Genomic DNA, 56,411 nt, shown 5'->3' with positions numbered 1-56,411 from the left:
CCGCAGCACGTCTTCGTCGTGGATCGCTGGTGCGACCTCGCCGAGCGCCACCGCCACCCCGAGCGCGGAGGCGCCGCGCGAATAAGCCATCGAGCTGTAAGAGCTTGTCGTCACCGTCTTGTTGCCGCGCGCCGCTGCGGCCTCGACGCGATCGCTGGTGAGCAGCGGGCACTTGATCTGCACGAAATGGACGTCGGCGGGATCGGCGATGCCGGCATCCTCCATGGCCGCGTTGACCGCGTTGGCCGTCTCTGCGATCTGCGCGAAGCGTCCGAGCTCTTCGGGCAAGAAATCCCTTGTATGCGCCATGCCGATGCTCAGGCGCTTGCCCGGGATGTCTGCCGGCCGTGCCTCGGCTTCTTCGCGCGTGAACACCGTGATATGCGGGCTGAGCACGCCCTCGGTGCCGCCGGACATCACAAAGGCGATGCGCTGCTCGACCTCGTCCGCCGACAGGCCAAGCCCTGGCGCCAGTGCTGTGCACAGCGCCGCGACCGCGTACTCACGGGTAAAATCATTGACACCGCCATTGCCCTCGGTCTTGCCGAGGATGGCCAGGATGGACGCCGGGTCAATCGCGCCGGAGCCGATCATGGCCATCAGCCCGGAGACGTCGCCGGGACCCTTGGTAGCGATCCTGATGACGCCAACCGATGTGGTACGCATAGTGGTCCTCGTGTGGATTCAGGAGTCCGGCGAACAAAACAGCCGCTGAACTGGAGCGGCTGTCAAGCCAGAAGCCTCACTCGTCACCGTCACCCTGAGGCGCGAGCAGGTCGGTGCGCAGCACCGAGCAGCGAGCCTCGAAGGGCGACGGCCCGGCTGCACCCGGCCGTTCATCCTTCGAGGCTCACCATGGTGCGCGTTGCACCCCATGGTTCGCACCTCCGGATGACGGGGCTGCCATCTTGGTCGAGGCAAGTGGAAGCGCCCACACCCCCACGATTGTGGCGAGATCGCATCGCTTCGGCAAAAAAAACCTCTGTCGACGGTTGCGCGCCGCACCTTGATGAATCAACCTCGGTTGGTCCATAAGCGGCGTCCCGCGGCCGGTTTCGGTTCGCGTTGCGTGCTTGGACAGAGGGATTCTCGCGTGGCGAATATCAACCAGAAAATTGCGCAGGAGCTCGGGGTTCGAGCGGAGCAGGTCGAGGCGACGGTGACGCTGCTCGACGGCGGCGCCACGGTTCCCTTCATCGCCCGCTATCGTAAGGAAGCGACCGGTGCGCTCGACGACGCGCAATTGCGCACGCTGGAGGAGCGTCTGGTCTACCTGCGCGAGCTCGAAGATCGCCGCAGGGCCATCCTCGAGTCGGTCCGCGAGCAGGACAAGCTCGATGCCGCGCTCGAGACCAGCATCCTCGCCGCCGACAGCAAGGCGCGCCTCGAAGACATCTATCTGCCGTTCAAGCCGAAGCGCCGCACCAAAGCCGAGATCGCCAAGGAAGCCGGCCTCGAGCCGCTCGCCAACCAGCTGATGGCTGAACCCACCAACGATCCGAAGGTGGTGGCGGAGACCTTCGTCCACGCCGAGAAGGGCGTCGCGGACGCCGCGGCTGCGCTCGACGGCGCTCGCGCCATCCTGGTCGAGCGTTTCGACGAGGACGCCGACCTGATCGGCGCATTGCGCGAAGAGGTGTGGACCAATGCGCGCATGGTCTCCAAGGTGCGCGAGGGCAAGAAGACCGAGGGCGAAAAGTTCGCCGACTATTTTGAATTCTCGGAGCCGCTGACGAAACTGCCGTCGCACCGCATCCTCGCGATGTTCCGCGGCGAAAAGGAAGAGATCCTCGACCTCCAGATCCAGGCCGAGGCCGAAGCGCCGCCGGCCGGCGTGCCGGGCGCCTATGAGCTGAAGATCATGAAGCGGTTCGGCATTGCCGACCTCAAGCGGCCAGGCGATCGCTGGCTGATCGACACCGTGCGCTGGGCCTGGCGCACCAAGATCCAGGTGCATCTCAACATCGACCTGCGCATGCGGCTGTGGAACGCGGCGGAGACCGAGGCCGTGCGCGTGTTCGCCTCCAATTTGCGCGACCTCCTGCTGGCCGCGCCCGCCGGCACCCGCGTCACCATGGGCCTCGACCCCGGCTTCCGCACCGGCGTGAAGGTCGCCGTGATCGATGCCACCGGCAAGGTTGTCGACACCGCCGTGATCTATCCGCACGAGCCGCAGCGGCAGTGGAACGAGTCGCTTGCGATTCTCGGCAAGCTCGCGCTGAAGCATCGCGTCGAGCTGATTGCGATCGGCAACGGCACCGCCTCGCGCGAGACCGACAAGCTGGCAGCCGATCTCGTCAAGGGCCTGGCTGAGCTGAAGATGACCAAGATCGTGGTGTCGGAAGCCGGCGCGTCGGTCTATTCGGCCTCCGCCTTCGCGTCGCAGGAATTGCCCGATCTGGACGTCACCCTCCGCGGTGCGGTTTCGATCGCGCGTCGGCTCCAGGATCCGCTCGCCGAACTCGTCAAGATCGAGCCCAAGGCGATTGGCGTCGGCCAGTATCAGCACGACCTCGGTCAGGCCAAGCTCGCCAAGTCGCTCGATGCCGTGGTCGAGGATTGCGTCAACGCGGTCGGTGTCGACGTCAATACGGCGTCTGCGCCGCTGCTCGCCCGGGTGTCGGGCGTCGGCTCCGGCCTCGCGCAAAGCATCGTGCAGCATCGCGACGCCAACGGCCCGTTCAAGTCGCGCAAGGCGCTCAAGGAGGTGCCGCGACTGGGGCCGAAGGCGTTCGAGCAGTGCGCGGGCTTCCTGCGCATCCTCGGCGGCGAAGACCCGCTCGACGCCTCCGGCGTGCATCCGGAATCCTATCCGGTGGTGCGCCGTATCCTTAGCGCGACCAAGAGCGACATCAAGGCTCTGATCGGCAGCACCGAAATCGTGCGTACGCTGAAGCCCAAGGATTTCGTCGACGAGACGTTTGGTCTGCCGACCGTCACCGATATCCTGCGCGAACTCGAAAAGCCGGGCCGCGATCCGCGTCCGGCGTTCAAGGCCGCGGTGTTCATGGAGGGCGTCGAGGAGATCAAGCATCTCAAGAAGGGCATGATCCTCGAGGGCACCGTGACCAACGTCGCGGCGTTCGGCGCCTTCGTCGATATCGGCGTGCACCAGGATGGGCTCGTGCACATTTCGGCGATGTCCAGGACCTACATCAAGGATCCGCGCGAGGTGGTGAAGCCGGGCGATATCGTCAAGGTCAAGGTGCTCGACTTCGAGGTCGCGCGCAAGCGCATCTCGTTGACGCTGCGGCTTGACGATGAGGTCGGGGACAAAAAGGATGCACCCGGCATGCAGCGCGACAATTCGCGCAACACCACCCGCATGACCTCGTCGGCGCCGCGCAAGCCGGAATCCTCCGGCGGCGGTGGTGCACTCGCCGAGGCGTTGCGCAAGGCTGCCGAGAAGAACAACGGCAAGCGCGCGTGAACTCTTAACCTCTCCCCGCTCCTTGCGGGGAGAGGTCGGAATTCGCGCGCAGCGCGGATTCCGGGTCAGGGGCCGGGCAAGCTTTTGGCCGGGTCAATCGTCCATCCGACTCCCGCGTGTCGTAGTTCCAACCCAAATCGTGTTCGTGGAAACAGCCCCTCACCCCACCCTCTCCCCGTAAGAACGGGGCGAGGGTGTGAGAGAGCTCGGATACCCTAACTTCCGCGTCAGAATCTGGCGCATTTGTAAGTTGAAGGTGAGCGCGCATTTTCCTCATCTGATCCTCTGGAGCGGCGAGACCTCGCTGCGACAAGGAGGACTTCAGATGAACAACAGGCTTCTCACAGGCATCGTCGCGGCGGCCATGGCTGCCGCGCTGGCGGTCGCGTCGCCCGTGCTCGCCCGAGGTGGAGGTGGAGGTGGAGGCGGCGGCGGCGGTCACGGCGGCTTCGGTGGTGGTGGCCATTTCAGTGGCGGCGGCATGCACGGCGGCGGCTTCGGCGGCGGCATGCGCGCTGGCGGCTTCGGCGGCGGCATGCATGTCGGCGGCATGGGCGGCGGCGCGCACTTCGCTCATTTCGGCGGACCGGCTTTCGGTGGGGCCCGCTTCGCACATGCGGCGATCGGGCCGCGCTTCGCCGGCTCCGGCTGGCACGGCAGGCCTTTCATCGGCCGCCACGCGTTCTTCTTCCGTCATCACCGTTTCCACCGCTTTGCCGTCTTCGGCGCCCCCTTTGTCTACGCCGGCTACAACGACGGCTGCTGGCGCAGGAGCTGGACGCCCTATGGCTGGCAATGGGTCAATGTGTGCGGGGATAGTTGGTACTAGCATCGCCGGACCGCACCATTGTCGCGCTCGCCACCGGGCAGTTCCGCTCAGCCCCGGAACGGGATAGTCTGGTGGCGATCGTCGCGCGGAGTTTGCCATGACCGGAGATCACCGTCGTATCCTGGTCGTTGAGGATGATCCGGAAACCGCAGGCCAGCTCGTCGAGGAGCTGACGATTTCGGGCTATGATGTCGATCTCGCCGCGACCGGCCGCGAGGCCCTGAGCCACGGCGCCGCGCGCGATTATGCCGTGATCACCATTGACCGGATGCTGCCCGATATCGACGGCATCACCGTAATGCGGCAATTGCGCGACGACGGTATCGCTGCTCCCTTCCTGATCATCTCCGCGCTGGGCGAGGTCGACGATCGCGTGCGCGGCCTGCGCGCCGGCGGCGATGACTACCTCGTCAAGCCGTTCTCCTTCGTCGAACTTCTTGCGCGTCTCGAGGCCCTCGGCCGCCGCAGTGAGACCATCGCCAAGGACACGCTTTTGCGGGTCGGCGATCTCGCCATCGACCTGATCGCACGCAATGCCAGCCGCCGCGGCCGTAAAATTCCGCTGCTGCCGCGCGAGTTTCAGTTGCTCGAATATCTCGTCCGCAACGAGGGCCGCGTCGTCTCCCGCGCGATGCTGCTCCAGCATGTCTGGGATCTGCATTTCGATCCCTCCACCAACATCATCGACGTTTATGTCGGGCGCGTCCGTCGCAAGGTCGACGATGCCCAGGCCTATCCGCTGATCCACACCATCCGCGGTATCGGATATTGCATCCGTGCTCCTGGCTAAGACGCTTCTTTCGTCGACCTTCCGGCTGGCGCTGATCGCGATCGCCGCGTTCGGGCTGATCGTCGCGGCGATCATGGCCTATGTCTATCTCGGCACGCTCGCTTATGTGAGGAGCCGTGTCGGCGATGCCGGCGATCACGACGGTTTCACCGCCATGATCGAGCTTGCGATGATCGCGGTTGCCGTGCTGCTTGTGGTGCTGGCCGGCCTCGCGGCCGTGCTGGTGACGCGGCGCACCGTGGGACGGATCGAAGAGATCAATGCCGCCAGCCGCGCGATCATGCTTGCCGGCCTCGACCAGCGCATCCCCTTGCGCGGCAGCCACGACGAATGGGATCGCGTCGCCGAAAACCTCAACGAGATGCTCGATCGCATCGAGACGCTGATGGGTGAGGTCAAGCAGGTCAGCGATAGCGTCGCCCACGATTTGCGTACGCCGCTGACCCGCATGCGCGGCCGGCTGGAAAAAGCCTATCACGCTCCGCGCGATGGCGAGGCCGATGCGGCGCTGATCGGCGACGCCATCGCCGATCTCGACGCCGTGCTCGGCATGTTCGCCTCGATCACGCGGATCTCGGAGATCGAGACTCGCGCGCGCAAGAGCGCCTTTCGCGCGCTCGACCTTGCAGAGATCGCAGGTGAGGTCGTCGAGCTCTACGACGCCGCCGCCGAGCAGGTTGCCGCCCGTCTCAGCCTCGGCGGCGACCACGCGGTGGCGATCACCGGCGATCGCGACCTGCTGTTCGATGCCATTGCCAACCTGGTCGACAACGCGATCAAGCACGGCCGTGCGGGCGGACAGGTGACCGTCACCTGCCGCAGCGCCGGCGACGGCGCGATGATCGCAATCGCCGACGATGGTCCGGGCATTGCCACTGAGGAGCGGGATCACGTGTTCAAGCGCTTCTACCGGCTCGAACAGAGCCGCTACACCCCGGGCAACGGCCTGGGCCTCAGTCTGGTCGCGGCGGTTGCTCGCCTCCATGGCGCCGAGATCGCGCTGCATGACAATGCGCCGGGCCTGACGGTCCGGCTGAGCTTCCCGCCCTGCCTGGCCTAGAGCTCGATCACGCCGCGGCGCGCGGCATGCGCCACCGCATCGGTGCGGCCGGTGGCATCCAACTTGTCGAGCAGTGACCCGACATGGAATTTCACGGTATGCACCGAGATGTTGAGCTGACGCGCGATCATCTTGTTGGATGAACCTTCCGCCATCAGGGCCAGTACGTCGAGCTCGCGCTGCGTCAGTGCGATGTCTTCGGGCATGCTGCGGGGGTCGCGGGCGACCACCGTCGCGGCGGCTTGTTCGCCGGGCGCGGCGAGGCGAAGCCCGGCGACATTGCCGAGCAGCGTGGCCAGCCGATCGGCGAGGGCGGGATCGTCGATCTGCAGCGACAGCACGATCTCGGGCGTGTTGCCCTCGCTCACGCCTCCGGCCTCTCACCGACCGTGACCTTGAAGCTGGCCGGCTCGCCGCCGCGGCGCACCGCGACGTCGACCACCGAACCGACGCTCGCGGGTCCCAGCGTGCGCGACAGCGCGCGCACGCCGGAGAGCTTCTGGTCGTTGACCGCCACGATGACATCGCCCTGGCGGATGCCGGCCGCAGCGGATGGGCCGGTCTTGTCGACATTCATCACCATCGCGCCGACGCCGTCGTCGAGCCGCACCGGCTGGAGCCCGAGGCCGAGATATCCGCGAGCAATGTGGCCGCGCGTCTCGAGCTGGGGCGCGACGCGCTCGATTGTGGCTGTCGGAATGACGAGCACGCGCCTTGGGCCGAGCACGGCCATGCCGAAGGCCTCGCCCAAGGCATCGAGTGCAAGGCCGCCCTCCTGGCCGGGACGCAGGCGAACGTCGAGCTCGATCCGCGCATCGATGTCGCCGCCGCGCAGGCTGCGCCAGCTCTTGCCGGACAGCGATACCATCCCGAGCGCCGCGCTCGGCGCGTCGCGATGGGTGGCGACGACGACCGACAACGTGCCGAGGGCAGGTACGGTTTCGGAGAGCTTGACCGGGGCGATGCTGGTATCGGCGCGCAGCAGCGCGATGTCGGTGGTGTGGTCGCGGCCGACGATCGTGGCCGCAGCCATGCTGCCGTCGGCAAGGACGATCTGGACTTCGCCCTCGTCGGCCAGCGCCTCGTCGGCGGTGACGATCAGGCCGGGCTTCCAGACGAAGCCGGTTGAGCGGGAGCGATGCGAGTGCACGGAGACAACGGACGGCGCTACGCGCGCCACGACGTCCGCGAGCGCGGACGATAGCGAAGACAGAGGGGTGGGGGCGGTCATGGCAAGCTCCTGTAAATTGCCCTCAATCTGGGATGTCGCGGTCGATTGCGAAACTGGCCGGGTGGCCAGGACACCGCCCCGTAAGACCACGGCCGACGAACATGTGATTGGGAGCTGCTCACGGGAACGTGTAGCAATCGCCAGATTGCGCCGCACGGCCTCCACCAATTTTCAGCGAGTCCTGACCGATGACCATCGACCTCACCCGCCGTACCCTGCTTCAACTCGCCGGCGCCACCTCGTTGGCGATGGCCGCCGCGGCCGCGGCCCGGGCCGAGGGCATCGCGCAGGGCGGCGGCCCGACCTATGCCAGCCGCACGCCGATGCGAGTCGGCATGGTGACGCTCCGGGTCAAGAATCTCGACAGGGTGGCGGACTACTACCGCGACGTGATCGGGCTCGGCGTGATGGAGCGTTCAGCGACCGCCGCCACACTCGGCACCGACGGGATCGCGCTGCTGGTGCTGGAAGCGCGTGCCGACGCTGCGATCGAGCCGCGCAATGCCGCCGGGCTCTACCACACCGCGTTCCTGATGCCGACGCGCAAGGATCTCGCGCGCTGGCTGGTGCATGCGGCCTCGCATCGCGTGTCGCTGTCGGGTTTTGCCGATCACCTCGTCAGCGAATCCGTCTATCTCGATGATCCCGAAGGCAACGGCATCGAGGTCTATGCCGACCGCGATCCGTCGCAATGGCAGTGGAGCGAGGGCAGCGTGAAGATGGCGGCCGATGAGCTCAACATTCCCGACCTGCTGTCGCTGACCAATACGCGCGTCCCCGACTACGCCAAGGCGCCGGACGGCCTGCGCGTCGGCCACATGCATCTGCGTGTCGGCGATCTCGCCCAGGCCGAAGGCTTTTACCATGGCACGGTCGGCCTCGATCCGACGCGTAAACGCAACGGCGCCGCCTTCCTGTCGTCCGGCCGCTATCACCATCACCTCGGCATGAATGTCTGGCAGAGCGAAGGTGCCGGCCAGCGCGACGATTCCATGACCGGGCTCGCCTGGTTCTCGCTGGTGACGGAGAAGCAGGATCTGCTCGCTGCCCAGCAAGAGCGTCTGCGCAAGGGCGGGGCAAAGGTCACGGCGCTCTCGAACGGCGTCGAGGCCGTCGATCCCTGGGGCACGCGCGTGCGTCTGCTCAAGGTGTAAGCGAGCAGCTCAGAGCTCGCGATAGTCCCGCTCGCCGGACTCGGGCCGCATGAACACGGCGACGCGTTTGTTGGTCTCGGGGTCGATGAAGCGTTCGCCGGTGTCGACCCAGCCGGGCCCGATCGGCTGCTTCGAGGCCGGCTTATAGCGGGTGTCGTAGATCAGGCTCGCGATCAGGCCGATCCCGACGAATGTCAGCGGCACTCCGAACGGCAGGAAATGGCCGACAATGAGCAGCACGATTGCGATCAGGAGCGCCGCGATGCCGATCGTCAGGGACATGCTCCCATCCCTAGTGTGCCGCCGGCTCGATCACGACGGCCGTTCCGTAAGCAACGATCTCGCTCATGTTCTGGCCGATCTCGGCGGAATCGAACCGCATCATCACGATCGCATTGGCGCCCATCGCGGTAGCGTTCTCGACCAGGCGATCGATGGCGTGGCGGCGCGCGTCCTCCAGGAGCCGTGTATATTCCGGAATCTCGCCCCCGACGATCGAACGCAGGCCGGCGACGATATTGCCGCCAAGCCCGCGGCTGCGAACGACGATGCCAAAACACTGGCCCAGCGTCCGGACCACGCGGTGGTTCGCGACGTTCTCGGTGGTGACGATCAACATGTGGCTTCCCGATGTTTGCCTCGACCCACGTTAGTCCGCCGACGCGACACGTCGGTTCATCCCGAGGCTTGCTTGCCGGCCAATGGGGGCCATGTTAGCACCGGACAGGTGGCGTGGGCCGAGCTGCCCCCCAAAAATTCCGGATTATTCCCCGACATGCCCCAATTTCACGGCGTCTTCCCCTATCTCGTTTCGCCCGTCGATGCCGACGGCGCGGTGCGGACCGGCGTACTCGCAAAGCTCTGCGACGATCTGATCAGTGCCGGCGTTCACGGGCTGACGCCGCTCGGCTCGACCGGCGAGTTCGCCTATCTCAATGCCGCGCAGCGCACCTCCGTGGTGCAGACTACGATCGAGGCTGCAAACGGTCGCGTGCCGGTCGTGGCCGGGGTCGTCTCGACCTCGACGGCGGACGCGGTGGCGCAGGCGCAGGCCTATCAGAAGCTCGGCGCAGACGGCATTCTGGCGATCCTCGAGGCCTACTTCCCGCTCGCCGATGCCCAGGTTGAATCCTACTTCCGCAGCATCGCGGATGCCGTCGACATCCCCGTCGTCATCTACACCAATCCGCAATTCCAGCGCTCCGACCTGACCCTCGACGTGATCGCGCGGCTCGCCGAGCATCCGCGCATCGGCTACCTCAAGGATGCCTCGACCAATACCGGCCGGCTGCTCTCGATCATGAACCGCTGCGGCGATCGCCTGCGTGTGTTCTCGGCCTCCGCCCATATCCCGGCCGCGGTAATGCTGATCGGCGGTGTCGGCTGGATGGCGGGCCCGGCCTGCATCATTCCGCGCCAGAGCGTCGCGCTCTACGACCTCTGCAAGGCCGGCCGCTGGGACGAGGCCATGGCGCTCCAGCGCAGGCTGTGGCGCATCAACGAGACCTTCGCCCGCTTCAATCTCGCGGCCTGCATCAAGGCGGGGCTTGCGCTCCAGGGCTACGACGTCGGCGATCCCGTGCCGCCGCAGGCGGCGCTTAGCGCCGAGCAGCGCAAGATCGTGGAAGCGGCTTTAGCCGAGCTCTCTCCGTAGTCGTCATGGCCGGGCATAGCCGTCCGAAGGACGGCGTCGCTTTCACTTGCCTACGCCCGGCATCCACGCGCCTTCACACGAAAAGAACGTGGATGCACGGGACGAGCCCGGGCATGACGAAATCGTGGACATCCCGCCCAAAACCGCGGCTGGTCTCGCCTGCCTCGATCCGCTAAAAGGCAGCCCGATTTGAAAAGACCCTGAGGACCCCACGGAATGAACATTCTTCCCGGCAATTTGCGTTTCGGAGCGGGACAGCCCGTCAAGCGTTTGGAAGATCAGCGGCTGCTCACCGGGAAGGGGCAGTTCATCGACGACAAGCCGGAGGACGGCGCGCTGTGGTTGCACGTGCTGCGCTCGCCGCATGCGCACGCGAACATCGTCTCGATCGACATCAGTGCAGCGGCCGGCATGTCCGGCGTCACCGCCGTCTACACCGGCGCCGATCTGATCAAGGACGACGTCGGCACCCTCCCGACGCTGAGCATCTTCAAGCGCCCGGACGGCAAGCCGATGACGGTGCCGCCGCGGCGGCTGCTCGCCCATGAGGTGGTGCGCTACACCGGCGAGGCGGTGGCGGCGGTAGTGGCTGCGTCACGTGCAGAGGCCCAGAGTGCGGCCGAAGCGATCGTCGTCGAATACGACGTGCAGCCCGCGGTCGTCGACCCCGTCGAGGCTGTGAAGCCCGGTGCGCCCGTGGTGTGGCCCGAGGCGCCCGACAACATCGTCGGCGCCATGAGCTATGGCGATGCCGCCAAGGTGGATGCTGCGTTTGCCAACGCCGCGCACACCGTCGAGCTCGATCTGGTCAGCCAGCGCCTGGTGCCCTCGGCCATGGAGCCGCGCTCGACCATTGCCGAGATCGACAAAACGTCCGGCCGCCTGCTCCTGCATTTGCAGTCGCAGACGCCGGCCTCGACCCGCGACTTGCTGGCGGAATCCGTGCTGAAGCGCCCGAAGGACAGTGTCCGCGTGCTGGTCGGCGACATCGGCGGCGGCTTTGGCCAGAAGACCAGTCTCTATCCCGAAGACGGCATCGTCGCCTACGCCGCGACCAAGCTGAACCGGAAGGTCCGCTGGCGCGGCGACCGCACCGATGAATTCGTCGGTGGCACCCACGGCCGCGATCTCACTTCGACCGCCTCCTTCGCGCTCGACGACAAGGGCAAGGTGCTCGCCTATCGCGTCAAGTCGATCGGCTGCACCGGCGCTTATTCATCAGGTACAGGCAATATCATCCCGCTGGTGCTCGGGCCGTTCGTGCAAACCGGCGTCTACGACCTGCCGCTAGTGCATTTCGAGGTGAGGTCGGTGATGACCCACACCGCGCCGGTCGGCGCCTATCGCGGCGCGGGCCGCCCGGAGGCGGTGTTCATCGTCGAGCGCCTGTTCGACGCCGCCGCGCGAAAGATCGGCATGGATCCGCGCGCGATCCGCAAGGCGAACTACATCAAACCGGCGCAGCTGCCCTATACCAACGCAGCGGGCCAGGTTTACGACTCCGGTGCGTTCGCGCACATGCTCGATCGCGCCGTGAAGCTTGCAGACTGGGACGGCTTCGTCGCGCGCAAGAAAGCGGCGAAGAAGAAGGGCCTGCTCTACGGCCGCGGGCTGACCTCCTATATCGAATGGACCGGTGGTCGCGCCCACACCGAAAAAGTCAGCCTGCACGCGACCTCGGAAGGGCGCGTTATCCTGCATTCCGGCACCATGGCGATGGGGCAGGGGCTGCAGACCACCTATACCCAGATGATCTCCGACACGCTCGGCATCCCCATGGACAAGATCGATGTCGTGCAAGGCGACACGGATCTCGCCATGGGCTTCGGCAGCGTCGGCTCGCGCTCGCTGTTCGTCGGCGGCACCGCGGTTGCGGTCTCCTCCAACGATTTGATCCAGAAGGCGCGCGAGAAGGCGGCGAACGTGCTCGAGACCTCGATCGAGGACATCGAATACCAGGGCGGCATGCTCACCGTGGTCGGCACCGACCGGCGCATCAGCCTGTTCGATCTCGCCGAGAGGGAGAGCGGCGCGAGGCTCAGCGTCGATTCCGAAGGCGAGGTCGACGGGCCGAGCTGGCCGAACGGCACGCATATCTGCGAGGTCCAAATCGATCCCGAGACCGGCGTCTCCAAGGTCGTGCGCTATACCACGGTCGACGACGTTGGCGTCGCCGTGAACCCGATGCTGGTGACGGGCCAGATCCACGGCGGCGTCGCGCAGGGCATCGGCCAGGCGCTGTATGAAGGCGTCTCGTACGATGCCGACGGTCAGCTCCTCACCGCGAGCTACCAGGACTATTGCATTCCGCGTGCCGACGACGTGCCCCCGCTCGTGGTGACGCTGGACGAGTCCGCACCCTGCCGCACCAATCCGCTCGGCGCCAAGGGCTGCGGCGAATCCGGCGCGATCGGCGGTCCGCCCTGCGTCACCAACGGCGTGATGGATGCACTCGCCGAGCTCGGCATCACCCAGCTCAACACGCCCCTGACGCCGCAGAAGATCTGGAAAGCGATCCGGGAGGCGAAGGCGGCGGGTTAGTTATAGCCCGCGCTGTTGCGGCAGTCTCCCACGTCGTTCCGGCGAAGGCCGGGACCCATAACCACCGAATCCATTTTGGCGAAGTTTCGTGGTTACCAGCTCACGCCACACTGCTCCCTGGGAGTATGGGTCCCGGCCTTCGCCGGGACGACAGTGAGTGTGTAGCGCCAGCGCCCCTCAAATCCCCAACATCATCTTCGCGATGATATCGCGCTGGATCTCCGACGTTCCGCCGAAGATCGTGTAGGCGCGTCCGTTGAGATATTCCGGCATCACCGTCAGCATCTCCTCCGGGATCGCCGGCTCGTGGTTGAGCTTGTAGAGCGGGCGCATCGGCTCGACGGCGAGGGCGTCGTGGCCGATCACATCGGCGCCCAGCCGAGTCACGGCCTGCCGGATCTCGCTGTTGCGCAGCTTCAGGATCGACGAGACCGCGCCGGGATTTTGCCCGGTCTGTAGCGCCGAGAGCACGCGCAGCTCGGTCATCTCCAGCGCGTCGATGTCGACCTCGACCTCGGAGATGCGCGTGGCGATGTCGGGGCTGTCGATGGCGCGCCCGGTCAGGTCGGACTCGGCCAACTCCGCGATCGCCTTCAGCCCTTCGCGCAGCTTCGCCGATGCGATGCCGGAGCCGCGCTCGAATTCGAGCAGATATTTGCCGTAGGTCCAGCCCTTGCCTTCCTCGCCGACGCGGTTTGCGACCGGCACCCGCACGTCATCGAAAAACACCTGGTTGACCTCGTGGTCGCCGCCGATCGTGAGGATCGGGCGCGTGGTGATGCCCGGCGTCTTCATGTCGATCAGGACAAAGCTGATGCCGTCCTGCTGCCGCGGCCCGTCGCTGGTGCGCACCAGCGCGAACATGCGGTTGGCGTGATGCGCATGCGTGGTCCAGATCTTGGTGCCGTTGACGATGTAGTCGTCACCGTCGCGTATCGCGCGCGTCTTCAGCGAGGACAGGTCGGAGCCGGAGCCCGGCTCGGAATAGCCCTGGCACCAATAGTCCTCGCCGGAGAGAATCCGCGGCAGGTAGAAATTCTTCTGCTCGGGGCTGCCGAAGCCGATGATGACGGGCCCCACCATCTTCACGCCCATCACGTTGACATTGGGCACTCCGGCCCGCGCACTTTCGGTTTCGAAAATCCAGCGCTGCGCCGGCGTCCAGTCGGGGCCGCCGTGTTGGACCGGCCAGCCTGGCGCGCCCCAGCCTTGCTTGTGCAGCACGCGCTGCCAGGCCATGCCGATATCGGGGTCGGAGAACACCGACGGCGTCAGCGCGGTGGCGCGCTTCATCTCCCCGGTGAGATTCTTGGTGATGAAGCCGCGCACCTCGTCCTGGAAGGCGCGCTCTTCCGCATTGAAGGCCAGGTCCATGATGTGCTCCCTTCAGGCTGAAACGGCGGCGCGGCCAAGCTCGGCGTGACGGCGATAGTGATGCGCGCTACCGCCGAACAGCGTGTCGAAGGCGACGAGCCGCTTGAAATAGGCGCCGACCTCGAGCTCCTCGGTCACGCCCATGCCGCCGTGGAGCTGGATCGACTGCTCGCCGACGAAGCGCGCGCATTTGCCGATCTTCGCCTTTGCGCCCGACGCGGCGCGGGCACGTTCGATCGGTTCGGCGTCGACCTTCAGCGCCGCCCGCAGCGCCATCGAACGGGCCTCGTCTACCTGCATCGCCATGTCGGCGAGGCGATGACGGATAACCTGATTGGCCGAAAGTGGCCGGCCGAACTGCTTGCGGATCTTGGTGTACTCCAGCGTCGTGTCGACGAGCGTCTGCATGATGCCGACCGCCTCCGCGCCGAGCGCGGCCATGGCGCGGTCGACGGCCCATTCGATCGCGGGCAGGGCGTCGCTGCCGTCGCCCAGCAGGGCGTCTTCCGGAAGCTGCACGCCGGATAAATCGACGTTGCAGGCGCGCCCGCCTCCCAACCGCGGATATTCGGAGATCGCGAGCCCCTGCGCTGTCGCCGGCACCAGAAAGAGACCGATCCGCCCCGATGGTCCCTGATGATCATGCAGATGCGCGGAGACGATGATCTCGTCGGCGGCATGGCCGTCGAGCACGGCGATCTTGCTGCCGGCAAGACGCCAGCCTTGCGCTGTCTTGGTTGCGACCGTTGCGACCTTGGCCAGATCGAACCGGGCCGCGCGCTCGGAATGCGCCAACGCAAGCTTCAATGATCCATCCGCGATCTTGGGCAGGCTTGCCTGTTTCTGCGCGGCGCTGCCGCATTTGTCGATCAGCGCAGCGCCCAACACGACTGTCGCGATATACGGCTCCGACACCAGCCCGCGGCCAAACGCTTCCATCAAGATGCCGACCTCGACCGCGCCGCCACCCAGCCCGCCAAATTCCTCCGCGATCGGCAGCGCCAGCCAGCCGAGCTCGGCGAACTGCTTCCAGACCGCCGGGCTGAAGCCAAGCGGATCGTTCGCCATCTTGCGGCGGTGATCGGCGTCGTAGCTTTCGGCCACGAAGCGTTCGACGCTCTCGCGAAGCAAGCGCTGCTCGTCGCTGAGATTGAGATCCATCGTATTTACTCCGCGGCTGCCGGCGGCTTGCGCACGGAGGGATGCAGGCCGGATGGATCGACCACCATGCCGAATTCCTGGAGGTTATGTGCGTGACAGAGCTGATGCAGCGCAAAGGCCTGGTCGATCGCGGCGGGCTGGCCCATCACGTCGACCGAGCGGTTCACCGCTTCCTTGGTCAGCTTCAGTGCGAAGGAAGGTTTTGATGCGATCCGGCGCGCCAGCTCAAGCACGCGCGATGACAGCTCCGCGCGCGGCACGATCTGGTTGACCATGCCGAGCTGGTGCGCTTCCTGCGCGCTCCAGCTATCGGCGGTGAACAGAAACTCCTTGGCCTTGCGCGGGCCGAGCTCCCACGGATGCACGAACCATTCGACGCCGCAGACGCCCATCGTCACCACCGGGTCGCAGAACTGCGCGTCGTCGCTGGCGACGATGAGATCGCAGGCCCAGGCCAGCATCAGGCCGCCGGCGATGCATTTGCCGTGCACTTCGGCGATCGTCGGCTTGGCCAGGTTGCGCCAGCGCCGCGTGATCTGGAGATAGATTTCCTGCTCGCGCGCGAAGCGCCCATGCGCGTTGGCTTCCGCGAAACCGCCCCAATTTCCGATCGGCGGAAAATCGACGCCCGCGGCATTCTTGCCGCCCGGCCGCAGGTCGTGGCCGGAGGAGAAATGCGGACCGTTGCCGGCGAGGATGATGACCTTGACCGCATCGTCCTGCACCGCCGCGTCGAACGCAGCGTTGAGATCGTAGGTCATTTGCAGGTTCTGCGCATTGCGCGCATCGGGCCGGTTCATCACGACCCGGGCAATCGCCGGCTCCGGCCTCTCCACGAGGACGGTCTCGAACGAGGTCATGGCGCTTCCCTCTCGCATTTCCGTTTAGCCCAAGTTGACTATGTCGGCCGGTGATAGGCAAGAGGCTTGCGTCGATCGGCTGCTTTTCGCGGCATCGGCACAAGATGTCTGGCACGGCGCGCGCCCAATCTGGTAGTTTGCGCCCGATTCCACCGGGAGAAATTTAATGCGCAAATTCCTGACTGTGCTGGCGGCACTCGCCTCGCTCAGCCTGACCAATTGCGGCTACAACGCGATCCAGAGCGAGGACGAGCAGATCAAGGCCAACTGGTCCGAGGTGGTGAACCAGTATCAGCGCCGCGCCGATCTCGTGCCCAACCTGGTCAACTCGGTGAAGGGCTTTGCGCAGCAGGAGAAGGACGTGCTGCTTGGGGTCACCAATGCGCGCGCCAAGGTCGGCAGCATCCAGGCGACGCCCGAAGTGCTCAACGATCCCGCCGCATTCCAGAAATTCCAGGCCGCCCAGGGCGAGCTCTCCAGTGCGCTGTCGCGCCTTCTCGTGGTCACGGAAAACTATCCGCAGCTCAAATCCGATGCCCTGTTCAAGGATCTGATGTCGCAGCTCGAAGGCACCGAGAACCGCATCACCGTCGCCCGCAACCGCTACATCAAGGCGGTGCAGGACTACAACGTCACCATCCGCTCGTTTCCGAGCAATCTCACAGCGATGGTGTTCGGCTACAAGGAGAAGCCGAACTTCTCGGTCGACAACGAGAAGGAAATCTCGAGCGCGCCGAAGGTCGATTTCAACCCGGCGCCAGCTCCGTCGAAGTAAGTGCGCGGCATTTTGCGAATGCGCCAGGCTCCGCCCACCGCTGTCATTCCCCGCGAAATCGGGGAATCCAGTACGCTGCGGCTTCTCCGGATCCCTTTGGCGTCTCTGGAATACTGGATCGCCCGGTCCGGGCTCCGCCAAGGCTCCGCCGGGCCACGGGTGTGCTCGGCCGCCGAAGCTTTAGCGAAGGCGGCAAGCCGGGCGATGACAGCTACGTTGTGGCGGGCAATAGTCGTGTTCGCGCTCGTCCTTGGCTGGTCGTTCCCCGTCTTGGCCGACGTCGCGGTGCCGCCGCTCACCGGCCGCGTCGTCGACCAGACCGGTACGCTGTCGAGCGACGACATCACCGCGCTGTCGCAAAAGCTCGGTGATTTCGAGACGCGCAAGGGCAGCCAGGTCGCCGTGCTGATCGTGCCGACGACCGCCCCGGAGACGATCGAGCAGTTCTCGATCCGCGTTGCCGAGGCCTGGAAGATCGGCCGCAAGAAAATCGACGATGGCGCGATCCTGGTCGTCGCCAAGAACGACCATCACCTGCGCATCGAGGTCGGCTACGGCCTCGAAGGCGCGCTCACCGATATCAATTCGCGGCGGATCATCGACGAGGTCATCACGCCGAAATTCAGGGAGGGCGATTTCGCCGGCGGCATCTCGGCCGGGGTCGACCGGATGCTGCGCGTCATCGACGGCGAGCCGCTGCCGGCGCCGTCGCGAAGCGTGAAGTTCGGCAGCTGGAACGACGTCGAGCCGCTGTTCTATTTCGTGCTGTTCGGCCCGCTGGTCGTAGGCGGGATACTGCGGTCCATCTTCGGACGGCTGCTCGGATCGGTCATTGCCGGCACGATCGTCGGGCTGCTGGCTTGGTTCGTGCTCGAATCCGCCGTCATCGGCGTGGGCGTCGGGGTGCTTGGTGCCGTCCTGACCTTCATTGCCGATCTGTTTGGGGCGGGGGCGGGCACCGGATCTTCACGCCGCGGCACGTGGTCGAGCGGCTCTTCATCGAACGGCTGGAGCAGCGGATCGTCGTCGAGCGGCGGCTTCAGCGGCGGTGGCGGCAGCTTTGGTGGCGGCGGCGCCTCGGGGAGCTGGTAGGTCATGAGCATTGCGCGCATTGCCAGACATCTGGTGCAGCATCATTGGCGGGCGAATCAGCTTTTTCCGCCAAAGGTGCTCGACCGCATCGAGCAGGCGATCAAGCAGGGCGAAACCACGCATTCCGGCCAGGTCCGCTTCGTCGTCGAAGGTGCGCTCGATGGCCGCCCGTTGTTCCGCAACCAGCAAGCGCGCGAGCGTGCGCTCGACCTGTTCTCGCAGTTGCGGATCTGGGATACCGCGCACAACAACGGGGTGCTGATCTATCTCCTGCTCGCCGACCGTGACGTCGAGATCATTGCCGACCGCGGCATCGACGCGAAGGTTGGCGCCGCCGGCTGGGAAAAGATCTGCCGCGCGATGGAGGCCGCGTTCAGGTCGCGCCAGTTCGAGCGCGGCGTTATCGACGGCATCGCGGCGGTGTCGCGTGAGTTGGCCAAGCACTTCCCGCCGGGCGGGGCGCATCGCAACGAGCTGCCGGACAAGCCGGTGGTGATGTAAGCCGAGCTGCGATGTGGAGAGAGCGGGTCCCACCCGCTCCGTCATTGCGAGGAGCTCGCGACAAAATTGCGAAGCAATTTTGCGCTGATGCGACGAAGCAATCCAGGCTGCCACTGCGGAGAGATTCTGGATTGCTTCGCTGCGCTCGCAATGACGGGGTTGGCGGAAGCGCTTGCCCGCTAATCATCCAGCTTGTTCAGATCTCGCACCGACTGCATGATCGGCTCGAAATTCGACCGCGCGTCGAGCGCGTCGAACAGTTGCGCGGTGTCCGCCAGCAGACCGTGCGACCGCGCGATCGCGATGCGCACGTCCTCCTGCGGCGTATCCGACAGCCGCCCGTGTCCCGACAACAAGATCTTCGTGTCCAGTCCCTTGATGCGCTCCAGCGACTGGATGTAGTCGGAGATGCTGCCGGACCCGAACACGCCGCCCATCACGCCGCCGGGCATCAGCGTGTCGGCGGCAAACAACAGGCCCTTGTCCTGCTCGAACAACGTGATGCAGGCCGAGGTGTGGCCCGGGGTATACATCACGTTGAGGCGGAAATTACCGAGGTCGATCAGATTGCCTTCCTCGAGCCAGATGTCGATGTTAACAGGCACGTTCGGCTCGTTGAACATCTTGCGCAGCATCGAGAAATCGTCGCGCAGCATGATCTTGTTGGCGGCGAGCCGATGGGCGGCGACAAAGGTGCGGCGCTCGTTGAAATGCCAGGCGGCGCCAATATGGTCGAGATGCTCGTGGCTCAGCACCACCATGTCGATCTTCTCCGGCGGACAGCCGACGAAGCTCAGGCACTCGACCATCGCCGGATAGTTCGACGACAACCCGACATCGATCAGGATGGTGCGCGCCGAGCCGCGCACCAGATAGGCGTTGGCGGCGCGGTTGGAGAAGCGGATCTGGAACACGTCGTCCGCCGCCTGGATCAGCGAGCAGGTGTCGTTCTTCATCAGGATCGGGAATGAACTGGGCTTGCGATCACTCATGATTGCGCTTCCCGGTAGGTCACCGCGTTGGAAGCACGCAGCCGCTTCGAGAGCGCGTCCATCACCATCAGCGCGAAGGCCGGCTGCTGGCTGACCAGATAGACGAAGCGGGCGTGATTGATCCTCATCACCTTGGTGTTCGGCACTGCCGCGATCGCGGTCGCCGAGCGCGCGGAGCCGTCGATCACCGCCATCTCGCCGAAGAATTCGCCCTTGCCGAGCTTGATGATGCTGGTCTTGCTCGCGCCGCTGAGCTTGACGATCTCGACCTCGCCGTCGAGCACGACGAACAACTCGCGGCCCGTCGAGCCCTCCTCGAAAATGACGTCATCGACACCGAACTCGTTGATGCACTTCTCGATCGTCATTGCGCCTCCCCCAATAGCCTTCTGGCCGGCGGGACCGCTATGTTAGCCGGGTAACACTGGGCGGCAAACAGCCCTTCGGCCAAGTCCGCGGCCTACCGCAGGGCAGCATGGGCTGACGAATTGTTGCGCGCCGCCACGCCGGTTCCACTTTCCCGACCCAATTCGGCCCCGGACGAGTTCCTAAAATTTCGGTAAGCGGGTCCGAAGGTAAGGAATTCGCAAGCAATGAAAGTTACCAAAAGGTCAATCCAGACTGGAGTATTTGAGCCGTGAGCGAACCAATGCCCGAACAGGCCGCCCAGGCGGCTGGCGCTATCGAAGCCGCCGCTGCGCCGCATGCCGTCGAGGCGCCCTCGATCGCCCCCGACCACGAGACGCCGCCCAAACCTGACGCCGCCGACGTCGAGGCGCCCCGAATCGAGGTGCCGAAATTGAACGCCAAGCCCGAGCCGAAGCCCGGCAAGCTGATCGTGATGGCGCCCGCGGAGCGGTCCTGGGAGCACGAGGAATTTACCCCGCATGTGACGGGGGACGAGACGCGGGAGACCGGCAAGCGCCGCTTGTCGGCGATGGCCGCGGTCGTTGCGATCGCCGCCTGCGTCGGCGCTATTAGCGGCGCGCTCGCGACCGCCGGAATGATGCACTTCGCCGGCCCGGCGCCAACTCAGGTCGCCGACACCAGCGCGCTGGGCGCCTCGGTGTCCCGGATCGATGCCGACGTAGTCGCGCTCAAGGCGAGCGTCGAGCATAGCTCGAAGACGGGGCTGAGCCAGTTCAACCGGACCAACGACCGCCTCGACAAGCTCGAGAAGGCCCAGGCCGAGCCGATGGCCAAGATCGCCAAGCTGTCCGAAACCGTCGACAAGCTCCGCGCCACGCCGGCCGCAGCCCCCGCGCAGGCCGCGGCCGCAACGCCTGCGAAGGAAACCACGGGCACGATCGCACCGGCCCAGGTCGCCACGGCAGCTGCCGCGCCGGCGCCCGAGCCGGCCGCGCCCAGGACTGAGGTCAAGACTGAGGTCAGGGCCGAGGTTGGGCGCCTGCCGACAATCGACGGTTGGAGGCTCCGCGACGTCGCCAATGGCGGCGCGCTGATCGAGGGCCGGGGCGGCCTCTACGAGGTTTATGCCGGCGATCCCATCCCCGGGGTCGGCCGCGTCGATGCGATTCGCCGCCAGGACGGCCGCTGGGTTGTCGTCACCAGCAAGGGCCTGATCGTCGCGCGCTAAGCGCCTCGTCATCCGAGTTTCGAAGAGGCGCCTCACCGTGATGTGAAGCGCCTTTTTGCTTGAATAGGCGGACCGGCGCGGTGTTAGTGCAGGCATGAGCCGCGCGTTGCGAATTCTCCTTGCTGTGGTCGTCTTGTTCGGCGGCGCCGCGTCGTCAACGGCTGCGGAGAACGTGCCGCTCGCCCGCGGCACTGCGATCACCGATCCGGATCTTCTGCGCAAGCTCGATCAGAACGATGCGCTGACGATCTCGCGGCTGTTGTGGCCGGAGCGGAACGCGAAGTTTCCGCTGACGACGGATCAGATGTTCTCGTCGCTGTCGCAGCTCAAGCCAATTCTCCCGGCAATCGATGCGGAGTTCGATCGCTATGTCGCGCAGTCCAAGATGGCCTCGCCCGGCGAGACCATCGGCGTCGGCGAGGGCTTCGACGTCCAGCTGTTCGATCGAGCCGTTCTGAACTCCCCCGACACGCGTTTCGTGCTGGCCGGCATCGTCAACCGCATGGACCGCGCCTATGTGTCGGACGAATCCTGCGGCGAGATCCGGTTGATCTATCGCCTGGCTCGCTTCGATACCAAACCGGACGGCAGCAAGGCCGCGACGCGTCTGCCCATGACGCTGAATCTGGTGATGAAGGCACGGGATAGCAGCCATTCACTCGGCAAGGCCGTCAGTTGCGCAGACATCGCGCGTCGCTGGCTCGACAATGGCGACTGGGAGGGGCTGATAGGCAGCCACTTCCAACCCTACGATGCCATGCTCGATCGCATCGAGACCAACATTCAAATCTCCGTCGCGCCGAAATCTGCGCAGCACGATTTCCGCTCCGACTATCTGCTCAAGGTGTTCAAATACGACGCATCGACGAAGCAGTTCGCGGAATCGATGCTGGAGAACCAGATTGATCGGGACCGCATTCTTGCCGACGACGCGCTCCGGCGGGATTTCAAGATGTGGCTGCTCGCGCCGGAGAACTTGCGCGACTTCGATCGCGGCACGGTGCTGATCCCGGAGAAGTATCTCGCCAGGGCTGCAATCGCACCGACGCCCGCGGGCTTCGATGCATCGGACTTGCAGCCGGAGTTCGGCATGATGCAAGGGGAGGGCAAAGGGGAAGGCAAAGGCGAGCCCGTCTTCACCGACGACGACGTGGTCGGCGCCCTGAAGCAGGCGGCCGGGCGCGGCATCGACATGCAGAACATCCGTTCGGTCGCCGGCTTTCAGCGCCGCCTCAACGACGTCACCTGCTCGGGCTGCCACCAGACCCGCGGCATCGGCGGCTTCCATTTCCCGGGCGTGGATTGGCTCGCCGACAAGCCCTCCAATTCCAGCATCGTCCCGGCCTCGCCGCATTTCTTCGGCGACCAGCTTCGCCGCCGCGACATCCTGACCGCGTTTGCCGCGGGCAAACGCCCTGATTTCTCACGCGGATTTGCCAGTCGGCCGCAAACCCGCGGCAGCCCGGAGCTGGCGGGTACCGAGTACCAGGACGGCTGGGGCGCACATTGTTATTTGCCAGATCAGGGATCGGGAACACCCGACAGGAGTTTTACGTCATGGACCTGTGCTAAAGGTCTCACCTGTCAGGCTGCTTCGGCCTCGAGCCGCATCGGCATGTGCTTCATCAAGACGCGTTAGCGCGGCGATAGCCGATTTCGGATGACCCATGACGGACACGAGCGAAGCCAACAAGGAGCGCAATCGCGAGATCGCGCGGAATGAAGAGGCCAAACAGGTCACCGGCAGCATCCGCGTCAGCATCTGGGCGGTCGCAGTGGTCGTGATCATCGGCGGGATATTGTTCACGCTCGGTTGGCTGGCGCTGCGATAGCACAGGCCTCACTTCGCGTAATGCGTCAACCGTTTTCCCGGCAACAGATCATACGCTGACTTCCAGCCTGGCAGCGCGGCGATGCGGCCGAGCCAGGCGTGAATGGCGGGATGGCTCCGCGCGAACTCATAGCCGTGCTCGTCGCTCGGATAATGCAGATAGGCCATCATCGAGAAATCGGCGACTGACGGCTTCGCCCCGATCGCGAAATCGTTGCGGGCGAGATGCCCTTCCAGGATGCCGAGGAAATCGTCGATCCGGTAGCGGAAATGCTTCAGCACTTGCGGATCACTGTTCGGGATGAACGTCCGCATGAAGCGGTAGGTCGCCATGTAGCCGGTGAGCTTGTGGTTGTCCCAGAACAGCCAGCGCAGCAGCTCGAACTTCTCCTCCGCCGTGTCGCCGCCAAAGCGGCCGTACTGGTCCGCGAGCTTGAGCAGGATCGGCGCGGTCTGCGTCATCTTCACGCCGTCGACCTCGAGCACCGGGATCTCGCCCATCTCGTTCACCGTTCTGCGCCACTCCGGCGTACGGGTGATGCCGCCGCCGAAGTCGGTCCAGACCGGCTCGAAGCTCTCGCCGCAGAGCGTCAGCATCAACGCGAGCTTGTAGCTGTTGCCGGATTCGGGGAAGTAATGCAGGCGATAGCTGGGCATGGCACCTCACGGATGACAGTTGTCGTAGCAAGCTATTCCCTCACCGTCGTCCCGGCGAAGGCCGGGACCCATAGCCACCGAATGTGGTTTGGCGAGGACTCGGAATCGTCGGCTGTGCGCGACAACTCTCACTCTGGGATATGGGTCCCGGCCTTGGCCGGGACGACATCGTAGAAGCAGCGAGCCGTCAGGCCTAACCCACCGCCCCTGTTGACCGCAGCTGCTCGATCGCAGCCTCGTCGTATCCCGCGCCACGCAAAATCTCGTCACTGTGCTCGCCGACGCCGGGAGGTTTGCGGGGCTGCACTTTCTTGGTGCCGTCGATCCAGATCGGGCTGGAGATGGTCATCATGGTGTCGTTCTCGAACGGCACCAGCACTTCGTTGTCGAGCATCTGCTTGTCGTTCGGAATGTCGTCCAGGATGCCGACCACGCCGAACACCAGGCCGTTGCCGTCGAGGATTTTCCGCCATTCGGCGAGATCCCTGGTCGCGAATGTTTCATCAAAGATCTTGATCAGCTCGATTGATCGGGCATGCCGGTCCGGCTTGGTGGCGAAGCGCGGGTCGTTGATCAGCTCGGCGCGGTCCATGCACCGCGCGAGTGTCGGCCACTGCCGCTCCTCGTTGAGCAGCGACAGGATGATCCAGCGGCCGTCCTTGCACTGATAGTGATTGGTCACCGCGTTGAGTGCGCGTTCGCGCGGTCGCCGCTCGCTAAACTTGGCGCCGCAGAGCTTTGCCTGCGCCAGCACGCTCGCCGCCCACACGCCGTTGGCCATCAGGTTCGAGGCGACATGCGAGCCCTTGCCGGTCCTCTCGCGCTGATACAGCGCGGTGACGATCGCGCTGTAGAGCGCCATGGCGCAAGGGTGGTCGCCCATGCCGGCAACCGAGCGGGCCGGCGTCGTGTCGGTATCGGCGCGGACGAGGTCCATCAGGCCGGAGCGCGCCCAGTAGGCGTTGCTGTCGAAGCCGGGCTTGTTGGCCTCCTCGCCCTTCTCGCCATAGCCGGTGAAGGAGGCGTAGATCAGCCGCTCGTTGAGATGGGCGAGGTGGTCATAGGTGATGCCGAGCTTGCTGCGCACCGGCGGCGGCATGTTGGTGATGAAGACATCGGCCTGTTCCACCAGCTTGTAGAGCACGGCCTGCGCCTCCGGCTTGGAGAGGTCGAGCGCGAGGCTCTTCTTGTTACGGGCCTCCAGCAGCCAGGCGAAATTGTGCTCGCCGGTCGGGTAGCCCGGCAGGTTCGGCAGATTGCGATAGGGGTCGCCGGCGCCGGGCGGCTCGATCTTGATGACGTCGGCGCCGAAATCCGACAGCACGGTGGCAGCCGCAGGCGCTGCGATGAAGCTCGCGCAATCGAGAACCTTGAGCCCTGCAAAAATGCCTTGTTCCATCGCGGCGCCGCTCCCTCACTCTTGTTGTTTCCCGCTGTCCGGAATTCATAATCCATGACAGCTCAACCATTTGACCGATGTTGTGGCGGGATGCAACGCCGCTCGGCCGTCGCTTTCCAGGGCCCGCGGCGCGTTGATAGAGGCTTTCGCTAATCTTCGCCTGCGAGCAGGGCGGCGTTGCCGCCCGCAGCCGCGGTGTTGATGGTCACAGTCTGCTCGGTGGCAAAGCGCGCGAGGTAGTGCGGGCCGCCGGCTTTCGGGCCGGTTCCGGACAGGCCGTTGCCGCCGAATGGCTGCACGCCGACCACCGCGCCAATCATGTTGCGGTTGACGTAGATGTTGCCGACCTGGACCCGGTTGATGATTGCCTCGACCGTGTCGTCGATGCGGGAATGGATTCCGAGCGTCAGCCCATAGCCGCTCCGCTTGATCGCTTGCAGCACACGTTCGAGGTCCTCAGCCCGGTAGCGCACGATGTGCAGGATGGGGCCAAACACTTCCTCGGTGAGCTGGCCGGCGTCCTTGAGCTCGAAGATATGCGGCGCGACGAAGCAGCCCTCCGGCGCGGAGCCGGCAAAGTGCAGCCGCGCCTCCGTCTTCATCCGCGCGATATGCGCATCGAGGCGCTGCTTGGCCTCGAGATCGATCACCGGTCCGACATGAGTTGCGACGTCGCAGGGATCGCCGATCGTCAATTCCCGCGCCGCGCCTGCGATCATCTCGATCATGCGATCGGCGACATCGTCCTGCACGAACAGCAGCCGCAGCGCCGAGCAGCGCTGGCCGGCGGAACGGAACGCCGATGTCACGACGTCGTCGGCGACCTGCTCGGGCAGGGCAGTGGCATCCGCGATCATGGCATTGATGCCGCCGGTCTCGGCGATCAGCGGCACGATCGGCCCATCCTTGGCGGCGAGCGTCCGGTTGATCGCGCGCGCCACTTCGGTCGAGCCGGTAAAGACCACGCCGGCGATATCAGGATGTGCGGTGAGTACAGCACCGAGGCGGCCGTCGCCGGTGAGCAAATGCAGCGCGCTTGCGGCAATGCCGGCTTCGTGCAGCAGGGCTACGGCCTCGCGCGCGATGCGCGGGGTCTGCTCGGCGGGTTTTGCCACCACGCTGTTGCCGGCCATCAGAGCCGCCGTGACCTGTCCGAGGAAGATCGCCAGCGGAAAATTCCAGGGCGAGATCGCCACGAAGACGCCGCGGCCGCGCAGGGTGAGCACGTTGCTCTCGCCGGTTGGGCCTGGCATCGCGGCCTCGCTGCCGAACAGCTTTCGGCCCTGCGCGGCATAGTAGCGGCAGAAATCGGCGGCCTCGCGCAGTTCGGAGATCGCATCGTCGAGCGTCTTGCCGCCCTCGCGCTGCAACAGCGCGATGAAATGGGCCCTGCGGCTCTCCAACAGATGCGCAGCCTGCTCCAGTGCGGCGGCCCGGGTCGCCGCCGGTGTCCGACTCCAGGCGGCAAAGCCCGCGCGCGCTGTGCGTACTGCCGCATTGGCCTGGTCCGGTGTTGGGTCGGCAAGCGGCCTCAAATCGGGCGTCTCGCTCTTGATATCGGCCAGCAGCCGGTCGAGCGCGGCACGCTCGCCGAATTCGACGCCACGCGAGTTCCGCCGCTCCGGCGCGTAGAGGTCGCCCGGCAGCGGAATTCGTGCGTGATGGGCCTGATCCGGCCGGACGACGAGATCGGCCGGACGCTTCAGCAGCGCCTGCACCGGCACGCGATAATCGGCAGCCTGCGCCACGAAGGACGAGTTCGCGCCGTTCTCCAGCAGGCGCCGCACCAGATAGGCGAGCAGGTCGCGATGGCTGCCGACCGGTGCATAGGTGCGGTAGGCAATATCGGGGTGATCCTTGGCAAGCTGCTCATAGAGCGCTTCGCCCATGCCATGCAGGCGCTGGAATTCGAAGCCTGCGTTCGCGCCAGCGAGCTCCAGCACGGTCGCGACCGTCAGCGCGTTGTGGGTGGCGAATTGCGGGAAGATGCGCGGCCGTAGCCCGAGCAGTTTCGACGCGCAGGCGACGTAATTCAGATCCGTCATCGCCTTGCGTGTGAACACGGGATAGCCGTCGAGCCCGCGTTCTTGCGCGCGCTTGATCTCTGTGTCCCAATAGGCGCCCTTGACCAGCCGCACCATCAGCTTGCGGTCGTGTGCGCGGGCCAGCGCATCGACATGGTCGATCACCGCACTGGCGCGCTTCTGATAGGCCTGGATCGCGAGCCCAAATCCGTCCCAGCCCTTGAGCGAGGCATCGGCGAGCGTTGCGGCGATAACGTCGAGCGACAGCTCCAGCCGGTCCGCCTCCTCGGCATCGACGGTGAAGTTCAGGTCATGGGCCTTGGCGCGCTGCGCCAGGTCGAGCAGCTGCGGCACCAGCTCGGCCATGACACGGGCGCGGCTGATCGCCTCGAAGCGCGGATGCAGCGCCGAAAGCTTGACGGAGATGCCGGGCCGGTCGGGCAGGGCATGGGAGCCGGCCGCCTTGCCGATCGTCTCAATCGCACTGGCATAGGCGTCGAAATAACGCCGGGCGTCGGCAGCCGTGCGCGCGCCTTCGCCGAGCATGTCGAACGAATAACGCGTCTTTTGGCCGGAGCGCGGCTTACCCCGCTCCAGCGCCTGTTCGATCGTCTCGCCAAGCACGAAATGATTGCCCATCAGCCGCATCGCCTGCCGCGTGGCGGTGCGCACCGCCGGCGCGCCAAGACGCTTCACCAGCCGGCCGATCGTGCCGTCGGGCGTCTCGCCGGGCTGGATCACCCGCGCCGACAGGCCCAGTGCCCACGCCGAGGCGTTGACCAGGAAGGCGGTGGACTTGGTCTCGTGGTGGATGAAGTCGCCTTCGCCGAGCTTGTCCTCGATGAACTGGTCGGCAGTGCGCGCATCCGGCACGCGGAGCAGCGCTTCGGCCAGCACCATCAATGCCAGCCCTTCCTTGGTGGAGAGCGCGAACTCGCGCAGCATGTCCTCGACGCCGCCGAGCCGGTCGTCGCGCTTGCGGATCGCCTCGATCAGTCGGGTCGCGGTGCGGTCGATCCGCACTTGCTGCGGCGGACTGAGATGCGACGCCGGCAAGAGCCGCGCGGCGATCTCGGCATCGTCAGGCGCATAGGGAGCGGTGAAGAGAGGCGGGATGTCCGGCATGGCGTGTCCTGTGGCTGAATCCAGGGTAGTGCCCGCGTCGCCGCAGTTCGATAGACAAATTAGCAGATTTACCTTAGAAAATGAAGGTGACTTGCAGGTAGGCCGTGGAAGTTATGGAACTGGACCGGATCGACCGCACAATTCTCTCGGTTCTGCAACAGGATGGGCGAATCGCCAATGTCGAGCTCGCCGAGCGCATCGGGCTTTCGCCGACCTCGATTGGCGAGCGGCTGAAGCGATTGCAGCGCGAGGGCTTTATCGAGGGCTATGGCGCCAGGCTCAATCCGCACCGGCTCGGCCTTGGGCTTCTGGTCTTCGTCGAGGTGTTGCTCGACAAGACGACGCCGGACAATTTCGAGCGCTTTGCACGCGCGGTCAAACTCGCGCCCGAAGTGCTGGAGTGCCACATGGTTGCCGGCGGCTTCGATTATCTGGTGAAGGCACGGCTGGCCGACATGGCCGCATATCGGCGCTTCCTCGGCGAGACATTGCTATCGATGCCGGGCGTGCGCGAGACGCGCACCTATGCGGTGATGGAGGAGGTCAAGCGCGACGCACCGTTGCCGGTGGGCTGACGATTTGCGGTCGCGATTGTCATTGCTCTAGGCTTGATCGGCGATCTCTACGGACAAATAGCTTGCCGCGCGCATCGCAACGCTTGTCGTCGAATGCACTGATCGTCTTCTGAAATTTTCTTGGCCCCGCTCCCGGATCTATCCGGGAGGCGGCAAAGGCTCGCGGGCTTATACCTTGAGGTTCTCTGCGGAGGTCTTGCCCCGGTTTGCGATCTCTTCGTATTCCACCGTCTGCCCCTCGTTGAGCGAGGACAGGCCGGCTTTCTGCACTGCCGAGATATGCACGAACACATCCTTGCCGCCCGACGCAGGCTGGATAAATCCACAACCCTTGGTCGGGTTGAACCACTTGACCGTACCTTTAGCCATCACGCCTTCTCCGCGGGTCTTCCTCCGAGATCTCGAACCGCCAGTCCCCGCCAACCGGCCGGTTCGGTCCTAACAGGATACGCGGAATGTGGCGGGCTTGGTAGATCAAACACCATCCGCATTCCGCGGAAAATCGCTCAACTTCGCGGCGTTTTTACCGGTTTTGCCCGTTTCCCGGTCAATCGGTCCGCGCGCGATCAATAGGTCGCGGCCAGATAGTCGACGATCTTGCCGACGTCGCTCTCTTGGATCGGCGCGCCATACACCTTGATCATCTTGGTCACTTCGGCCTGCCAGAAGCCTTTCTTGTCTTTCATCGGCGGCTGCGTGCTGACGTAGTCCGCCGAGTGGCAGGCGCTGCAATTGCCCTGCACGACTTCGAGATTGGGGCCCGGCTTGAACGCGGCGACCTCGTCCGGGACCTGGTAGTTGACGGGTGCCGCGATCGTGGCGGGGCTGGTCGCAACCCAGGCAAGGCCGGCGGCCAATGCGATGGCGAGGAGAACGGTGCGCTGCATGATCATTCTCCTCAGGCCACGTTGACGCGGACGGTCTCGACGACGTTGCGCAAATAACCCGCCGGGTTCCAGCGCGGTTGATCCGGCTGCGTCTCGCCGGAATTGCTGGTCGCACGCACCTTGAGCTCGTGGCTGCCTGCCGCGAGCTTCACCGGCAGCTTCCATTCCCGGAACGAGTAGTTGCCAAGATCCTTGCCGAGCCTGGCGTTGGTCCAGCTCTTGCCGCCATCGGTGGAGACCGAAACCTCCTTGATGCCTTTGCCGCCGTCGAATGCAATGCCGCGCAAGGTCGTGCCGCCCGCCTTCAGCTTCGCACCATCAGGGACGCTGGTGATGAAGGAGCGGATGGTGAAGCGGTTGATCGGGATCGTTGCCTTCGGAGCGGTGCCGGGCTCGATCGAATTGTTCGGCGTGTCCGGAATGCGGTAGGCCGATTTCATCCAGAATCCGTCATAGACATTGTCGATGACGGTGATCTCGTTGAGGTGCTTGACCCAGTAGGTGCCGTAATAGCCGGGCACGATCAGGCGCAGCGGGAAGCCGTTGAGGAACGGCAGATCCTCTCCGTTCATGCCGTAGGCCAGCATCACCTCGCCGTCGGTGGCGTGATCGAGGTCAAGCGCCTTGACGAAATCCGGCGTCTTGTCGCTGACCGGGCCGTCCATGCCGCCGAAGGTGACCTGCCTGGCGCCGGCTTGCACGCCCGCCATCGCCAGCACGGTCTTCAGCGGCACGCCGCGCCAGCGCGCATTGCCCATCGCGCCGTTGGCGAGCTGGCCGCCGGCGACGCGCGGCTCTGAAAAGCCTCGGCTGTTGCCGGAGCACTGGTTGACGGCGACGATCTCGGTCGCCTTCATCTTGCGGATGTCCTTCAGCGACAGCTTCAGCGGCTTGTCGACCTTGCCCTTGATCTCGAGCGTGAACTTGTCGGGATCGAGATTGTAGGGCAGGTCTGAGAGGTGATAGCGGACGAAGAACGCGTTGTTCGGCGTGATCGGGCCGTCATTGAACACCGCAAAGGGCGTTTCGAGCTGCGGTGGCCGGCCGGTCAGGCCGATCATCGGCCGCTTCTGCGGATATTTCACCAGCGGCCGCTCGCCATTGGCGAAAGGCAGCGTGACGGTGTCGAGTGCCAGCGCCTTGGTTGAGCTCAGTGTCGCCGCAAGAGTGGCAAGCCCCGCTCCTTTGAGCAGGTCGCGTCGATCGAACATAGTCTCCTCCCGGAGCTTTTCGTTGAGTCGCGGTCATCACTGCGATCCCGCGCCATCTGCCGCATCGAAGCGAGTGAAGTCAATTCGTGCTTTCGCAGCAGGCCCATGCCGCTGCGTTGCAGCAACGCGGTGTTACGCTGCGTCGACTTTCTTTGTCTGGATCACTCGCGCCGCGGACTCGCTGCACCTCTCCCGCTTGCGGGAGAGGTCGCGCCGAAAGCGCGGGTGAGGGTTCTCTCCTCTGGGGGATTGTCCCGCTGTGGAGACACCCTCTCCCCAACCCTCTCCCGCAAGCGGGCGAGGGGGCGCACCTTTCGCGTCGCTCACGCTGCGACGCGCTCACCGCCATCTACGAGATGCGCCAGTTGCCGCGTGTCCGCCACCACATGCACGACCATCGGCTCATCGCGGCCGCGGATCGCGACCTCCTGCTGCGGCAGCGCATCGTCGCGAAGGCCGGCGGTGCGGCAGACCTCCTCCGAGACGATCGCCTCGCAGGCGAGCGTCTTGGTCATGTCCTGGAGGCGCGCGGCGACATTGACGGCATCGCCAAGTGCGGTGAAGACGATGTGGTCGCGATAGCCGATGTCGCCGATGATGACCTCGCCGCCATGCACGCCGATGCCGAAGCGGATCGGCTGACGCAAATCATGGCTGAGGAGTTCGTTCAGCTCGTCGACATGCGTCGCAATGCTCGCGACCGCCTTCAGGGCCTGCCGGCAGGCGGTCTGCGGATCGCTCGTGAGGCCAAACAGCGCGAGCATGCCGTCGCCGACGAACTGGTTCGGCTGGCCGCCATGCTCGATCACAGCTTGCGAGACTGCGCCAAGGAAACGGTTGACGATGAAGACGGTGTCGAACGGCAGCCGCTTCTCGGCGAGCTGGGTCGAGCCGCGCATGTCCACGAACAGGCTGACGAGATAGCGTTCCTGGCCGATTCGCGCCGGCGCCGACGCATGCGCATTCGCCGACAGCATCTGTGGCATGAAGAGCTGGAAGAACGACAGGTCCGAGCTCGGCCGCAACTGGCAGGCCAGCCTGATCGAGGGATCGGCGGTGCCGACGCGGGCGAGCACGAAGGCCTCGCGCTGGGATGGCTCGGGCAAGCTGCCATGGTCGCCGATGATGCGGATGCGGCAGGTCGAGCAGCGGGCCCGGCCGCCACAGACGCTGGCATGCGGCACGTTGTGGCGCAGGCTTGCCTCCAGCACGGTGAGACCCTTGGGCACGCGCACGGTCTTGCCGTTGCCGTAGGACAGCGCGATCATACCGCCGCGCCGCTCGCGCCAGCCGCGCACGCCGCGCCCGAGCAGCACCAGCCCGAGCAGGCCGATGTAACTCATGGTGAGACCACCGGTGATGCGATCGAGCGTGTCGCCTTCCGCGACCGTGCCGACCTCGCGCTGCGTGAAATTATGCGTGCGCCACTCGCCGTCGTCGCTGTCGGCCGCGACACTGCGGCCGCCCTGGTAGATGCCGAGCAGCGCCAAGGTCGGGACCAGCACGGCGGCAGCCAGCAGGAACGGCGCCGCGCGCGTGAAAAACGCTTTCAGGCGGAGCCAGAAATAGATGCCGATACAGCCGTGCACCCAGGCGATGATGAGCAGGATCGTCATCGTCCAGATCCGGCCGGGCGCGGCGACAAAGAACAGATAGAGCTCCTGCGGATAGAGCTTCTCGTGGCCATACAGCGTCTGGCCAAGCCGCACGCCGATTACATGGGCCATCACCAGTGCCGGGATGCTCAGACCCAGCACCAGCTGCAGCGGCTCGATCGTCCGCCAGCGGAACTGCCGGCGCTGATACAGCGCATAGACGCCGAGCCCCATATGGGTGAGCGCGGCGCCGTAGAACACGATCACCACCGCCGGGAACTGCCAGAACGCCATGTGGTAATAGACCCCAACCTGCATGGCATCGACCGAGATGTTGCCGAGCGCATGGTTGAGGAAATGGCTGATCACATAGGCAAACAGGATGACGCCGCACACCAGCCGCACCTGCCGCGCGCTGGTGCCGCGGGCGAGTTCGGACAATCGTGAAAGGGCGAGGGCGGCCATGATTCGGTTGTACCAGTTCACCAAGGAGAACAGCCAGCGCAGAGTTAAATTCCGCGGGTGAATGGGTTGCGGGATCACATGCCTGAGAAGGCGCCTCACACTCCGCCGCCCTCCCGGACAAGCGCCGCATAGCGGCGCGCAGATCCGGGCACCACCCCCACATTGACTCCCCCTCCCAAGTCGGGGAAAAGCGCGGCCGTGACGATCGCTCCCGACATCACCATGAAGCCTGGCGGCGCCGCGCGCCGGCCGCTCGTTATGGCTGCGCTGGTCGTCGCCGCAATGATGGCGCTGCGCATCGTCTACGCCTCCGCGATCGAGCTGCGCACCGACGAAGCCTACTACTGGACCTGGTCGAAGGAGGCGGCGCTGAGCTTCCTCGATCACCCCCCGATGATCGCCTGGTTCATCCGCTTTGGCACCGCGATCTTCGGCGACACCACGCTCGGCGTGCGCTTTGGCGGCATCGTCGCGATGCTGGTGACGCAAATTCTGCTCGCCGACATCGTCCGCCGTCTCACCCGCGACGCGCGCGCGGTCGCGCTTGCGGTGCTGATGCCGGAGGCCGCGCTTTATTACGGGCTGCTGATGGCCAAGGTCGCGCCCGACGTGGCCATGATCCCGTTTGCGATGGCGATGATGTGGTCGCTGGTGCGGCTGGCGCAGAGCGGCGACGGCCGCTGGTGGCTGGCGGCGGGGCTGTTCGCCGGACTGTCGCTGCTGTCGAAATTCACCGCGATCATGTTCGCGCCGGCGGTTGCGGTTTTTCTCCTGGTGCCGGATTGGCGCTGGCGCTGGCTGCGCAGCCCCTATCCCTACCTCGCCTTGCTGGTCGCGATCGCAATATTCTCGCCGGTCCTGATCTGGAATGCGCAGCACGATTGGGCTTCGTTCCGTTTCCAGGGCGTGCGGGCCACGACCAATTACGGCATGTCGCTTCGGACCATCGGCGATTATATCGGCCTGCAGTTCGGCCTCGTCGGCTTCGTCATGCTGCCGGTGGTGCTGTCCGGGCTCGCAATGCTGGCGTGGCGCGGCTATCGCACGCGCGAGCCGGTCGCGATGCTTTTGTCGACCGCGGTGCTGGTGCCGTTTCTCTATTTCCTCTCGAAATCGCTGACGCTGAGGGTCGGCGACACCTGGCCGATGTTCATGTGGCCGATCGGCTTTGCCGCTGCTGCGATTAATCTTGCCATGCTGTCGCGCGAAAACTGGCCGGTCCGGATGATCCGGTGGAGCATGTTTTGGGTCAATACGGCGGTGGTCTCGGGCATCGCTTTCGTCGTCGTCGTGCTCCTCTACTATGTCGCCGCGCCCTGGAATTTTCTCGGCAAGATGGATCCGATCGGCGCCGAGGCCGGCTACGACCAGGTCGCTGCGCGCGCGCAAGCCGCGCTGGATGAAACGGGCGCGACCTGGATCGCGACCACGGACTATCGCACCTACGCCATGATGCGCTGGATGTTCAGGGGCCGCGTGCCCGTCCTCGAGATCAACGAGCGCGGCCGCTTCCAGGATTTCCGCGATCCCGGCATGGACCGCATCAAGGGACACGCCGGCATCTATGTCGGCCGTGAGCCCGACAATCGCTCATGGCTCTGGGAGAACATCCCCGCCAAGCGCCAGCCGCTCGGCCAGGTCGAGCGCCGCTGGCGCGGCGTCCTGACGGACACCTACGTGCTGGACAAGCTCACCGGCTGGACCCCCGAGCTGTCACCACCAACGGACTCGCCGCTGTTCCACTGGCGCGTGCTGGCGGGGAATTCAGCGCGAGGGGCGTGCACTTGCTTACCCTCCCCTCGAGGGGGAGGGTCGATCGCGCGTAGCGCGAGCGGGGTGGGGTGATCTCTCCACTCGGGCAGCGTTGAGATGGAGAGACTGTCACCCCACCCCGTCTCGCATCGCTGACGCGCTGCGAGCCGACCCTCCCCCTCCAGGGGAGGGTAAGGCAGAGCGAGCGACTACGCCTCGTCTTCTTTCTTCCGCAACAAATCCGTCGCGAGATCGGAGAGCTTCGGCTGCGGCAGCGCTGCGAACGGCAGCGGCCTTGTGACGTCGATTGCGGCGAGGCCCAGCCGCGCCGTCAACAGGCCGTTGAGCATGCCTTCGCCGAGCCGCTGCGACAGCTTCGCAGCAATGCCGTGGCCGAGCATCTGCTGCACCAAACTGTCGCTCGCGGCCATGCCGCCGGTGATGGCGAGATGGGCGATGACGTGGCGGAGCAGGCGGATCATGCCGAGCGCGCCGGGGCGGCCACCATAAAGCCGGGCAAGCTGGCGGATCAATTTCAGCGAGGCCACCAACACAAACATCACGTCGATTAGCGCACGCGGTGAAACCGCGGTCACGATCGAAACGCGCTGTGCGGCAACCGACACCAGCCGCCGCGCTTCGGTATCGAGCGGTGTCATCAATTCGCGTTCGGCCAGCCGGATCATGTCGGCGCCGTCGATGATCTCGCCGGCGTGACTCTCCAGCGCGGCGCGGGCGCGCGCGAGCTGCGGATTCTGGTGCGCGATCTTGACCAGGTCCTGCACGATGGCGCGGCTCTCCTTGCGATCGTCGCTGGCCAGCACGGCGGCGGCGCGCTGATGCAGCTTTTCGATCGTCGCCAATCTTGCGAGGCCGACCGCCTCGCGGCCGATGACGACGGCGAGCGCAAGCGCGGTGACGAATGCAAGGGCGAGGCCGACAAAGCCCAGGCTCTCGCTGCGTGCAAACAGGTCCTCGATCAGACGCACGACGCCGAGCCCGACGCCGAGCAACGTCAGGCCGGCGACGCCGGACCAGAACAGCGCGCCCCAGCGAAAGCCGCGCCGCACCGGGAGCGCGGCCTCGATCGGCACCGGCAGCATCGACGGATCGGATTCCGGCGTGATCTGGATCGTGCCCCGGCCGAGCCTTGCGGTTTCGTCGACCTCGGTGACGACGACACCGGGATCGTCCAACCGGAACGTCGCCGGCCGCCGCGGCGGGGATCGGTCGTTCATGACAGCTTGTCTCCGATCAGGAACTGCAAGGCACGGTCGAGGCGGATATGAGGCAGCGTCGGCTCGCTGCCTTCTGGCTCGAGTCTTGGCGGGCGGAAGCGGAGGAAACGGAAATCGCTTTTCTCGGCTGCCGCCGTCGACAGCCCGCGAAAGACTGCCGTGCCGTTGAACAGCGCCTCGGGATCGGCGGGCAGGTCGCCCGGGAAGGTCGCGACCTCCGTGTTGCCGTCGAAGAACTCGCCGCCCGTGCTCTCGCCGGCGGCTGGCGTTCCCAGCAGCGAGGGCAATTTGTCGCGGCCATGCGCGACCTGCGCCTCGCGCGTTGCGCGCAGCGCCGCGAGCGCCACCACGTCAATCTCCGCGCCGGTATCTTCCGCCCTCACAACGGCCCGCGAGACCGCGCGGCGCAGCACGGCCTCGAGCCGGTCATGGCTGGAATGATGCAAATGGTCCGCCTTGGTCGCGGCGAACAGGATGCGGTCGATGCGCGGCCGGAACAGGCTGGAGAGAAACGTGCTGCGGCCGATGCGGAAGCAATCGAGAATGCCGGCAAGGGCTGCTTCGAGATCGTGCAGCGCCTCCGGTCCGGAGTTGAACGCGGCGAGCGCATCCGCCAGCACGATCTGGCGATCGAGCCGGGCAAAATGGTCGCGGAAGAACGGACGCACCACGACATCCTTGTAGGCCTCGTAGCGGCGCACCATCATCGCCCATAGCGATCCCTCCGGCGCCTGCCCGTCGATCGGCACATCGAGCGGCGCAAAGGTCAGTGCCGGCGTGTCGGCGAGATTGCCCGGCATCAGGAAGCGGCCCGGCGGCAGCAGGCTCATCGCAAACCGCTCGTCGCGGCAGGCGCGAAGATAACTCGTGAACAGCTTTGCCGCAGCCAGTGTCGCTTGCTCGTCCTCGCGCGCGTGGGGCTTGAGCGTTGCAAGATGACTGTGCCACTCGGCGGCAAGATGTGCGCGCGGCGCCGCGCGCGACAGCGCCAGGCTCTCCGCCGACCATTGCTCAAAAGTTTTTTGCAGCAGCGGCAGGTCGAGCAGCCACTCGCCGGGATAGTCGACGATATCGAGCGTCAGGGTACGGTCGGCGCCGTTGGGGCGCTGGTAATCGATGACGAGGCGCAGCTCGCTGATGTCGACGGTCGAGTTCGGCCACAGGCGCTCCTCGATCAGCGCGCGCAGATGACTCTCATAGGCGAAGCGCGGCACCGCGTCGTCCGGTTGCGGCGCCAGATGCGCGCGCGCGATCCGGCCCGAGGCATAGGCCTCGAACACCGGGAACCGGCCGCCGCGCGTCAGGCCATGGATCAGCGCGGTGATGAATACGGTCTTGCCGGCCCGCGACAGGCCGGTGACGCCGAGCCGCACCGTCGGGTTGAAGAAGTGCTCGCCATAGTCGATCAGCGCCCGGGCCGACAGGCGCGCCTCTTCGACCATATCCTGGAAACTGAATGCCATATGAATATGAGGGACTCGAACGTGAGAGAACTTGGGCGGGCGGGGCCAAATAGGCAGAACGGACTAGTCACAAAAGTGGCAACTGCCTGACGAAAATCAAGCTTCATACTTCCACCGTCTTCCTGGGTGAAGCAGCCTTTGAACGCCGCGTTAACTGCCAAAGACCAATATCGGACACCTATCGCCGCCCCGGATCGCCATGTCTGTCTTTACGTTGAAACAGCTCGCCTCGTCCTCCGTCCATGCCGCGGCCGACGCGTTCCGGTGGAACTACGATCGCGCCGAGATCATCGCGGACGGTATCGTGCATGGTATCGGTGTGTTGTCCGGTATCATCGCCGCGACCGTTCTGGTGGTGCTCGCGGCGGTCTATGCCGAGGCGATCGACGTCGTCGGCGTCTCGATCTACGTCGCCGGTCTGCTGTCGATGCTGGTGTTGTCGGCGACCTATAATCTGTGGCCGGTGTCGCCGGTCAAATGGCTGCTGCGGCGGTTCGATCATTCGGCGATCTATCTCCTGATCGCCGCGACCTATACGCCGTTCATCCTCGAGCTGAAGGACAGCGTGTTTGCGCTGGCTCTGCTCGTCTGCGTCTGGTGTGTGGCCATCGTCGGTATCGTGCTGAAGCTGCGTTATCCCGGCCGGTTCGACCGTGTCGCCGTCGGTATTTATCTGGCCATGGGCTGGAGCGGCATGATGCTTTATGATTCCGTGGTCAAGGCATTGCCAGCAATGGCGCTCGGCTTCGTGCTTGCGGGCGGGGCGCTCTACAGCCTCGGCGTGATCTTCCATGCTTGGCGGCGGCTGCGCTTCCAGAATGCAATCTGGCACGGCTTTGTCTTGGCCGGCGCGGCGTGCCATTATACCGCGGTGCTCGACCTCGTGTTGAGCTGAGCAAGCGCAAGGCCCGCGAAGCGGTCTAAGCAAAGCCAAAAGAAAAGGGGAGACGTCGCATGCAGGTGACCGGCAAAATCGTGGTCGTCACGGGCGGCGCCAACGGCATCGGCAAGGCGATGTGCGAGGCTTTTCACAACGCCGGCGCGGCCAAGGTCGTGGTTGCCGACATGGAGGCCGCCGGCGCAAGGGCGGTCGCTGCCATGGTCGATGGCGCGGCCTTCAAATGCGACGTCGCGCAGGAAAAGGACATCTCCCACGTCATCGAGGAGACCGAGCGCCAGTTCGGGCCGATCGATCTGTTCTGCTCCAATGCCGGCATCGGCGGCGGCTTCGATCCGATGTCGGTGAACGCCGGTGGCGCCTCGGACGAGCCCTGGCAACGAAGCTGGGCGATCCACGTCATGGCCCATGTCTATGCGGCGCGGCATCTCGTTCCGCGCATGAAGGCGCGCGGCGGCGGCTATTTCCTCAACACCATCTCGGCCGCGGGCCTGTTGTCGCAGGTCGGCAGCCCGGCTTATTCGACCACCAAGCACGCCGCGGTCGGTTTCGCCGAAAATCTCGCGATCTCGCACAAGGCGCACAACATCCGCGTTTCGATCCTCTGCCCGCAGGGCGTCGACACCAACATGCTGCGCTCGATCCCGAAGGGCCCGCAATCCGGCGACGGCGACCTCACGCCGGAGCAGGTGGCGAAAGATGTCCTCGCCGGCCTCGAGCAGGAGACCTTCCTGATCTTGCCGCACCCCCAAGTGCTCGGCTACATGCGCAAGAAGACCGAGAATTACGACCGCTGGATCGGCGGCATGGCCAAGATCCAGGCCCGGATGCGGGACGAGTTGGGGGAATAGGCGGGGCCACAATTTCGGTGTCGTCCTGGCGAAGGCCAGGACCCATACCGCGAGGTCTACCGATCTTGCCGCGGTAGAGGTACCGAACGACGAATCTTGGCCAATCTACTTCCCGGGGTAATGGGTCCTGGCTTTCGCCAGGACGACGATGTGGATACGGCACGCGCCCCTAGTGCTTCTGCCCGTACAGCACCGGTACCGCCGAATCCACCACCACCTCGAGCAGGCTCGTCCCCTCGAACGCCATCGCGCGCTGTAACGCTCCGCCCAGCTCCGCCGCCTTGCTCACCCGCACCGCATCGCAGCCCATGCCTTCGGCGAGCCGGACGAAATCGATGCCCGGCAATTCCAGCCCGGGCACGTTGCGCACCTGCATCACCTGGCTGAACGAGCGCATCGCGCCGTAGCCGGAATTGTTGATGACGACGATGGTGAGCGGCAGCTTTCGCTGCGCGGCGGTCCACAGCGCCTGGATCGAATACATCGCCGATCCGTCGCCGATCAGGCACACCGTGCGCTGTTTGGGTTTGCCGAGAGCCATGCCGACGGCGGCGGGCAGGCTGTAGCCGAGGCCGCCGCTCGCCATGGTGTAAAAACTGTCCTGGCCGCGCATCGGCATGAATTTTTGCATCGCCGGCCGGTGCGAGGGGATTTCCTCGACGAGCGAGGCGCCATCGGGCATCGCCTGCGCCAGCGAATGCAGCAGGAATTCGACCGGCAGTGGATCGGCAGCCTGTGGCGCAGGCGGCAAGGTACGGCCTTTTGGCGCCGCCCGTTTGCTCTCCGGCAACAGCTCGAGCAGCGCGCCCAGCGCCGGCTTCATCGTCGCGATGATGCTGGTGCCGACCGGCGTCACCGCCGCCGCATCCGCATCGTCGGTGATCTGGAAGATCGTCGCGCCGCCGTCGAAGATCGCGGCGTGGCCCTCGACATGGAAGGTGAAGACCGGCGCGCCGATCACGACGATCACATCGTGCTCGCGCAGCGCATCGGACAGCTGCGCGGGCGAGGCATGCAGGAATCCCGCGAACTGCGGATGACGCTCGGGGAACGAGCAGCGCGCCGAGAACGGGCTGACCCAGACGCTCGCCTTGGTCTTCTCGGCAACGCGCACCATCAGATCGACCGCGCCGGCCCGGTCGACGCCGGGACCGACGACGAGGGCAGGGTGCTTGCTCGACGTCAGCGCCGCAACCAGCGCCTTCATCGCGTCCGGCTCGGGCCCGATCTCGCGACTGACCTTGCGCGCTTCGAGCGGCACTGTGGCATGCGCCCAATCGTCGATCGGGATCGAGACGAAGGTCGGCCCGCAGGGTGGCTGCATCGCGGTGTAATAGGCCCGCGCGATCGCCGCCGGCACGTCCTCGGGTCGCGCCGGCTCGACGCTGTACTTCACATAAGGCCGCGGGAATTCCGACGCGCGCTCGGAATAGAGAAACGCCTGCAAGGGCAGGATCGAGCGCGCCTGCTGGCCCGCGGTGATCACCAGCGGCGTCTGGTTGCGATGCGCGGTGTAGATGTTGCCGAGCGCGTTGCCGACGCCGGCTGCCGAATGCAGATTGACAAAGCCGGCATTGCGCGTCGCCTGCGCGTAGCCGTCGGCCATGCCGACCGCGGAGGCCTCCTGGAGCGCCAGCACGTAGTCGATGTCGTCGGGCCAGTCGCTCAGAAACGGCAGCTCGGTCGAGCCGGGATTGCCGAAGACCTTCTTAATGCCGAAGGAGCGCAGCAGGTCGAGTGTCGCCTGCTTGACGGTGACGGATTTGCTCGTGGCTTTGCCGTTCTTCGACATCGTTTCCGTCCCCGAATGCTTATTGTCATGGCGTCGTTCCGGGGCGATGCGAAGCATCGAACCCGGAATCTCGAGATTCCGGGTTCATCGCTGCGCGATGCCCCGGAATGACAAACTCACCATACCGCCGTTCCCTTCATCGTCGGTTGCCCCTCCGCATTGGCGGTCCACAGCTCCATGCCCGTGTCGGTCTCATTTGCGTTGATGGAAAACTCCGTGCCCTCGAACAGCGGCTGCAAGCCGCGATAGGTGAACTTCTTCGGCGCTGTGCCGCCGCGGAGTTTCGCCGCCAGCTCGACGATGAACGCCGCCTGCAACGGGCCGTGGAAGATCAAGCCGGGATAGCCCTCGACCTTGGTAACGTAGTCGCGGTCGTAATGGATGCGGTGGCCGTTGAAAGTCAGCGCGGAGTATCGAAACAGCAGCACGGGATCGGAGACATGGCTCTCCCGATGCTGCGCCTGCGGCGGCGGAGGCGGGGCTTTTGCCGCCGCTGGTGCGGTGGTCGTCATCTCGCGATAGACGATGTCCTGCCGCTCGCGGATGGCGATGCCGCGCGGCGAGGAGATGCTGTGCTCGACCGAGACGAAGCACAGCGTGCCGGTCGAGCCGGTCTTCACCGTCACGTCGGCAATGCGCGAGGTCCGCGTCGATTCATCGCCGACGCGCAGCGGCTGCAAAAACTCGATCTCGCCGCCCGCCCACATCCGGCGCGGCAGCGGCACCGGCGGCAGGAAGCCGCCACGCGTGGGATGTCCGTCGGGACCGAGCATCGACATCGGAAACACCGGCTGCGCCAGGCACCAATGCACCGTGAACGGCGCCGCGTCGCCCGTGTTGGGCTCGCCCGGGTCTTGAAAAAGTGTCGCGCGCAGACCCTTGACCAGCTGCGCCGTAACGATGTCGGTGGCCTCCGTGCTGCGGCCGGTCCATTGCCGCAGATGATCGATGTCGAGCTGCTCGGTCATGACGCCTCGCTCTGTTATGTCCTGGACTTTGGCTTTTCGCCGATGCCGGGCACGGCGCGGTAAGCGCGGGTCTCGCCGACGATGATCGGCGCCGGCGCCGGATAGCTGACAGGCCCGTTCGGCGTGTCGACCTCGATGCGGCGCAGATGCGGATGGTTGCTGAGGTCGGCCATGGTGTTGACCTCGGCGAAGGCGATGTCGGCATCGGACAGGCGCTTGAGCAACTCGTCGCGCGTCATCTTGCCAAAAGCGTCGGCAACGGTCTTGTCGGTGAAATCGCGATTGCGGACGCGCTCGACCATGTTGGCGACGCGGGAGTCCGCAGGCAGGTTCGGCTGGTCCAGCACTTCGGCGCAGAGCGTCTTCCACTCGCGCTCGCTCTGGATCGAAATCAAAATGTCCTTGCCGTCCTTCGAGGTGAACACGCCATAGGGTGCAATCGAGGGATGGCGCAGGCCCATGCGCTTCGGCGGATTGCCGGCCTCCGAATTGAGCAGCGGCACGGTGCACCAATCCGCCATGACGTCGAACATGGAGATGCGGATGTCCGCGCCCTTGCCGGTGCGCCCGCGCGCGATCAGCGCCTCCAGGATCGCCGCATGCGCGGTGGCGCCGGTGGCGACGTCGACGATGGACATGCCGACGCGCGAGGCACCGTCGGGATTGCCGGTGATCGAGGCCAGCCCGCTCTCGGCCTGGATCAGGAGATCATAAGCCTTGCGGTGCGCATAAGGGCCCTCGTCGCCATAGCCGGTGATGGTGCACGAGATCAGCTTCGGATAGTCGTTGAGCAAGCGCTCGCGCGAAAAGCCGAGCTTGTCCATCGAGCCCGGCTTGAGGTTCTGCACCAGCACGTCGGCGCTCGCGATCAGCTTTTCGAGCTCGGCGCGTCCTTCGCTGGTGGCGAGATCGACCACGGCCGATTGCTTGCCGCGGTTGAGCCAGACGAAATAGCTGCTCAGGCCTTTCGCCGCCGCGTCATAGCCGCGGGCGAAATCGCCCTCCGGCCGCTCGATCTTGATGACTTCCGCGCCGGCGTCGGCCAGCCGCGACGAACAGAACGGCGCGGCCACCGCCTGCTCGACCGCGATCACCCTGATCCCGTCAAGTGCTCCCATGATGGCTGCCTCAGTACGAGCGGGGCATGCCGAGCACATGCTCGGCGATAAAGGACAGCACCAGGTTGGTCGAGATCGGAGCCACCTGATAGAGCCGCGTCTCGCGGAATTTGCGCTCGACGTCGTATTCCTCGGCAAAACCGAAGCCGCCATGGGTCTGGACACAGGCATTCGCCGCTTCCCAGGACGCATCCGCCGCCAGCATCTTGGCCATGTTGGCCTCGGCGCCGCAGTCGAGCCCGGCCTCGTATTTGCGCGTCGCCTCCTTCACCATCAACTCCGCCGCGCGCATCGCGGCGTAGGCCTTGGCGATCGGAAACTGAATGCCCTGGTTCTGGCCGATCGGCCGGCCGAACACCGCGCGCTCCTTGGCATAATTCGTGGCCTTCTCGATGAACCATTTGGCGTCGCCGACGCATTCGGCAGCGATCAGGATCCGCTCGGCATTCATGCCGGAGAGGATGTAGCGAAAGCCCTTGCCTTCCTCGCCGATCAGGTTTTCGGCGGGCACCTTCATGTCGGTAAAGAACACTTCGGTGGTGGCGTGGTTCATCATGGTGCGAATGGGACGGATCTCCAGCCCCTTGTTCTTGGCCTCCCGCATGTCGACGATGAAGACCGAAAGACCGTCGGTGCGCTTCTTGACCTCGTCCTTCGGCGTGGTCCGCGCCAGCAGCAGCATCAGGTCGGAATGCTCGGCGCGGCTGGTCCAGATCTTCTGGCCGTTGACGATATAGCCGGCGTTGCCGTCCTTGCGCGCGAAGGTCTTCAGCGAGGTCGTATCGGTGCCGCTGGTCGGCTCGGTGACGCCGAAGGCTTGCAGGCGCAATTCGCCGCTGGCGACCTTGGGCAGATACTTTGCCTTTTGCTCGTCGCTGCCGTGCCGGAGCACGGTGCCCATCGTGTACATCTGGGCGTGGCAGCCGCCGCCGTTGCAGCCGGCGCGCTGGATCTCTTCGAGGATCGCGGCCGCCGCCGAGAGCTTGAGGCCCGCGCCGCCATATTCCTCGGGGATCAGCACCGAGAGATAGCCGGCCTCTGTCAGCGCGTCGACGAACGCCTTGGGATAGGCCATCTCGCGGTCGAGCTTGCGCCAGTATTCGCCGGGAAACTGCGCGCACAGCTTTGCGACGGCTTCGCGGATGTCGGCGTGATCTTCGCTGTGGTGGTCGTCACTCATGGCGTTTCCCGTTGGGTTCGGCGGTTAAGATAACGCCGGCCGATCCTGCGGCGTTGTGAAAACAACGCCAGCCCCCTATGCTCATTTGCTATAGCGTATGGATTAGCCTTCCAGGATTGGCAAGCATGGACTTCCGGCAGCTCAGGACCTTCAGTTGCGTGGCGGAGCTCGGCAGCCTCTCCAAGGCGTCGGACACGCTGCGCGTGGCGCAGCCGGCGCTGAGCCGGCAGATCAAGCTGCTGGAACATGAGCTGCGCGTCGAGCTGTTCACGCGCAACGGCCGCGGCATGGTCCTGACCGAGGCCGGCCGCCTGTTGCTGGCGCGGACCTCCGGCATCGTGCGCCAGATCGACCAGATCCGCGATGACATCCAGTCGGCCAAGGGGCCGCCGTCGGGACAGGTCGTGCTCGGCCTGGTTCCGACCGTCAGCTGCGTGCTGTCGGCGCGCTTTGCGCGGCGCTGTGTCGAAACATTTCCCGGCATTTCGCTGCGCATCGTCGAGAGCTACAGCGGCCACCTGGTTGAATGGCTGCATCGCGGCGAGATGGATCTCGCCATCCTCTACGGCCGTTCGGCCGACCTGCATCTCAACGTGGAGAGCCTCGGCCGCGACAACATCGTCGCGGTCGGCCCGCGCGGCTGCGGCCTCGCGCGCAAGAAGAGCGTCGATGTCGGCTGGCTGTTGCGGCAGCAGCTGGTGCTGCCCAGTCATTCGCACGGCCTTCGCGCGCTGATCGAGCATGCGGCCGCGCAGCGCAAGATCAAGCTCGACGTCCAGCTCGAGGCGGATTCGTTTCGCGTGCTCACGAGCCTGGTCGAGGAAGGTCTCGGCTTCGCGCTGTTGCCGCCTTCGTCGGTGCACGGCGAGGTCGCGGAAGGGCGGCTGGAAACCGCACCCGTGTCAAAGCCGATGACGCGCGAGCTCATTTTCGCCTCTCCCATCGACCGCCCGGCCTCGACCGCCTCGCTCGCCATCACCGCACTCCTGCGCGACGAAGTCGCCGCCTGCCGCAAGGACGGCGTGTGGGACATCAAATTGAGTTAGCTGCGCCGGTGCGGTTTAGGACAGTACGCCGTGTGCGACCCATCGCATGTTGTGCGAGCTGTCATGCCGGAATTTTATAGCTGGGGTGGAGTCGTCCGCTCTTAATCCACCCTCGGTGTCATTGCCCGCGAAGGCGGGCAATCCAGTATTCCAGAGCCCGCAGTGCTTGAACCGAGAAGCCGCGGCGTACTGGATGCCCCGCTTTCGCGGAGCATGACAGCTGAGGTTGAGGATGCACCTGTCGAATAGCGCGCGCTCTACCCCGGAATCCTCACCGGCAGTGACTCATACCCCTTGATGAAGCTTGAATAGATCCGCTTCGGCTCGCCGACCACTTCGATGCGGTCGAAGCGCTTGAGCATCTCTTCCCAGACGATTCTCAGCTGGAGCTCGGCGAGCCGCATGCCGACGCAGCGATGGATGCCGAAGCCGAAGGAGAGATGCGTACGCGGCCGCGGCCGGTCGATGATGAACTCGTTCGGGCGGTCGATCATCTCTTCGTCGCGGTTGCCGGAGACGTACCACATCACCACGCGGTCGCCCTTCTTGACGTGCTTGCCGCCGATCTCGGTATCCTGCTGCGCGGTGCGCCGCATGTGGGCGAGCGGGGTCTGCCAGCGGATCACCTCGGGCACCATGGTGTCGATCAGCGCCGGATTGGCGCGCAGCTTGTCGTATTGCTCGGGGTTTTCGTTCAGCGCCAGCACCGATCCGGTCATGGTGTTGCGCGTGGTGTCGTTGCCGCCGACGATGAGCAGGATGATGTTGCCCATCAGGTTGTCGGGGTCCATGAAACGGGTGGCGTCGCTATGGGCCATCAGCGACAGCAGATCGTTGCGCGGCGCCGAATTGACGCGCTCGTTCCACAGCTTCGACATGTAGGCGTAGCACTCGTCCATCTCGCGTCGGCGCGCTTCCGCGGATTCGACGATGCCGCTCTTGGGCAGCGCGGTCGCGACATCCGACCACCGCGTCAACTTGCGCCGCTCTTCCCAGGGGAAGTCGAACAGCGTCGCCAGCATCTGCGTCGTCAGCTCGATCGAGACGCGCTCGACGAAGTTGAAGGTCTCGTTGCGCGGCAGATTGTCGAGCACGGTTTGCGAGCGCTGGCGGATCAGCTTGGCGAGCTCGTCCAGATGCGTCGGCGTGAACATCGGCGACACCGTCTTGCGCTGCGACGAATGCCTGGGCTGGTCCATCGCGATGAAGCTCGGCCAGTCATAGCCCTCCGGCACGTCGCGGATCCCGATGCCGCCGAGCGTCGAGTCGGAGGAGAAGACGCCGTGATTGGTGTCGACATGCATGATGTCGTTGTATTTCACCACCGACCAGTAGGGCTCGATCGGCGCGTTGGTGCAGTAATGCACCGGCTCTTCCTTGCGCAGCCGCTCGAACCACGGCCACAGCGTGTCGTCCTGGAACAGCCTGGGCGCGCCGGGATGGAATTGCGCCAGCGGCGTCGCGTAAGCCTCCTCTCGCGCCTTGCGCATGCGTTCGGCCTTGTCGGCTTTGACCGGAGTCTGGATATTCATGTTGGTAGCTCCAGTTGGTTTTCTAACCTCTCCCGCTTGCGGGAGAGGTCGGTGCGCAGCGCCGGGTGAGGACTTTTTCCTCTTGGGGGGCTATCGATTGGGGAGGCACCCTCTCCCCAACCCCCGCAAGCGGGGGAGGGGGCGCAGCTTCCCCGTGGATTTCATTCGGGCTCATCGCCCTAAGCCGCAATCTTCACCGGCAGCGTTTCCAAACCCTTTACGAAGCTGGAATAGACCCGCTTCGGTTCGCCGACCACGTCAATATGGTCGAAACGCTTGAGAATCTCTTCCCAGATAATCTTGAGCTGGAGTTCGGCAAGCCGCAGGCCGACGCAGCGGTGGATGCCGAAGCCGAAGGAGAGATGCGTCCGCGGGCGGGCGCGGTCAATGATGAAATCGTAGGGCTTCTCGATCGCCTCCGCGTCGCGGTTGCCCGAGACGTACCACATCACGACCTTGTCACCCTTCTTGATCTGCTTGCCGCGGAACTCGAAATTGGCGAGCGCGGTGCGGCGCATATGCGCCAGCGGCGTCTGCCAACGGATCACCTCCGGCACGAAACTATCGAGCAGCGCGGGGTTTTCGCGCAGCTTGCGATATTGCTCCGGATGCTGGCTCAGTGCGAGAAGCGAGCCGGACATGGTGTTGCGGGTGGTGTCGTTGCCGCCGACGATCAACAAAATGAGATTGCCGAGGAAGTTTTTCGCATCCATGTGGCGCGTCGCGTCGCTGTGCGCCATCATCGAGAGCAGGTCGCTCTTCGGCGGCTGCTCGGCGCGTTCCTTCCAGAGGCGCGCGAAGTAAGCCGCGCATTCCCCGAGTTCGGCCATCCGTTCCTCTTCGGTGGCGACGAGGCCGTCGGGGCCGGGAATGGTTGTCGCGACATCGGACCAGCGCGTCAGCTTGCGGCGGTCCTCCCAGGGGAAGTCAAACAGCACCGCAAGCATCTGCGTGGTGAGCTCGATCGAGACCTGATCGACCCAGTCGAACTCCTGGCCCACGGGCAGCTTGTCGAGGCATTCGGCCGAGCGGGTGCGGATGCTGAGCGCGAGATTGTCCAGATGCGTCGGCGTGAACATCGGCGCCACGGTCTTGCGCTGCGCCGCGTGGCGCGGCGGATCCATCGAGATGAAGCTCTCGCGGCGCAGGTCCGGATCGATGTCGCGGATGGTGATGCCGCCGAGCGCGGAGGCCGAGGAGAACACCGAATGGTTGGTCTCGATCTCCATGATGTCGTTGTAGCGCGTCACCGACCAGTACGGCCCGAACATCGAATCCTTGCAATAATGCACGGGATCTTCACGGCGCAGGCGATCGAAATAGGGCCAGAACGTATCGGTCCTGAACAACTCCGGATCGCCTGGATCGAATTGCTCCAGCGGCAATGACGAGGCGCGCTCGCGCAATGCCTCGAGCTTCGCCGTGCTCTCGATGGTCCCATGCATGACCGCTCTCCCTGACCTGAACCGCGTGATGTTCTTGAATTCTGCTCTGCGGTATTTGACTTGCAATTACAGCCCGTTGTCTGCGTCGGGGCAAGGGCGAGTTTTGCCACACGGCATGGTGCTGTAGCCCGGATGGAGCGAAGCGTAATCCGGGATTCGGGCCGCCACTGCCGCTGTCCCGGATTGCGCTGCGCTCCGTCCGGGCTACGGGACATTCGCGAACGTGATCTCGCGCACGCCCTCGCCCGCGGAAACGCGCCAAAAAACGATCGAAACCGAGGCAAAATCGAACCCACCCATCTTGGGGATCGACCAACCTCTGATCTATAGTTTGAGCGGATCATGTCCGCATCCGGAGGTTGCTGCCGTGAACGATTTGCAATGGGCTCCCGTTGGCCCGCCCCAACCGATCCCGCCGCCGCTGCCGTCCGCGCGCATCGACTTCAGCGGCGACCGCAGCGCGTTTCGCAGGCTGGTCACCAAAGGCGCGGCGCTCGAGCTCGTCACTTTCGGCTTCTACCGGTTCTGGCTCGTCACCGACATTCGCAGGCATCTCTGGTCGAACACCTCGATCGATGGCGACGCCGCGGAATATACCGGCCGGGCTAAGGAGTTGTTGATCGGATTCCTGTTCGCGCTCGCCATTCTCGTGCCGATCTACCTGGCCTATTTCCTGGTCGGCATCGAGTTCGAGCGCTGGCAGGGCTTTGCCTCGACGCCGCTGTTCATCAGCTTCTATGCCTTCGGCCAGTTCGCGATTTTTCGCGCGCGGCGCTACCGCCTGACGCGCACGGTCTGGCGCGGCGTGCGGTTCTGGATGGACGGGTCGGGCTGGGCCTATTCGTTCCGCGCCATGCTGTGGGGCTTGCTGGTGTTCCTGACGCTGGGCCTGGCGCTGCCATGGCGCGAGGCGTCGCTGGAGCGCTACAAAATGCGGCACACGCATTTCGGCGATCTCCAAGGCGATTTCGAAGGCGACGGCTGGACGTTCTTCAAACGGGGTTGGTGGCTGTGGCTGCTCACCCCCATCGCGATCGTCATCTTCCCGCTCGCCCCGTTTGTGTACGCCGAGTTCAAGGCGCGCGAATGGCGCTGGTGGCTCGATGGCATTCGCATCGGCGGTGTGAGCGTGTCCTCGGAGTTGCCGCACAACGCATTCTACGGCCTGTACTGGAAAGTGATCGGCTGGTGGATGCTGCTGAGCGCCCTGTTCGGACTTTACATCGCCGGTGCCCTCGGGCTGGTCACTGCGGCCGGACCGGCGCTTGCCGGACCCGACGAGATCGTACGAAGCATTCCGCTTATGGTGGTGATGGTGATCGGCTATCTTGCCGCGGTGCTGGCGATGAACGTCGTCATGCGCATGTATCTCCAGCACGACATCTGGGCGAAGGTGCTCGAAACGCTTCAAATGCACGACATCGGCACGGCGGCGGACGTGCAGGGTCGTGGCGAGCTTGCCAGCGCGCTAGGCGAAGGCTTTGCGGATGGTCTCGATGTTGCGGGGTTCTAATCTGTGAGCGATGTGTCTGCGGAAGACGTGGCGCAGTCCGCCAAGCCGACGATCTTTTTCGACGGCGTGTCGAGCCGCAAGCGGCAGGTGAAGCTGATGCTGGGTGATGCGCTCGAGATTGTCGAGGAGGGCGCGCCGATGGTTCGCTGGGCGTACGGCGATATCCGCCGCGCCGACAGTCCGGCCGGCGTCCTGCGTCTCGCCTGCAACGGCGCGCCGCCACTTGCGCGGCTCGAGATCCGCGACATTGCGCTGGCCTCCGAGGTGGTCGCCCGCTGCGCCCGTCTCGATGAGCACCAGACCACAGGTCGCGGTGTCGCAAAAATCGTGGGCTGGTCGGTGGCGGCGGCCGTTTCCATCGTCTGCGTCGTGCTGTTTGGCGTGCCGCTGGCCGCGGACCGTCTCGCGCCGCTGGTGCCGAAACCGATCGAGCGGCGCATCGGCGATGCGTCCGAGGTCCAGGTGAAGACCATCTTCGGCCGCTCAACTTGCAGCGACCCGGCCGGTCAGGCGGCCTTCTCCAAGCTGGTCAACCGCCTGCGCGACGCCGCCGGCCTTGACGACGATTCCATGACCGCGGGCGTGCTGCCGACCTCGGTGCCGAACGCGTTCGCGCTGCCGGGCGGCAAGGTCTTCGTGCTGAAAGGTCTGCTCGACAAGGCCGAAAATCCCGACGAGATCGCCGGGATTCTCGCCCACGAGCTCGGCCATCTCAAGCATCACGACAACATACGCGGCCTGATCTACAACGGCGGCACCTCGTTCCTGATCGGCCTGTTGTTCGGCGACGTCACCGGCTCGTCCGCCGTGATCTTCGCCTCGCGCAGCGTGGTCGAAGCCTCCTATTCGCGCGAGGCCGAAACCAACGCCGATACGTTCGCCATCGACATCATGCATGCGCTCGGCCGCTCGCCGAAGCCCGCGGCCGAACTGATGTTCCGCATCACCGGCAAGGAAGGCGGCGGCCTCACCTCAATCCTGGCAAGCCATCCGCTCACCGAGGACCGCCTCGCCCGCATGACCAGGGAAGATCGACCCGCAAGCGGTCCGCCGCTGCTGACGGATGCGGAATGGCGATCGCTGAAGGAGATTTGCGGCAGCGGAAAGATCTGATCCGCTCGCGGCCAATGCCGCGGGCCGTAGATGCAGAGGCAGTCCAGCGTCCCAAGTTCGCGGAAGAGGAACAATCGCTCCGGACGGGCATATCCTCTCCGACAATGATGAGGATGTTCCATATGACTTACACCCGCTTCGCCGCAATGATCGCGGTTTCCACCGTGATCATGTTCGGGCTGATGTACCTCAACACGTTTGCTCTGGACCACGTCTGGTACAGCCAGACCCGGACCTGGATGGCGCTTCTGATGGGAGCCGTCATGGCTGTCGTGATGCTGGGTTTCATGTGGGGCATGTACAGGAACCCGGCGGCGAAGATCGGGATTGTCGCCGTCAGCACCGCCGTGTTCGCAATCTCGCTCTGGCTCGTTCGCAGTCAGCAGACCGTCACCGACGTGGCCTATATGGAAGCCATGATTCCACATCACTCGATCGCGGTGCTGACGAGTGAACGCGCGCACATCCGCGATCCCCGCGTTCGCAAGCTGGCTGACGGCATCATCGAGGCGCAGGTGCGGGAGATCGGCGAGATGAAACGTCTGATCTCCGACCTGAAGGAGAAGCCGGCGCCGGCAGATGCAAAGGATCTGCCGGCGAGACCGCCGACCTGACGGGAGCGCGGGCATCGCCTCGCCAGCGCAACCGGAGTGGAGCGAGCCTGTGGGGACGCTCGGCGAACCAGGTGCCTACCGCGTGCCGTAAGCGCGGTCGCCGGCATCGCCGAGGCCCGGGAGAATAAAGCCGTTCTCGTCGAGGCCCTCATCGACTGCGGCCGTCCAGATCGGGACGTCCGGATGCAGCCCGCGCAGCCGTTCAAGTCCCTCTGGTGCTGCGATCAGGCAGGCCAGCCGGATATCCTTGGCGCCGCGCTCCTTCAGCCGGTCGATCGCGGCCACGGCCGTATTCGCAGTTGCCACCACCGGCGTCACGACGATCGCGAGCCGCTCGCCGAGATCGGATGGCGATTTGAAAAAGTATTCGACCGCGGCAAAGCTGTGCGGCTCGCGGTAGAGGCCGATATGCGCGACACGCGCGGTCGGCACCAGGTCCATCATGCCGTCGACAAAGGTGGTGCCGGCGCGCAGCATCGGCACGAACACCAGCTTCTTGCCGGCGATTTTGGCCGAATGCATCCGCGCCAGCGGCGTGTCGACCACCACATCCGTGAGCGGCAGGTCGCGCGTCACCTCGTAGCACAACAGCATGCCGATCTCCTTGATCAGCTCGCGGAATGACTTCGTCGAAATCGATTTGTCCCGCACCAGCGTCAGCTTGTGCTGGACCAGTGGATGATCGACGACCGTGACGCCTTCCATGATCGTATGCTCTTGCTTTTTCCCTTCTCCCCTTGTGGGAGAAGGTGGCGCGAAGCGCCGGATGAGGGGTCGTCTCCGCGAATTCCAAAGAGAGATGTGCCCGCGGAAGCAACCCCTCACCCGGCTTCGCTTTCGCGAAGCCACCCTCTCCCACAAGGGGAGAGGGTTTAAAAAACCGTGCCGTCGCTGATCACCTTGAGCGGCGGCGAACCATCGGGACGGCGCGCAAAGGCAATGGCGCGGCCGGCGGCCCAGGTGCCGCCTTCCAGAATGCTGGCGAGCGGCAGGGACTCCGGCGTGCGGCCGAGCTTGGCACGAACTAGCGCGGCAAGCCGGTCCAGCAATGCCACGGTCAGCGCGCGCCATTCGACGACGAGCAGCGAGTCCACTGCGTGCGCGCGGTCGGCATCAGCGGCATCGCGCAGGCGCAGCACCTCGTGATCGACGAACAGGCCGCCATTGCGGTATTCGGCAAGCCCGGTCAGGCCGTCGATGTCGGTCACTTCCAGGCCCGCGCGCTGCAGCGGTTCGATCAGCGAGTAGCTCAGCCATTGCGACAGCTTGTGCAAGGGCACGAGGCCCGCGGTGGCGTCATCCGCCTTGAGCGCCGGATGACGCCAGCAATCGCCGAGCGGAACGCCCGCGAGCTCAAGCCGCGACGGCCAGATCGGTCCGAGCTGGTTCAGCACCGCGGACAGGATGGTGGGCGCGGCGACGGCGCCGTCCACCGCCTGTGCTGCGATGTGATCGAACAGGCCGCCCGGCCGAGGCGTGTCGTGCAAGCCGAAAACGTCCGGACGGGCCGCGACCTGCTTGCCCAGTCGTCGCAGCAGATCCGTGCGTCCTTCGAGGCCCAGCAGCGGATTGGCATCGGTGACTTGAAAAGCGGATGTGAGCGCGGCGAGCGGCAGCTTTGCGAGCACGTTCGCATCAACCCTGAAGGGCGCGCGTGCATCGCCGGAAAACAGGCCGCTCGCGAACATGTCGAGGCTGGCAATCGCAAGCCCCTCGGATCGGCCAATGCCATCTCCCGTCACCGCGTCCCGGTAGCGCCAGGTCGCGCCCGCCCCGGCATCGAGCAACACGCTGGTGATGGCGAGGTCGAACTCTGCGCGCGCCCGCGCCGCGCGGTCGGGCCAGGATGCCGCATCCGCAAGCCGCGCCCAGCGGTCGGTGCCGCCAAACACGAAATGCCGCCAGCGCGCATGGAAGGGAATATCGAGTGTCGAATAGGCCTTGCGCGTCACCGCGACCACTGCGTCCGCCACGCCGTCCATGCGACCCAGATCGATCGTGAAATGCGTCAGCCCGCCGGCAAGGCCGATCTTAAGCATCTCGCCGGCACGCGCGCGAACCGCTCCTGCGCTGAGCAGCGAGCGGGCCTCTCGTTCCAAAGAATCCGACATCAATCGATCAATACTTTTCCAGCGAACGCCCGACCACGCCGTTGACGTCCTTCTCCGGCGCAAGGTCGGTCGAGTAATAGCCGGCGGCTTTCTTCGCTGCGATCTCGACATAGGCGTCGGCCGGAATGAGCTCGGGCGGAATCGGCACGCGCTCGACGATGTCGATGCCCTGCGAGGTCAGCGCGTCGTGCTTCATGTCGCTCATCGACAGGAAGCGGTCGATGCGCTTCAGGCCCAGCCAGTGGATGGTGTCCGGCATCAATTGCTGGAAGCGTGCATCCTGCACGCCGGCGACGCATTCGGTCCGCTCGAAATAGGCCGCGGCGGCGTCGCCGTCCTCCTGGCGCTTGCGCGCGTTGTAGACCAGGAATTTCGTGACCTCGCCGAGCGCGCGGCCTTCCTTGCGGTTGTAGATGACGAGCCCGAGCCCGCCCTCCTGCGCACCGCGCGCGGATTCCTCGATGCCGTGGATGAGATAGGGCCGGCAGGTGCAGATGTCGGAGCCGAACACGTCCGAGCCGTTGCACTCGTCGTGCACGCGGCAGGTGATTTTGGTGCGATGGTCGGGCAGCTTGGTGACGTCGCCGAACATGTAAACGGTGGTGCCGCCGATCGGCGGCAGAAACACCTTCATGTCCGGCCGCGTGACCAGTTCGGGGAACATGCCGGCGGTCTGCTCGAACAGCGTACGGCGCAGCTCGGTCTCGTTGGTGCCGAAGCGTTCCGCGAGGCCGGGCAGATACCAGACCGGATCGATCGCGATCTTGACCACGGACACGCTGCCATTGGCGTGCACGACATCGCCGTCGGCACGCAATCGCTTGGCGGCCAGCGCCTCGCGGATCTCGGGCAGGTCGAGCCGCGCCCGCGTCACCGCGATGCTCGGGCGGATATCGATGCCCTCGGCGATGTCCTTGCCGAAATTCTCCGCGACGAGATGGCCCCAGGGATCGAGCGCGACGATTTTTGCGGGATCGCGCCATTGCTCGAACGGACCGATGGTCGCGGCCGGAAACGTGTTGGTGAGGTCAGGGCGTCGGATCGGATCGAGTGCGCCGGCGGAAACGGCGAGCGCGCGGTACATCGCGTAGGAGCCGCCATGGCTGCCGATCACGTTGCGGTCCTGCGCGCGTGACACCGTACCGATGATCGGCCCGCGGCTGCGTGCGTCGGCTGCGCCCCAGTGAATCGGAAAGGCGGCCTTCCGGCCCGGCTCCGGATGGGAGGTGAGACGGATGTGGTCGGTACGGTTCGCGCGGCTCATGGCCAAACTCCCAAAAAGCCAACGGCCCGCCGCTCGGACGGGCCTGGCTCAGTCGTGCTGCCGGCGCGGACACCGGCGGCGCAATCCAACATATTGTAGCGGCGAGGGACGACAGACAAGTTAATCGTGCGGTGCGGCTCGGCAGGAGCTAGCGCCGAACGCCGCGCCTCGCGCCAGCGATGTTGCCGCTCTACCCGTGCGCTAGGCCTAAGGGCTTGAGGTATTTCTATTTTTCGTGTTTTCAAGGGCCTGAGCGTGGTTTGCCCGGCCGACGTCGAATCCTGGACAAAACCTGTCATCAGACCAAACGTAGAGATCGCCCAGCCTTGGAGACCGCCATGCCTTCCGTCGCCTATATCGACCCCCGCAACGGACAGCTCTATCCGCTCGACCAGCCGCGCTGGTGCTCGGACCAGCGCACGCCGCTGTTGGTGACGCCGGGGGCAGGGATCTCGCGCGAGGACATCGACGGCCGGACGCGATCGCTCTGGCGCTACCGGGCGGCGCTGCCGATCGGGATCGCAAAGCCGATCACGCTCGGCGAAGGCTGCACGCCGCTGGTCGCGCAGGACTGGGGCGAGCTGCGGCCGTTGTTCAAGCTCGAATGGTTCAACCCGACCGGCAGCTTCAAGGACAGGGGCTCTGCGGTGATGCTGTCGTTCCTGCGGCAGATCGGCGTCGACGCCATTCTGGAGGACTCGTCCGGCAACGGCGGTTCGTCGATGGCAGGACTTGGCGCCGCCGGCGGCATGCGCGTGAAGATTCTGGCGCCCGCCTCGACGTCGCCGGCCAAGATCGCGCAGGTGCGCGCCTATGGCGCCACGGTGCAGCTGGTCGAGGGGCCGCGCGAGGAGTCGGAGGCGGAAGCGATCCGGCAGTCCAGCCAGACTTTTTACGCCAGCCACAACTGGCAACCGTTTTTCCTCGAAGGCACCAAGTCGCTCGCCTACGAGATCTGGGAAGATCTTGGTTTTCGCGCGCCCGACAACGTCATCGTTCCCGTCGGCGCCGGCAGCAGCCTGTTGGGGTGTGCCTTCGGCTTCCGCGAGTTGCTGAAAGCCGGCCAGATTGCAAGACTGCCGCGGCTGTTTGCGGCGCAGCCTCTGAACTGCTCGCCGATCGACGCAAGCTTCAAGGCCGGCGTCGATACGCCGGTGCCGCGCGAGGTGCAGAAGACCATCGCCGAGGGCACCGCCATCAAAAATCCCCTGCGGCTGCGCGAGATCATCGCAGCATTGCGCGAAAGCGGCGGTGGCACGGTTGCGCTCACCGAGGACGAGATCGTCGCCGCGCTACGCCGCCTCGCACGGCAGGGCCTGTTCGCCGAGCCGACCAGCGCCAGCGCAGCCGCGGCGCTGGACAAGCTCTCCGCGACCGGAGCGATCAAGGCGACCGAGACCACGGTCGCGGTCCTCACCGGCACCGGGCTGAAAGCCGCGACCACGGTCGCCGATCTCGTGCAGTAGGAGTGGCATTCCGGCTAGTAGTGGCCCTTCCCTTCTCCCCTTGTGGGAGAAGGTGGCGCGAAGCGCCGGATGAGGGGTGTCTCTCCGCGGACTCGATCGCAAAAGGGTCAATCGCGGAGACATACCCCTCACCCGTCTCGCCGCTGCCGCGGCGATCCACCCTCTCCCCTTGTGAGGGCTTTGCACAGAGGGGCGAGCGGGCGCTTGAGGTGCGTCGCGGGCTTTTTTTGCTGTCAG

50 protein-coding genes (1 of these 50 running past the window's edge) are annotated in these 56,411 nt (G+C 65.2%); 22 read left to right on the top strand and 28 right to left on the bottom strand.

Annotation, left to right across the window (positions count from 1 at the left end; all coding sequences use genetic code 11):
- Positions 1 to 666 carry the 5' portion of a cyanuric acid amidohydrolase gene (gene atzD, locus AC0L2O_RS29420; protein WP_473372197.1) on the bottom strand. It extends 447 nt beyond the left edge of the window, so 666 of the gene's 1,113 nt are visible here — the first part of the coding sequence; its start codon is at positions 664 to 666; its stop codon lies beyond the left edge, outside the window.
- Between the two features lie 427 nt (positions 667 to 1,093).
- On the opposite strand from atzD, the gene AC0L2O_RS29415 reads away from it, so the two are divergent.
- The 4 genes from AC0L2O_RS29415 (at position 1,094) to AC0L2O_RS29400 (ending at position 6,109) form a co-directional block, all read left to right on the top strand.
- Positions 1,094 to 3,430 (top strand): Tex family protein, encoded by a 2,337-nt coding sequence (locus tag AC0L2O_RS29415; protein WP_473372196.1) that lies wholly within the window; start codon positions 1,094 to 1,096, stop codon positions 3,428 to 3,430.
- 325 nt (positions 3,431 to 3,755) lie between these two features.
- Positions 3,756 to 4,259, top strand: coding sequence for a hypothetical protein (locus AC0L2O_RS29410; protein ID WP_473372195.1), 504 nt, complete (start codon positions 3,756 to 3,758; stop codon positions 4,257 to 4,259).
- Between the two features lie 97 nt (positions 4,260 to 4,356).
- On the top strand, positions 4,357 to 5,049 hold the full coding sequence (locus AC0L2O_RS29405; protein WP_369721186.1) for a response regulator transcription factor: 693 nt from the start codon (positions 4,357 to 4,359) through the stop codon (positions 5,047 to 5,049).
- Positions 5,036 to 6,109: a sensor histidine kinase gene (locus AC0L2O_RS29400; protein ID WP_473372194.1), complete on the top strand. Its 1,074-nt coding sequence runs from the start codon at positions 5,036 to 5,038 to the stop codon at positions 6,107 to 6,109. Before AC0L2O_RS29405 ends, AC0L2O_RS29400 begins: the two co-directional genes overlap by 14 nt.
- Here AC0L2O_RS29400 and AC0L2O_RS29395 read toward each other — a convergent pair.
- Positions 6,106 to 6,477 (bottom strand): response regulator transcription factor, encoded by a 372-nt coding sequence (locus AC0L2O_RS29395; protein ID WP_369721188.1) that lies wholly within the window; start codon positions 6,475 to 6,477, stop codon positions 6,106 to 6,108. The two genes, AC0L2O_RS29400 and AC0L2O_RS29395, sit on opposite strands and share 4 nt — an antisense overlap.
- Entirely contained in the window at positions 6,474 to 7,340 is an 867-nt protein-coding gene (locus AC0L2O_RS29390; protein WP_409190441.1) for a S1C family serine protease, read from the bottom strand. The genes AC0L2O_RS29395 and AC0L2O_RS29390 overlap by 4 nt, the downstream gene beginning before the upstream one ends.
- Before the next feature lie 188 nt (positions 7,341 to 7,528).
- Between AC0L2O_RS29390 and AC0L2O_RS29385 the strand changes: the two genes are divergently transcribed.
- Entirely contained in the window at positions 7,529 to 8,494 is a 966-nt protein-coding gene (locus tag AC0L2O_RS29385; protein WP_473372193.1) for a VOC family protein, read from the top strand.
- Positions 8,495 to 8,503: 9 nt separating this feature from the next.
- Here the strand turns inward: AC0L2O_RS29385 and AC0L2O_RS29380 are convergent, their stop codons facing one another.
- Complete coding sequence (locus tag AC0L2O_RS29380) at positions 8,504 to 8,776, bottom strand: hypothetical protein (RefSeq protein WP_473372192.1); 273 nt, start codon at positions 8,774 to 8,776, stop codon at positions 8,504 to 8,506.
- Positions 8,777 to 8,786: 10 nt separating this feature from the next.
- Positions 8,787 to 9,113 (bottom strand): YbjQ family protein, encoded by a 327-nt coding sequence (locus tag AC0L2O_RS29375; RefSeq protein WP_409190440.1) that lies wholly within the window; start codon positions 9,111 to 9,113, stop codon positions 8,787 to 8,789.
- A gap of 156 nt (positions 9,114 to 9,269) precedes the next feature.
- Here AC0L2O_RS29375 and AC0L2O_RS29370 point away from each other — a divergent pair, with 156 nt between their 5' ends.
- Both AC0L2O_RS29370 and AC0L2O_RS29365 read left to right on the top strand, forming a co-directional pair.
- Positions 9,270 to 10,148, top strand: a complete 879-nt coding sequence (locus tag AC0L2O_RS29370) for a dihydrodipicolinate synthase family protein (protein WP_473372191.1) — start codon at positions 9,270 to 9,272, stop codon at positions 10,146 to 10,148.
- A gap of 216 nt (positions 10,149 to 10,364) precedes the next feature.
- Complete coding sequence (locus AC0L2O_RS29365; protein ID WP_473372190.1) at positions 10,365 to 12,689, top strand: xanthine dehydrogenase family protein molybdopterin-binding subunit; 2,325 nt, start codon at positions 10,365 to 10,367, stop codon at positions 12,687 to 12,689.
- 177 nt (positions 12,690 to 12,866) lie between these two features.
- On the opposite strand, the gene AC0L2O_RS29360 is transcribed toward AC0L2O_RS29365, so the two are convergent.
- Genes AC0L2O_RS29360 through AC0L2O_RS29350 form a run of 3 tightly spaced genes read right to left on the bottom strand, consistent with a single transcriptional unit; the run spans position 12,867 to position 16,084 of the window.
- Positions 12,867 to 14,063, bottom strand: a complete 1,197-nt coding sequence (locus AC0L2O_RS29360; RefSeq protein WP_473372189.1) for an acyl-CoA dehydrogenase family protein — start codon at positions 14,061 to 14,063, stop codon at positions 12,867 to 12,869.
- Between the two features lie 12 nt (positions 14,064 to 14,075).
- Positions 14,076 to 15,224 carry an acyl-CoA dehydrogenase family protein gene (locus AC0L2O_RS29355; RefSeq protein WP_473372188.1) on the bottom strand — a complete coding sequence of 383 codons (1,149 nt, stop codon included), beginning with the start codon at positions 15,222 to 15,224 and terminating at the stop codon, positions 14,076 to 14,078.
- Between the two features lie 5 nt (positions 15,225 to 15,229).
- A complete protein-coding gene (locus AC0L2O_RS29350; protein ID WP_473372187.1) occupies positions 15,230 to 16,084 on the bottom strand; it encodes an enoyl-CoA hydratase in 855 nt (284 codons plus the stop codon).
- Between the two features lie 166 nt (positions 16,085 to 16,250).
- Here AC0L2O_RS29350 and AC0L2O_RS29345 point away from each other — a divergent pair, with 166 nt between their 5' ends.
- From AC0L2O_RS29345 to AC0L2O_RS29335, 3 genes are all read left to right on the top strand, one after another.
- Positions 16,251 to 16,859: a LemA family protein gene (locus tag AC0L2O_RS29345; RefSeq protein ID WP_473372186.1), complete on the top strand. Its 609-nt coding sequence runs from the start codon at positions 16,251 to 16,253 to the stop codon at positions 16,857 to 16,859.
- A gap of 204 nt (positions 16,860 to 17,063) precedes the next feature.
- Complete coding sequence (locus AC0L2O_RS29340; protein WP_473372185.1) at positions 17,064 to 17,951, top strand: TPM domain-containing protein; 888 nt, start codon at positions 17,064 to 17,066, stop codon at positions 17,949 to 17,951.
- A 3-nt stretch (positions 17,952 to 17,954) separates the two neighbouring features.
- Entirely contained in the window at positions 17,955 to 18,452 is a 498-nt protein-coding gene (locus AC0L2O_RS29335; RefSeq protein WP_473372184.1) for a TPM domain-containing protein, read from the top strand.
- Positions 18,453 to 18,631: 179 nt separating this feature from the next.
- On the opposite strand, the gene AC0L2O_RS29330 is transcribed toward AC0L2O_RS29335, so the two are convergent.
- Both AC0L2O_RS29330 and AC0L2O_RS29325 read right to left on the bottom strand, forming a co-directional pair.
- Complete coding sequence (locus AC0L2O_RS29330) at positions 18,632 to 19,444, bottom strand: MBL fold metallo-hydrolase (RefSeq protein WP_473372183.1); 813 nt, start codon at positions 19,442 to 19,444, stop codon at positions 18,632 to 18,634.
- A complete protein-coding gene (locus tag AC0L2O_RS29325) occupies positions 19,441 to 19,812 on the bottom strand; it encodes a Crp/Fnr family transcriptional regulator (RefSeq protein ID WP_409190433.1) in 372 nt (123 codons plus the stop codon). Before AC0L2O_RS29325 ends, AC0L2O_RS29330 begins: the two co-directional genes overlap by 4 nt.
- Positions 19,813 to 20,093: 281 nt before the next feature.
- Between AC0L2O_RS29325 and AC0L2O_RS29320 the strand changes: the two genes are divergently transcribed.
- The 3 genes from AC0L2O_RS29320 (at position 20,094) to AC0L2O_RS29310 (ending at position 22,873) form a co-directional block, all read left to right on the top strand.
- On the top strand, positions 20,094 to 21,041 hold the full coding sequence (locus AC0L2O_RS29320) for a hypothetical protein (protein ID WP_473372212.1): 948 nt from the start codon (positions 20,094 to 20,096) through the stop codon (positions 21,039 to 21,041).
- 94 nt (positions 21,042 to 21,135) lie between these two features.
- Positions 21,136 to 22,680 carry a hypothetical protein gene (locus AC0L2O_RS29315; RefSeq protein ID WP_473372182.1) on the top strand — a complete coding sequence of 515 codons (1,545 nt, stop codon included), beginning with the start codon at positions 21,136 to 21,138 and terminating at the stop codon, positions 22,678 to 22,680.
- 28 nt (positions 22,681 to 22,708) lie between these two features.
- A complete protein-coding gene (locus AC0L2O_RS29310) occupies positions 22,709 to 22,873 on the top strand; it encodes a hypothetical protein (RefSeq protein ID WP_409190431.1) in 165 nt (54 codons plus the stop codon).
- Positions 22,874 to 22,881: 8 nt separating this feature from the next.
- Here the strand turns inward: AC0L2O_RS29310 and AC0L2O_RS29305 are convergent, their stop codons facing one another.
- The 3 genes from AC0L2O_RS29305 to putA form a co-directional block, all read right to left on the bottom strand.
- Positions 22,882 to 23,529, bottom strand: coding sequence for a glutathione S-transferase family protein (locus AC0L2O_RS29305; RefSeq protein WP_473372181.1), 648 nt, complete (start codon positions 23,527 to 23,529; stop codon positions 22,882 to 22,884).
- 193 nt (positions 23,530 to 23,722) lie between these two features.
- The gene (locus tag AC0L2O_RS29300) at positions 23,723 to 24,928 is read right to left on the bottom strand and encodes a CaiB/BaiF CoA transferase family protein (protein ID WP_369721204.1); all 1,206 of its coding nucleotides are present in this window, start codon (positions 24,926 to 24,928) and stop codon (positions 23,723 to 23,725) included.
- 149 nt (positions 24,929 to 25,077) lie between these two features.
- A complete protein-coding gene (gene putA / locus AC0L2O_RS29295; RefSeq protein ID WP_473372180.1) occupies positions 25,078 to 28,077 on the bottom strand; it encodes a bifunctional proline dehydrogenase/L-glutamate gamma-semialdehyde dehydrogenase PutA in 3,000 nt (999 codons plus the stop codon).
- Positions 28,078 to 28,190: 113 nt separating this feature from the next.
- On the opposite strand from putA, the gene AC0L2O_RS29290 reads away from it, so the two are divergent.
- Positions 28,191 to 28,652, top strand: a complete 462-nt coding sequence (locus AC0L2O_RS29290) for an Lrp/AsnC ligand binding domain-containing protein (protein WP_369726640.1) — start codon at positions 28,191 to 28,193, stop codon at positions 28,650 to 28,652.
- A 168-nt stretch (positions 28,653 to 28,820) separates the two neighbouring features.
- Here the strand turns inward: AC0L2O_RS29290 and AC0L2O_RS29285 are convergent, their stop codons facing one another.
- The 4 genes from AC0L2O_RS29285 to AC0L2O_RS29270 form a co-directional block, all read right to left on the bottom strand.
- Positions 28,821 to 29,021: a cold-shock protein gene (locus AC0L2O_RS29285; RefSeq protein ID WP_473372179.1), complete on the bottom strand. Its 201-nt coding sequence runs from the start codon at positions 29,019 to 29,021 to the stop codon at positions 28,821 to 28,823.
- 197 nt (positions 29,022 to 29,218) lie between these two features.
- The gene (gene sorB / locus AC0L2O_RS29280; RefSeq protein WP_473372178.1) at positions 29,219 to 29,539 is read right to left on the bottom strand and encodes a SorB family sulfite dehydrogenase c-type cytochrome subunit; all 321 of its coding nucleotides are present in this window, start codon (positions 29,537 to 29,539) and stop codon (positions 29,219 to 29,221) included.
- Between the two features lie 11 nt (positions 29,540 to 29,550).
- Entirely contained in the window at positions 29,551 to 30,750 is a 1,200-nt protein-coding gene (gene sorA, locus AC0L2O_RS29275; protein ID WP_369721208.1) for a SorA family sulfite dehydrogenase catalytic subunit, read from the bottom strand.
- A 323-nt stretch (positions 30,751 to 31,073) separates the two neighbouring features.
- Positions 31,074 to 32,810 carry an adenylate/guanylate cyclase domain-containing protein gene (locus tag AC0L2O_RS29270; RefSeq protein WP_473372177.1) on the bottom strand — a complete coding sequence of 579 codons (1,737 nt, stop codon included), beginning with the start codon at positions 32,808 to 32,810 and terminating at the stop codon, positions 31,074 to 31,076.
- A gap of 222 nt (positions 32,811 to 33,032) precedes the next feature.
- Between AC0L2O_RS29270 and AC0L2O_RS29265 the strand changes: the two genes are divergently transcribed.
- On the top strand, positions 33,033 to 34,655 hold the full coding sequence (locus tag AC0L2O_RS29265) for a glycosyltransferase family 39 protein (RefSeq protein WP_473372211.1): 1,623 nt from the start codon (positions 33,033 to 33,035) through the stop codon (positions 34,653 to 34,655).
- Positions 34,656 to 34,771: 116 nt separating this feature from the next.
- Here the strand turns inward: AC0L2O_RS29265 and AC0L2O_RS29260 are convergent, their stop codons facing one another.
- Both AC0L2O_RS29260 and AC0L2O_RS29255 read right to left on the bottom strand, forming a co-directional pair.
- On the bottom strand, positions 34,772 to 35,800 hold the full coding sequence (locus AC0L2O_RS29260; RefSeq protein ID WP_473372176.1) for a YcjF family protein: 1,029 nt from the start codon (positions 35,798 to 35,800) through the stop codon (positions 34,772 to 34,774).
- The gene (locus AC0L2O_RS29255) at positions 35,797 to 37,263 is read right to left on the bottom strand and encodes a YcjX family GTP-binding protein (protein WP_473372175.1); all 1,467 of its coding nucleotides are present in this window, start codon (positions 37,261 to 37,263) and stop codon (positions 35,797 to 35,799) included. The genes AC0L2O_RS29260 and AC0L2O_RS29255 overlap by 4 nt, the downstream gene beginning before the upstream one ends.
- A 199-nt stretch (positions 37,264 to 37,462) precedes the next feature.
- On the opposite strand from AC0L2O_RS29255, the gene trhA reads away from it, so the two are divergent.
- Both trhA and AC0L2O_RS29245 read left to right on the top strand, forming a co-directional pair.
- Positions 37,463 to 38,158 carry a PAQR family membrane homeostasis protein TrhA gene (gene trhA / locus AC0L2O_RS29250; protein WP_369721211.1) on the top strand — a complete coding sequence of 232 codons (696 nt, stop codon included), beginning with the start codon at positions 37,463 to 37,465 and terminating at the stop codon, positions 38,156 to 38,158.
- Positions 38,159 to 38,217: 59 nt separating this feature from the next.
- Positions 38,218 to 39,012, top strand: coding sequence for an SDR family oxidoreductase (locus AC0L2O_RS29245; RefSeq protein WP_409190423.1), 795 nt, complete (start codon positions 38,218 to 38,220; stop codon positions 39,010 to 39,012).
- A gap of 169 nt (positions 39,013 to 39,181) precedes the next feature.
- Here AC0L2O_RS29245 and mdlC read toward each other — a convergent pair whose 3' ends face one another.
- The 4 genes from mdlC to AC0L2O_RS29225 all read right to left on the bottom strand — a co-directional run bounded on the left by mdlC (position 39,182) and on the right by AC0L2O_RS29225 (position 44,070).
- Positions 39,182 to 40,804, bottom strand: a complete 1,623-nt coding sequence (gene mdlC, locus AC0L2O_RS29240; protein WP_473372174.1) for a benzoylformate decarboxylase — start codon at positions 40,802 to 40,804, stop codon at positions 39,182 to 39,184.
- 116 nt (positions 40,805 to 40,920) lie between these two features.
- Complete coding sequence (locus tag AC0L2O_RS29235; protein WP_473372173.1) at positions 40,921 to 41,772, bottom strand: HTD2 family dehydratase; 852 nt, start codon at positions 41,770 to 41,772, stop codon at positions 40,921 to 40,923.
- A gap of 14 nt (positions 41,773 to 41,786) precedes the next feature.
- Positions 41,787 to 42,890 (bottom strand): CaiB/BaiF CoA transferase family protein, encoded by a 1,104-nt coding sequence (locus AC0L2O_RS29230; RefSeq protein ID WP_473372172.1) that lies wholly within the window; start codon positions 42,888 to 42,890, stop codon positions 41,787 to 41,789.
- A 10-nt stretch (positions 42,891 to 42,900) separates the two neighbouring features.
- Positions 42,901 to 44,070 carry an acyl-CoA dehydrogenase family protein gene (locus tag AC0L2O_RS29225; protein ID WP_473372171.1) on the bottom strand — a complete coding sequence of 390 codons (1,170 nt, stop codon included), beginning with the start codon at positions 44,068 to 44,070 and terminating at the stop codon, positions 42,901 to 42,903.
- Between the two features lie 125 nt (positions 44,071 to 44,195).
- Here AC0L2O_RS29225 and AC0L2O_RS29220 point away from each other — a divergent pair, with 125 nt between their 5' ends.
- The gene (locus AC0L2O_RS29220) at positions 44,196 to 45,116 is read left to right on the top strand and encodes a LysR substrate-binding domain-containing protein (RefSeq protein WP_473372170.1); all 921 of its coding nucleotides are present in this window, start codon (positions 44,196 to 44,198) and stop codon (positions 45,114 to 45,116) included.
- A 257-nt stretch (positions 45,117 to 45,373) separates the two neighbouring features.
- On the opposite strand, the gene AC0L2O_RS29215 is transcribed toward AC0L2O_RS29220, so the two are convergent.
- Positions 45,374 to 46,648 (bottom strand): cytochrome P450, encoded by a 1,275-nt coding sequence (locus AC0L2O_RS29215; RefSeq protein ID WP_473372169.1) that lies wholly within the window; start codon positions 46,646 to 46,648, stop codon positions 45,374 to 45,376.
- Positions 46,649 to 46,827: 179 nt separating this feature from the next.
- A complete protein-coding gene (locus AC0L2O_RS29210; RefSeq protein ID WP_473372168.1) occupies positions 46,828 to 48,093 on the bottom strand; it encodes a cytochrome P450 in 1,266 nt (421 codons plus the stop codon).
- 367 nt (positions 48,094 to 48,460) lie between these two features.
- On the opposite strand from AC0L2O_RS29210, the gene AC0L2O_RS29205 reads away from it, so the two are divergent.
- The 3 genes from AC0L2O_RS29205 to AC0L2O_RS29195 all read left to right on the top strand — a co-directional run bounded on the left by AC0L2O_RS29205 (position 48,461) and on the right by AC0L2O_RS29195 (position 51,333).
- Positions 48,461 to 49,606, top strand: coding sequence for a YjgN family protein (locus AC0L2O_RS29205; protein ID WP_369721220.1), 1,146 nt, complete (start codon positions 48,461 to 48,463; stop codon positions 49,604 to 49,606).
- Between the two features lie 3 nt (positions 49,607 to 49,609).
- Positions 49,610 to 50,719, top strand: coding sequence for a M48 family metallopeptidase (locus AC0L2O_RS29200; RefSeq protein ID WP_473372167.1), 1,110 nt, complete (start codon positions 49,610 to 49,612; stop codon positions 50,717 to 50,719).
- A gap of 122 nt (positions 50,720 to 50,841) precedes the next feature.
- A complete protein-coding gene (locus AC0L2O_RS29195; RefSeq protein WP_369721222.1) occupies positions 50,842 to 51,333 on the top strand; it encodes a DUF305 domain-containing protein in 492 nt (163 codons plus the stop codon).
- 75 nt (positions 51,334 to 51,408) lie between these two features.
- Here the strand turns inward: AC0L2O_RS29195 and upp are convergent, their stop codons facing one another.
- From upp to AC0L2O_RS29180, 3 genes are all read right to left on the bottom strand, one after another.
- Positions 51,409 to 52,038, bottom strand: a complete 630-nt coding sequence (gene upp / locus AC0L2O_RS29190) for a uracil phosphoribosyltransferase (RefSeq protein ID WP_369721223.1) — start codon at positions 52,036 to 52,038, stop codon at positions 51,409 to 51,411.
- Positions 52,039 to 52,205: 167 nt separating this feature from the next.
- Positions 52,206 to 53,444 (bottom strand): URC4/urg3 family protein, encoded by a 1,239-nt coding sequence (locus AC0L2O_RS29185; protein WP_473372166.1) that lies wholly within the window; start codon positions 53,442 to 53,444, stop codon positions 52,206 to 52,208.
- Between the two features lie 7 nt (positions 53,445 to 53,451).
- Positions 53,452 to 54,708: a GTP cyclohydrolase II gene (locus tag AC0L2O_RS29180; protein ID WP_473372165.1), complete on the bottom strand. Its 1,257-nt coding sequence runs from the start codon at positions 54,706 to 54,708 to the stop codon at positions 53,452 to 53,454.
- Between the two features lie 338 nt (positions 54,709 to 55,046).
- Between AC0L2O_RS29180 and AC0L2O_RS29175 the strand changes: the two genes are divergently transcribed.
- Positions 55,047 to 56,174 carry a threonine synthase gene (locus AC0L2O_RS29175; RefSeq protein WP_473372164.1) on the top strand — a complete coding sequence of 376 codons (1,128 nt, stop codon included), beginning with the start codon at positions 55,047 to 55,049 and terminating at the stop codon, positions 56,172 to 56,174.
- Positions 56,175 to 56,411 lie beyond the last annotated feature (237 nt).

This window comes from Bradyrhizobium sp. Kon10 (genome assembly GCF_055807395.1).
Note: the sequence above shows the minus strand (reverse complement) of the source record. Positions and strands in the feature narration are given on the sequence as shown.

Coding starts and splice junctions, on each gene's coding strand:
- AC0L2O_RS29410 (WP_473372195.1), top strand. CDS start 3,756: ATGAACAACAGGCTTCTCACAGGCATCGTCGCGGCGGCCATGGCTGCC.
- AC0L2O_RS29195 (WP_369721222.1), top strand. CDS start 50,842: ATGACTTACACCCGCTTCGCCGCAATGATCGCGGTTTCCACCGTGATC.
- AC0L2O_RS29340 (WP_473372185.1), top strand. CDS start 17,064: ATGACAGCTACGTTGTGGCGGGCAATAGTCGTGTTCGCGCTCGTCCTT.
- AC0L2O_RS29345 (WP_473372186.1), top strand. CDS start 16,251: ATGCGCAAATTCCTGACTGTGCTGGCGGCACTCGCCTCGCTCAGCCTG.
- AC0L2O_RS29290 (WP_369726640.1), top strand. CDS start 28,191: ATGGAACTGGACCGGATCGACCGCACAATTCTCTCGGTTCTGCAACAG.
- AC0L2O_RS29375 (WP_409190440.1), bottom strand. CDS start 9,113: ATGTTGATCGTCACCACCGAGAACGTCGCGAACCACCGCGTGGTCCGG.
- AC0L2O_RS29320 (WP_473372212.1), top strand. CDS start 20,094: ATGCCCGAACAGGCCGCCCAGGCGGCTGGCGCTATCGAAGCCGCCGCT.
- AC0L2O_RS29175 (WP_473372164.1), top strand. CDS start 55,047: ATGCCTTCCGTCGCCTATATCGACCCCCGCAACGGACAGCTCTATCCG.
- AC0L2O_RS29220 (WP_473372170.1), top strand. CDS start 44,196: ATGGACTTCCGGCAGCTCAGGACCTTCAGTTGCGTGGCGGAGCTCGGC.
- AC0L2O_RS29325 (WP_409190433.1), bottom strand. CDS start 19,812: ATGACGATCGAGAAGTGCATCAACGAGTTCGGTGTCGATGACGTCATT.
- AC0L2O_RS29385 (WP_473372193.1), top strand. CDS start 7,529: ATGACCATCGACCTCACCCGCCGTACCCTGCTTCAACTCGCCGGCGCC.
- AC0L2O_RS29225 (WP_473372171.1), bottom strand. CDS start 44,070: ATGAGTGACGACCACCACAGCGAAGATCACGCCGACATCCGCGAAGCC.
- putA (WP_473372180.1), bottom strand. CDS start 28,077: ATGCCGGACATCCCGCCTCTCTTCACCGCTCCCTATGCGCCTGACGAT.
- AC0L2O_RS29365 (WP_473372190.1), top strand. CDS start 10,365: ATGAACATTCTTCCCGGCAATTTGCGTTTCGGAGCGGGACAGCCCGTC.
- AC0L2O_RS29215 (WP_473372169.1), bottom strand. CDS start 46,648: ATGAATATCCAGACTCCGGTCAAAGCCGACAAGGCCGAACGCATGCGC.
- AC0L2O_RS29405 (WP_369721186.1), top strand. CDS start 4,357: ATGACCGGAGATCACCGTCGTATCCTGGTCGTTGAGGATGATCCGGAA.
- AC0L2O_RS29270 (WP_473372177.1), bottom strand. CDS start 32,810: ATGGCCGCCCTCGCCCTTTCACGATTGTCCGAACTCGCCCGCGGCACC.
- AC0L2O_RS29245 (WP_409190423.1), top strand. CDS start 38,218: ATGCAGGTGACCGGCAAAATCGTGGTCGTCACGGGCGGCGCCAACGGC.
- AC0L2O_RS29310 (WP_409190431.1), top strand. CDS start 22,709: ATGACGGACACGAGCGAAGCCAACAAGGAGCGCAATCGCGAGATCGCG.
- trhA (WP_369721211.1), top strand. CDS start 37,463: ATGTCTGTCTTTACGTTGAAACAGCTCGCCTCGTCCTCCGTCCATGCC.
- AC0L2O_RS29180 (WP_473372165.1), bottom strand. CDS start 54,708: ATGAGCCGCGCGAACCGTACCGACCACATCCGTCTCACCTCCCATCCG.
- AC0L2O_RS29230 (WP_473372172.1), bottom strand. CDS start 42,890: ATGGGAGCACTTGACGGGATCAGGGTGATCGCGGTCGAGCAGGCGGTG.
- AC0L2O_RS29235 (WP_473372173.1), bottom strand. CDS start 41,772: ATGACCGAGCAGCTCGACATCGATCATCTGCGGCAATGGACCGGCCGC.
- AC0L2O_RS29360 (WP_473372189.1), bottom strand. CDS start 14,063: ATGGACCTGGCCTTCAATGCGGAAGAGCGCGCCTTCCAGGACGAGGTG.
- AC0L2O_RS29315 (WP_473372182.1), top strand. CDS start 21,136: ATGAGCCGCGCGTTGCGAATTCTCCTTGCTGTGGTCGTCTTGTTCGGC.
- AC0L2O_RS29260 (WP_473372176.1), bottom strand. CDS start 35,800: ATGAACGACCGATCCCCGCCGCGGCGGCCGGCGACGTTCCGGTTGGAC.
- AC0L2O_RS29330 (WP_473372183.1), bottom strand. CDS start 19,444: ATGAGTGATCGCAAGCCCAGTTCATTCCCGATCCTGATGAAGAACGAC.
- AC0L2O_RS29305 (WP_473372181.1), bottom strand. CDS start 23,529: ATGCCCAGCTATCGCCTGCATTACTTCCCCGAATCCGGCAACAGCTAC.
- AC0L2O_RS29265 (WP_473372211.1), top strand. CDS start 33,033: ATGAAGCCTGGCGGCGCCGCGCGCCGGCCGCTCGTTATGGCTGCGCTG.
- AC0L2O_RS29300 (WP_369721204.1), bottom strand. CDS start 24,928: ATGGAACAAGGCATTTTTGCAGGGCTCAAGGTTCTCGATTGCGCGAGC.
- AC0L2O_RS29255 (WP_473372175.1), bottom strand. CDS start 37,263: ATGGCATTCAGTTTCCAGGATATGGTCGAAGAGGCGCGCCTGTCGGCC.
- sorB (WP_473372178.1), bottom strand. CDS start 29,539: ATGCAGCGCACCGTTCTCCTCGCCATCGCATTGGCCGCCGGCCTTGCC.
- AC0L2O_RS29210 (WP_473372168.1), bottom strand. CDS start 48,093: ATGCATGGGACCATCGAGAGCACGGCGAAGCTCGAGGCATTGCGCGAG.
- AC0L2O_RS29185 (WP_473372166.1), bottom strand. CDS start 53,444: ATGTCGGATTCTTTGGAACGAGAGGCCCGCTCGCTGCTCAGCGCAGGA.
- AC0L2O_RS29350 (WP_473372187.1), bottom strand. CDS start 16,084: ATGACCTCGTTCGAGACCGTCCTCGTGGAGAGGCCGGAGCCGGCGATT.
- upp (WP_369721223.1), bottom strand. CDS start 52,038: ATGGAAGGCGTCACGGTCGTCGATCATCCACTGGTCCAGCACAAGCTG.
- AC0L2O_RS29370 (WP_473372191.1), top strand. CDS start 9,270: ATGCCCCAATTTCACGGCGTCTTCCCCTATCTCGTTTCGCCCGTCGAT.
- AC0L2O_RS29390 (WP_409190441.1), bottom strand. CDS start 7,340: ATGACCGCCCCCACCCCTCTGTCTTCGCTATCGTCCGCGCTCGCGGAC.
- AC0L2O_RS29285 (WP_473372179.1), bottom strand. CDS start 29,021: ATGGCTAAAGGTACGGTCAAGTGGTTCAACCCGACCAAGGGTTGTGGA.
- AC0L2O_RS29335 (WP_473372184.1), top strand. CDS start 17,955: ATGAGCATTGCGCGCATTGCCAGACATCTGGTGCAGCATCATTGGCGG.
- sorA (WP_369721208.1), bottom strand. CDS start 30,750: ATGTTCGATCGACGCGACCTGCTCAAAGGAGCGGGGCTTGCCACTCTT.
- AC0L2O_RS29380 (WP_473372192.1), bottom strand. CDS start 8,776: ATGTCCCTGACGATCGGCATCGCGGCGCTCCTGATCGCAATCGTGCTG.
- mdlC (WP_473372174.1), bottom strand. CDS start 40,804: ATGTCGAAGAACGGCAAAGCCACGAGCAAATCCGTCACCGTCAAGCAG.
- AC0L2O_RS29355 (WP_473372188.1), bottom strand. CDS start 15,224: ATGGATCTCAATCTCAGCGACGAGCAGCGCTTGCTTCGCGAGAGCGTC.